This is a genomic window from uncultured Clostridium sp. (genome assembly GCF_947072515.1).
Taxonomy (GTDB): Bacteria; Bacillota; Clostridia; order Clostridiales; family Clostridiaceae; genus Clostridium.
This window is the reverse complement of the sequence record NZ_CAMTIG010000006.1, coordinates 57,672-106,444: the sequence shown is the minus strand read 5'-3', so window position 1 is coordinate 106,444 and position 48,773 is coordinate 57,672. Positions and strand designations below refer to the sequence as shown.

Annotated in this window: 41 protein-coding genes (1 of these 41 only partly in view); 30 read left to right on the top strand and 11 right to left on the bottom strand. The window is 27.8% G+C overall.

All coding sequences use genetic code 11. The features are described 5' to 3' along the window. Positions 1 to 300: 300 nt before the first annotated feature. The gene (locus Q0W06_RS04025) at positions 301 to 1,959 is read right to left on the bottom strand and encodes an alpha-keto acid decarboxylase family protein (protein WP_297631734.1); all 1,659 of its coding nucleotides are present in this window, start codon (positions 1,957 to 1,959) and stop codon (positions 301 to 303) included. Between the two features lie 184 nt (positions 1,960 to 2,143). After that, positions 2,144 to 4,039 carry a sigma 54-interacting transcriptional regulator gene (locus tag Q0W06_RS04020; RefSeq protein ID WP_297631733.1) on the bottom strand — a complete coding sequence of 632 codons (1,896 nt, stop codon included), beginning with the start codon at positions 4,037 to 4,039 and terminating at the stop codon, positions 2,144 to 2,146. A gap of 263 nt (positions 4,040 to 4,302) precedes the next feature. Between Q0W06_RS04020 and Q0W06_RS04015 the strand changes: the two genes are divergently transcribed. The 3 genes from Q0W06_RS04015 to Q0W06_RS04005 all read left to right on the top strand — a co-directional run bounded on the left by Q0W06_RS04015 (position 4,303) and on the right by Q0W06_RS04005 (position 7,856). Beyond that, complete coding sequence (locus Q0W06_RS04015; protein WP_297631732.1) at positions 4,303 to 5,427, top strand: DUF1887 family CARF protein; 1,125 nt, start codon at positions 4,303 to 4,305, stop codon at positions 5,425 to 5,427. A gap of 143 nt (positions 5,428 to 5,570) precedes the next feature. Next, positions 5,571 to 6,545 (top strand): FAD:protein FMN transferase, encoded by a 975-nt coding sequence (locus tag Q0W06_RS04010; RefSeq protein ID WP_297631731.1) that lies wholly within the window; start codon positions 5,571 to 5,573, stop codon positions 6,543 to 6,545. 18 nt (positions 6,546 to 6,563) lie between these two features. After that, positions 6,564 to 7,856 carry a 4Fe-4S binding protein gene (locus tag Q0W06_RS04005; RefSeq protein WP_297631729.1) on the top strand — a complete coding sequence of 431 codons (1,293 nt, stop codon included), beginning with the start codon at positions 6,564 to 6,566 and terminating at the stop codon, positions 7,854 to 7,856. A 36-nt stretch (positions 7,857 to 7,892) separates the two neighbouring features. Here the strand turns inward: Q0W06_RS04005 and Q0W06_RS04000 are convergent, their stop codons facing one another. Further along, on the bottom strand, positions 7,893 to 8,783 hold the full coding sequence (locus Q0W06_RS04000) for a phosphatidylserine decarboxylase (RefSeq protein ID WP_297631727.1): 891 nt from the start codon (positions 8,781 to 8,783) through the stop codon (positions 7,893 to 7,895). A 259-nt stretch (positions 8,784 to 9,042) separates the two neighbouring features. On the opposite strand from Q0W06_RS04000, the gene Q0W06_RS03995 reads away from it, so the two are divergent. From Q0W06_RS03995 to Q0W06_RS03940, 12 genes are all read left to right on the top strand, one after another. After that, positions 9,043 to 10,770, top strand: coding sequence for a ferredoxin hydrogenase (locus Q0W06_RS03995; protein ID WP_297631725.1), 1,728 nt, complete (start codon positions 9,043 to 9,045; stop codon positions 10,768 to 10,770). Positions 10,771 to 10,940: 170 nt separating this feature from the next. Beyond that, positions 10,941 to 12,398 (top strand): hypothetical protein, encoded by a 1,458-nt coding sequence (locus Q0W06_RS03990; RefSeq protein ID WP_297631723.1) that lies wholly within the window; start codon positions 10,941 to 10,943, stop codon positions 12,396 to 12,398. Further along, positions 12,398 to 13,249, top strand: coding sequence for a diguanylate cyclase (locus Q0W06_RS03985; RefSeq protein ID WP_297631718.1), 852 nt, complete (start codon positions 12,398 to 12,400; stop codon positions 13,247 to 13,249). The genes Q0W06_RS03990 and Q0W06_RS03985 overlap by 1 nt, the downstream gene beginning before the upstream one ends. Further along, positions 13,239 to 14,582: a DUF2334 domain-containing protein gene (locus tag Q0W06_RS03980; RefSeq protein WP_297631716.1), complete on the top strand. Its 1,344-nt coding sequence runs from the start codon at positions 13,239 to 13,241 to the stop codon at positions 14,580 to 14,582. The genes Q0W06_RS03985 and Q0W06_RS03980 overlap by 11 nt, the downstream gene beginning before the upstream one ends. Before the next feature lie 10 nt (positions 14,583 to 14,592). After that, entirely contained in the window at positions 14,593 to 15,840 is a 1,248-nt protein-coding gene (locus Q0W06_RS03975; protein WP_297631714.1) for a glycosyltransferase, read from the top strand. 16 nt (positions 15,841 to 15,856) lie between these two features. Further along, positions 15,857 to 17,974, top strand: coding sequence for a cellulose biosynthesis cyclic di-GMP-binding regulatory protein BcsB (locus Q0W06_RS03970; protein ID WP_297631712.1), 2,118 nt, complete (start codon positions 15,857 to 15,859; stop codon positions 17,972 to 17,974). Positions 17,975 to 18,122: 148 nt separating this feature from the next. Beyond that, positions 18,123 to 19,472 carry a hypothetical protein gene (locus Q0W06_RS03965; RefSeq protein ID WP_297631710.1) on the top strand — a complete coding sequence of 450 codons (1,350 nt, stop codon included), beginning with the start codon at positions 18,123 to 18,125 and terminating at the stop codon, positions 19,470 to 19,472. 20 nt (positions 19,473 to 19,492) lie between these two features. Then, entirely contained in the window at positions 19,493 to 19,726 is a 234-nt protein-coding gene (locus tag Q0W06_RS03960; protein WP_297631708.1) for an ATP-binding cassette domain-containing protein, read from the top strand. Further along, positions 19,723 to 20,277, top strand: a complete 555-nt coding sequence (locus tag Q0W06_RS03955; RefSeq protein ID WP_297631707.1) for an ABC transporter ATP-binding protein — start codon at positions 19,723 to 19,725, stop codon at positions 20,275 to 20,277. Before Q0W06_RS03960 ends, Q0W06_RS03955 begins: the two co-directional genes overlap by 4 nt. A gap of 32 nt (positions 20,278 to 20,309) precedes the next feature. Further along, positions 20,310 to 21,068, top strand: a complete 759-nt coding sequence (locus Q0W06_RS03950) for an ABC transporter ATP-binding protein (RefSeq protein WP_297631706.1) — start codon at positions 20,310 to 20,312, stop codon at positions 21,066 to 21,068. Positions 21,069 to 21,137: 69 nt separating this feature from the next. Then, complete coding sequence (locus Q0W06_RS03945) at positions 21,138 to 22,481, top strand: HAMP domain-containing sensor histidine kinase (RefSeq protein ID WP_297631705.1); 1,344 nt, start codon at positions 21,138 to 21,140, stop codon at positions 22,479 to 22,481. Next, the gene (locus Q0W06_RS03940) at positions 22,472 to 23,131 is read left to right on the top strand and encodes a response regulator transcription factor (protein WP_297631703.1); all 660 of its coding nucleotides are present in this window, start codon (positions 22,472 to 22,474) and stop codon (positions 23,129 to 23,131) included. Before Q0W06_RS03945 ends, Q0W06_RS03940 begins: the two co-directional genes overlap by 10 nt. Positions 23,132 to 23,174: 43 nt before the next feature. Here the strand turns inward: Q0W06_RS03940 and Q0W06_RS03935 are convergent, their stop codons facing one another. After that, complete coding sequence (locus Q0W06_RS03935; RefSeq protein ID WP_297631701.1) at positions 23,175 to 24,764, bottom strand: ATP-binding cassette domain-containing protein; 1,590 nt, start codon at positions 24,762 to 24,764, stop codon at positions 23,175 to 23,177. Between the two features lie 354 nt (positions 24,765 to 25,118). On the opposite strand from Q0W06_RS03935, the gene Q0W06_RS03930 reads away from it, so the two are divergent. Further along, positions 25,119 to 26,024 carry a type II CAAX endopeptidase family protein gene (locus Q0W06_RS03930; protein WP_297631700.1) on the top strand — a complete coding sequence of 302 codons (906 nt, stop codon included), beginning with the start codon at positions 25,119 to 25,121 and terminating at the stop codon, positions 26,022 to 26,024. Positions 26,025 to 26,142: 118 nt separating this feature from the next. Beyond that, positions 26,143 to 26,613 (top strand): Cys-tRNA(Pro) deacylase, encoded by a 471-nt coding sequence (gene ybaK, locus Q0W06_RS03925; protein ID WP_297631698.1) that lies wholly within the window; start codon positions 26,143 to 26,145, stop codon positions 26,611 to 26,613. 68 nt (positions 26,614 to 26,681) lie between these two features. Here ybaK and Q0W06_RS03920 read toward each other — a convergent pair whose 3' ends face one another. Then, positions 26,682 to 27,329 carry a hemolysin III family protein gene (locus Q0W06_RS03920; protein ID WP_297631697.1) on the bottom strand — a complete coding sequence of 216 codons (648 nt, stop codon included), beginning with the start codon at positions 27,327 to 27,329 and terminating at the stop codon, positions 26,682 to 26,684. Positions 27,330 to 27,546: 217 nt separating this feature from the next. On the opposite strand from Q0W06_RS03920, the gene Q0W06_RS03915 reads away from it, so the two are divergent. Together Q0W06_RS03915 and Q0W06_RS03910 are read left to right on the top strand one after the other, a co-directional pair. Further along, positions 27,547 to 28,107 (top strand): DUF1836 domain-containing protein, encoded by a 561-nt coding sequence (locus Q0W06_RS03915; protein ID WP_297631695.1) that lies wholly within the window; start codon positions 27,547 to 27,549, stop codon positions 28,105 to 28,107. Between the two features lie 3 nt (positions 28,108 to 28,110). Next, positions 28,111 to 29,805, top strand: coding sequence for an ABC-ATPase domain-containing protein (locus tag Q0W06_RS03910; RefSeq protein WP_297631693.1), 1,695 nt, complete (start codon positions 28,111 to 28,113; stop codon positions 29,803 to 29,805). 103 nt (positions 29,806 to 29,908) lie between these two features. On the opposite strand, the gene Q0W06_RS03905 is transcribed toward Q0W06_RS03910, so the two are convergent. Then, positions 29,909 to 31,303 carry a sugar porter family MFS transporter gene (locus Q0W06_RS03905; RefSeq protein ID WP_297631690.1) on the bottom strand — a complete coding sequence of 465 codons (1,395 nt, stop codon included), beginning with the start codon at positions 31,301 to 31,303 and terminating at the stop codon, positions 29,909 to 29,911. A gap of 482 nt (positions 31,304 to 31,785) precedes the next feature. Here Q0W06_RS03905 and Q0W06_RS03900 point away from each other — a divergent pair, with 482 nt between their 5' ends. The 3 genes from Q0W06_RS03900 (at position 31,786) to Q0W06_RS03890 (ending at position 34,314) form a co-directional block, all read left to right on the top strand. Further along, the gene (locus Q0W06_RS03900; RefSeq protein ID WP_297631688.1) at positions 31,786 to 32,244 is read left to right on the top strand and encodes a hypothetical protein; all 459 of its coding nucleotides are present in this window, start codon (positions 31,786 to 31,788) and stop codon (positions 32,242 to 32,244) included. A 21-nt stretch (positions 32,245 to 32,265) separates the two neighbouring features. Further along, positions 32,266 to 32,592 carry an SdpI family protein gene (locus Q0W06_RS03895; protein ID WP_297631685.1) on the top strand — a complete coding sequence of 109 codons (327 nt, stop codon included), beginning with the start codon at positions 32,266 to 32,268 and terminating at the stop codon, positions 32,590 to 32,592. Positions 32,593 to 32,874: 282 nt separating this feature from the next. Next, positions 32,875 to 34,314 (top strand): MDR family MFS transporter, encoded by a 1,440-nt coding sequence (locus tag Q0W06_RS03890; protein ID WP_297631683.1) that lies wholly within the window; start codon positions 32,875 to 32,877, stop codon positions 34,312 to 34,314. 40 nt (positions 34,315 to 34,354) lie between these two features. Here the strand turns inward: Q0W06_RS03890 and Q0W06_RS03885 are convergent, their stop codons facing one another. Together Q0W06_RS03885 and Q0W06_RS03880 are read right to left on the bottom strand one after the other, a co-directional pair. Next, positions 34,355 to 34,597: a hypothetical protein gene (locus tag Q0W06_RS03885; RefSeq protein ID WP_297631680.1), complete on the bottom strand. Its 243-nt coding sequence runs from the start codon at positions 34,595 to 34,597 to the stop codon at positions 34,355 to 34,357. A 147-nt stretch (positions 34,598 to 34,744) separates the two neighbouring features. Next, complete coding sequence (locus Q0W06_RS03880) at positions 34,745 to 36,088, bottom strand: YjiH family protein (RefSeq protein ID WP_297631677.1); 1,344 nt, start codon at positions 36,086 to 36,088, stop codon at positions 34,745 to 34,747. 237 nt (positions 36,089 to 36,325) lie between these two features. Here Q0W06_RS03880 and Q0W06_RS03875 point away from each other — a divergent pair, with 237 nt between their 5' ends. From Q0W06_RS03875 to Q0W06_RS03860, 4 genes are all read left to right on the top strand, one after another. After that, entirely contained in the window at positions 36,326 to 36,523 is a 198-nt protein-coding gene (locus tag Q0W06_RS03875) for a hypothetical protein (RefSeq protein ID WP_297631675.1), read from the top strand. Between the two features lie 156 nt (positions 36,524 to 36,679). Beyond that, positions 36,680 to 37,489, top strand: a complete 810-nt coding sequence (gene proB / locus Q0W06_RS03870) for a glutamate 5-kinase (RefSeq protein WP_297631673.1) — start codon at positions 36,680 to 36,682, stop codon at positions 37,487 to 37,489. Positions 37,490 to 37,501: 12 nt separating this feature from the next. Then, positions 37,502 to 38,746, top strand: a complete 1,245-nt coding sequence (locus Q0W06_RS03865) for a glutamate-5-semialdehyde dehydrogenase (protein WP_297631671.1) — start codon at positions 37,502 to 37,504, stop codon at positions 38,744 to 38,746. Positions 38,747 to 39,135: 389 nt separating this feature from the next. Then, complete coding sequence (locus tag Q0W06_RS03860) at positions 39,136 to 40,050, top strand: TraB/GumN family protein (protein ID WP_297631668.1); 915 nt, start codon at positions 39,136 to 39,138, stop codon at positions 40,048 to 40,050. A 36-nt stretch (positions 40,051 to 40,086) separates the two neighbouring features. Here Q0W06_RS03860 and Q0W06_RS03855 read toward each other — a convergent pair whose 3' ends face one another. Beyond that, on the bottom strand, positions 40,087 to 40,977 hold the full coding sequence (locus Q0W06_RS03855; RefSeq protein WP_297631665.1) for an HAD family acid phosphatase: 891 nt from the start codon (positions 40,975 to 40,977) through the stop codon (positions 40,087 to 40,089). Positions 40,978 to 41,161: 184 nt separating this feature from the next. Here Q0W06_RS03855 and Q0W06_RS03850 point away from each other — a divergent pair, with 184 nt between their 5' ends. From Q0W06_RS03850 to Q0W06_RS03835, 4 genes are all read left to right on the top strand, one after another. Beyond that, the gene (locus tag Q0W06_RS03850) at positions 41,162 to 41,944 is read left to right on the top strand and encodes an SDR family oxidoreductase (protein WP_297631662.1); all 783 of its coding nucleotides are present in this window, start codon (positions 41,162 to 41,164) and stop codon (positions 41,942 to 41,944) included. A gap of 14 nt (positions 41,945 to 41,958) precedes the next feature. Next, on the top strand, positions 41,959 to 42,774 hold the full coding sequence (locus tag Q0W06_RS03845; protein WP_297631659.1) for an HAD family hydrolase: 816 nt from the start codon (positions 41,959 to 41,961) through the stop codon (positions 42,772 to 42,774). A gap of 245 nt (positions 42,775 to 43,019) precedes the next feature. Next, entirely contained in the window at positions 43,020 to 45,155 is a 2,136-nt protein-coding gene (locus tag Q0W06_RS03840) for a YhgE/Pip domain-containing protein (RefSeq protein WP_297631656.1), read from the top strand. 17 nt (positions 45,156 to 45,172) lie between these two features. Then, positions 45,173 to 47,476, top strand: a complete 2,304-nt coding sequence (locus Q0W06_RS03835; RefSeq protein WP_297631653.1) for a YhgE/Pip domain-containing protein — start codon at positions 45,173 to 45,175, stop codon at positions 47,474 to 47,476. A gap of 46 nt (positions 47,477 to 47,522) precedes the next feature. Here Q0W06_RS03835 and Q0W06_RS03830 read toward each other — a convergent pair whose 3' ends face one another. Both Q0W06_RS03830 and Q0W06_RS03825 read right to left on the bottom strand, forming a co-directional pair. Then, positions 47,523 to 48,740: an ABC transporter permease gene (locus tag Q0W06_RS03830; RefSeq protein WP_297631650.1), complete on the bottom strand. Its 1,218-nt coding sequence runs from the start codon at positions 48,738 to 48,740 to the stop codon at positions 47,523 to 47,525. Beyond that, a protein-coding gene (locus Q0W06_RS03825; RefSeq protein WP_297631647.1) for an ATP-binding cassette domain-containing protein crosses the window boundary here: on the bottom strand, positions 48,733 to 48,773 show its 3' end. Its footprint extends 691 nt past the window's final position; the window shows 41 of its 732 coding nt (coding positions 692-732); the start codon falls outside the window, past its right edge; it ends in the stop codon at positions 48,733 to 48,735. Before Q0W06_RS03825 ends, Q0W06_RS03830 begins: the two co-directional genes overlap by 8 nt.

Genomic DNA, 48,773 nt, shown 5'->3' with positions numbered 1-48,773 from the left:
AATACTATTTTATTTAGTTCGATTAAATCTGTCCACCTTTTTATACTAACACCAAGAGTATGTTTCATATAGTTTTGTATAATTTAATTCCTCCGTAACTTCAAATAGCAATCTTACTGAATCATCTTCGCATGGTATAAAAGGAACCTGAATGGGAAAACCTATTTGATGCATAGGTATCACATTTTTGCTAAAATTTTTCATAGTGATATTATTATGCACAAAAAAGACGATTCTAATGCGAATCGTCTTTTTTTCGGCTAGTATCAAAATTTATTTTGATACAGCCCCTTTTGTATATTAATATCCGTTAACTTCTGATAATAAATCACCAAGACTTATAAGTGAGTTTGGAGCATCTTTACTATCCATTACAAGTTCTATAAATATAAGTTTATCTTTATTTTTATCTGCAAGTTCTAATGCTGTAGTTAATTCTTCTTCAGTTTTAACTTTACAAGCCATAGATTTACCTTGATTTAAATCAAAAATATTTACAAGATTTTTATAATCCCACATATTTATTGAATTATATTTTCTTTCAGGTCCATGTATAAGTTTTTCAATTGTATATCCATCATTATTAATAACAAAGATTATTGGATGTACATCTTCTCTTATCATAGTTGAGATTTCTTGACATGTTAGTTGGAATGAACCATCCCCTATAATTAACATATTTCTTCTACTTCTATCAGCCATTTGTGAACCTAAAAGAGCTGGTAATGTATATCCGATTGAAGCCCATAAAGGTTGCCCTATGAATTTTGAGTTTTCTGGCATTCTAATTCCAGTTGCACCAGAAAAAGCTGTTCCAGTTTCTGCTAAAAGGATATCTCCTTTATTTAAAACACTTTCTATACAATTATAAAATCTTTGTTGAGTTAACTCTTTATTTTTTTCAGCAGTAAATTTTATTGCATTTTTAGGTTCTACTTGTATATTGTGTTTATAGTTAATTCCGTTACTAAGAAGAGCACTTAAAACATCTTTCATTGAAATATTACAGTACATTTTTTCACCTATTTTTGAATGTAGAGGATGTATTTCAACTACTGTGATATCATCATGCACTAAATTAAAACAAGCTGTTGTAAAATCACTAAGTTTAACACCGAAGAAGAATGCTACATCAGCTTTATTCATAGCTTCTTTTACTGAATCAGGACTTAGAACACCATTATAAATACCAACAAAGTTATCACAGTATTCATTAACAGCAGTTTTTCCCATGCTTGTTGTACTTACTGGAAGTCCTGTAACTTTAACAAAGTTTCTAGCTTCAGCACTTAATTTACATCGATCTACTTCATAATCAGCAAGAACCATTTCACCTTTAGATGTTGAAACTAATTCTTTAACATCTTTTATAAACTCTTTTAGTGTTTCTTCATTAGTTTTAACTTCAATATCTAAAGGTTCTCCTGAAACCTCAATTTCTTTATCAACTATGTCAAAAGGAAGTCCGATATAAACAGGTTTTTTAGTGATATAACATTCAGTTAAAACTCTATCAATTTCTCTAGCTGCATTCATTTCACTTAAGATAGTTTGAGATGCAGTAACTTCTCTATACATATTGTAAAATTTATAATATTGACCATCACCTAAAGAGTGATGAACATATCTTGAGCTATTGTTCATGATAGTCATTGATGGAATACCAGTAATTTTAACTATTGGAACATCTTCTGCATAAGCTCCAGCAACACCATTTATAGCGCTAAGTTCGCCAACACCAAAAGTTGTAACTAAAGCTGACATTCCGTTAACTCTTGCATATCCATCAGCAGCATAAGAAGCATTTAATTCATTACAATTACCTACCCAATCAATTCCAGTCATATCTTCAACGTGATCTAAGAATAATAAATTATAATCTCCAGGAACTCCGTATACATGCTTAACATTAAATTCCTTTAATCTATTTAATAAATAATCTCCAATTGTTACTTTCATTTGTAATTCCTCCACTCATTTATTTTTAGTTTTAATAATATTGTCTATTAAATTTTAAGTTTAATTTTGATACTATTTTATAAAGCATTTTTCATGCCAACTTTAAAAATGGCTTTAAAATGTACTTTTTTTAAAAATAAATATAAGAAAATGAGGGAAAAGTCTCAAAGATGAGAAAAAAGTCTCAAATTTGAGACTTTTTTCTCATGTAACTTGCTCTGCTAATTTCAAGTTTCTTTAAAATTTCTTCCATTGAATAGCCATCTGCTAAAAATTTACTTATTATTGCAGATTCAACTTCTTTTATTATATCTTTCAAGTTATTATTCATATTAATTTTTAAATTACATTCTTCTTCTATAGAAGTAATTCCATCTATAAAAGAATTATAATCAATATTATTTAAATCAAAATCATTAAAGTCAGTCATTAACACTAATCGACGAACAACGTTTTCAAGTTCTCTAATATTACCATTCCAAGAGTAATTAGATGGACACTTTTTAATTACTTCAATCACTTTTCTTTTATCATGAATATGGAATCTTTTTAACAGTTGCTCAGAAATAAGAGGAATATCTAATCTTCTTTCCCTCAGTGCTGGAATTTTTAGATTGAATACATTTAATCTATAATATAAATCTTCTCTAAATCTTCCTTTTAGAACTTCTTCTCTTAAATCACGATTAGTTGCACAAATTATTCTAATATCAATAGGAGTTATTTCATTACTTCCGATTCTCATAACTTCTTTTTCTTGAATGACTCTTAAAAGGCTCGCTTGAAGGCTTAAGGGTAATTCGCCTATTTCATCTAAAAATATAGTTCCTTTATGAGCTAATTCAAAAACCCCCATTTTCCCATCTTTATTAGCACCTGTAAAAGCTCCTTTATCATATCCGAAAAGTTCACTTTCTAAGAGGTTTTCATTTATAGCACCACAATTTATAGCAACAAAAGGCCATTCACGACGAGTACTCTCATTATGGATACTTTGTGCAAATAGTTCTTTTCCAGTTCCAGATTCTCCATATATTAAAATAGTTCCATCTGTTTGAGCATATTTTTTAGCCATTTTTTTTATATTTTCCATTTTTATATCATTAGTTACAATATCATCAAAGTTGTATTTTGCAACAAGTCCTTTTTTATGATTATTGCTTCTTATTTTTCGTTCAAGTCTTTCAATAGTTGAAGCTTTATCAAAAGAATTAACTCTTCCAATAAAATTATTTTTTAATTTTATATCTATAGTACTAGTTGCAACCATTTTACCATTAATATTTATGATTCCGTTATTTAATTCTTTAACTTTTTTCAAATCACCTAAAACAGTATTAATATTTTGCTTAAAAACAGAGGACTCACTAATATTTAAGATTTTTTCAGCCTCATTATTACAAATAATGATATTATCATTTATATCTGTTACGACAATACCTTGCTTTACAAAATTTAGAATCGTATTAAGTCGTGCATTTTTTTCAAGCTCTTTTTTTCTTACATTAACAATATTTATAGCTTCCTCAATAGCATTAGTCATTGCTTCATCACTGGATTTTAGTAATATATTTTTTAAAGATAATTCTTGGCTATAGATTTCTGTACAACCTCCACCTATAACAAGATTTCCTCCATTTAGTTGTGCTTGTTTAAGTGGTTTTTCTATATCTTCAGGAGTTACATATTTAATTTGTAAAATATCATTTTTTAAATTAAATATGCTTTTTATTTCATTTAAATTAAACACATCTTTATAATAAGATAAGCAAATTATCTGAGTTGTGTCATTTATAGGTATGCTATTTATAGCTTTGATTAAATCAAAGTTACTTATTTTAATATCAACAACTGGAATGTATGTATTCTCTCGAATGAAGCTTACACTTGAACCACCACTTAAAAAAACATCCGTACTAGATTCATTTTTTTTAATAAACTCTTTAATATCTTCTTTATTATTGATAGTTTTTGCATTGATAATTACTCTATTATCCTTGAAACTATTGAAGTATACAGACATTTCATCATAAGGAGATACAATACTAATATTGATTTTTTCATTATTTAGGGTATTCATTTTTTTACCTCCTTTATTAAATTGTATTTCTATAGAATTAGTTTTTTAAATTAAATAGTTATTATAAACTTAACTATTTATTAGTTGTAGGAAAGTATATAGTTGTTGTAAATATATCCTCATTATAACATTTTTATATTCTAGAAAAATAATGGCTATTATAAAAAATTCAAGTCAATATATTAAAATGGAATATTTAGATTTAAAATATGTAATTCTTTATTTAATTTTTAGGAATACTATTTTTAAAGGAAGTGAAGGTTATGTACAGTTTACTTATTACACCAATTGATGAACATAATGACAGTACAGTGATTTTAATAAAAAAATATAAATTTAAGAAAGTAATTGTATTAGTTAGTGAAAAGTGTAGCAATTATATAAAGGCTACTTTAATTGAAGTAGCGAATATATATAATTCAAAAATAGAATTTTTAGAAATTAAAGGTGAATGCTTTAGTGATTTAGATAAATTGATTAAAGGGAATGAAAAGGCTTTGATTAATTTAACAGGAGGAGAGAGAATTCAATCTTTATGTTTATTGAAATATATTTTAGAAAATAATTTAGAGGGAATATATGTAGATATAGTTGGAAGGAAAAAGTATATTTTTGGAGAGAATACTGGGAAAGTTGATGAGCATTTAATAGATTTAGATATTGAAGAGATGATAAATGCTACAGGAAACAAAGTTTTTAGCCATGAAACAGAGCTTGTTTCTAAAGAGTATGTGTTAGATATGGCTAAAATGATACATAGAAATATAGATTTATGGAATAAGTATAAAAGAAGAATATATGATCCAAATGTATTTGCACATTATTATGGAAATACAAAAAAAGTTGTAATAAATGATGCTGTTATAACTGATGATGAAAAGGAAATTTTAGAGAAAATATTAGAATGGGGAATAGAAAAAGGGTTAATTACATTATCAAAGGAGAAAGGCAATAGAGTTATTGAATTTAAAGATAAATGTATTAAAGGATTTATTTTTAAAGTAGGAACTTGGTTAGAAGTGTTAACAGAGCATGTAGTGGAGCAGATAGCGTCTGTAGATCAAGTTAAGAGTGGACTTATGTTTATTTGGAATAAAGATAAAGATTATTTAAAAAATGAACTTGATGTTGTTGCAATTAGAGATTCAACTATCATAGTAATATCTTGTAAGGATAGTGAAAAATATGAAGAAGCTACATTGAATGAATTGAATGTATATAGTGAAAGAATTGGTGGGCATAAAGTTAAAAAGATTTTAGTGGCAACAAAGAAACCACATAAAGAAAATATAATTGAAAGAGCTAAAGAAATGGGAATTAATATTATTATATTGGAAAAGGATTTAGATATATTTAAAGAGAAGCTTGAGAAAGTAATTAATAGTTAAAAACTATTTAAGAAATATACATATTAGAAAATAGATATTAAGAATTTTAAAAGTACATAAGAATCACATAATCTTCCCATAGAAATAAGTAATTTAAAAGGTAGAATAATAAATGTAAATTAGCATATGGAGGAGGAAAGGTTATGAATGAAGCTAAAAGTAGAGATTATAAAGTATCAAAAGGTGATTTTATAATGGGAACATTTATAAGTTTAAAAGCTTCAGGTAATAACGCACAAAAAGCAGTAGATGAGAGTATTGCTAGATTGAAATATCTTGAAAGTATTATGTCACCATATAAAGTAGAGAGTGATGTATATAAGATAAATAATAATTCAGGTGTTAAATTTACAAAAATAAGAAAAGAAACATTATTTGCAATAAGAAAAGCTATAGAATATTCTAAAATATCTAAAGGCGGATTTGATGTTACAGTTAAGCCTATTATTGATATATGGAAAAGGGCAAAAGAGAATCAAAGACTACCAGAAGTAGAAGATATAAAAAGAAAATTAGAGTTGGTTAATTACAAGGATATAAAAATATTTTTTAATAAAATTAAATTGAAGAATAAAGATCAAAAGATTGACTTAGGAGGAATTGCAAAAGGGTATGCAGCAGATGAGGTTGTAAGGATTATGAGAAAATATGAAGTAAATTCAGCAATTATAGATTTAGGGGGGAACATTGTTGTTATTGGAAAGAAGGAAAATAGTGAACCTTGGAAAGTAGGAATACAAAATCCTTATAAAAAAAGAGGAGAAATTGTAGGATATATAGTAGCTGAAAATAAATCTATTGTAACATCAGGTGATTATGAAAGATTCATCACTATTAATGAACAAAAATATCATCATTTTTTGGACTCTAAAACAGGATATCCATTAAATAATGGAATAAAGAGTGTAACAATAATTTCAGATAAAGCTATTGATGGTGATGGACTAACATCTTGTTGCTTTTCTATGGGATTAGAGAAAACTATATCTTTAATAAATAGTATAGATGGAGGAGAGGGGATAATCATAGCTAAGAATAAGAAGATATACTTAACAGAAGGATTAGCTAATGAATTTAAAGTATTAGATAAGGATTTTGAAGTGCAAATGAATGTTTAAATATTTGGAGGAGAAACAGTGAAAAAGCAGAAAGTATCTAAGGTACAGATTATAAGATACATGGTTCAACTTATAAGTCTAGTGTTGTTTCCAGGATTATTTATATTAACATATTCAAATATAAAATCATTATACATAGCAATAATAACTGGAAGTTTTTCAATACAAGGAATGATTCCAGTTGTATTGAATTTAGTTACGATAATTGGAATAACAATTATTTTAGGAAGGTTTTTTTGTGGATGGTTATGTGCCTTTGGAACATTTATGGATATAATTTATGCTATATCCACAAGGATTTTGAAAATTAAATTTAAAATTCCACATGAAATAGATAGGAAGCTTAAGTCTATAAAATATGTAATATTAGTAGCATCTATAGGCTTAGTGTGGAGTTTTCAAAGTAATTTCTTAGATAATAAAAATCCGTGGGATGCATTTGCACAATTTCCTAATGTACATTCAATGGTATTTAACCATACATTTGCATTTATACTATTAATTTTTATAATAGTTGGAGCAATGTTTATAGAAAGATTCTTCTGTAGATATTTATGTCCCCTTGGTGCAGTTTTTTCAATAACATCTAGATTTAGAATTATTAAAATTAATAAAGTTAAAGATAAATGTGGAAAATGTAGGATATGCACTAATAATTGTATAGTGGGAATAGAAATGTACAAAGATGACATTATAAAAAGTGGAGAATGTATAGATTGTTTTAAATGTACAAGTGTGTGTCCACGTTCAAATGTAAAGGTTAAAATGGCAAAAGAAACAGTTGCACCAATTATAGCAGCTGGAATAACAGTAACAGCATTAGTTTCTTTAAATGAAGGAACTAATTATATAGATAAGCTTAGTGCACCTAAAATAAATTATGTATCAGCAGAAAAAAGTACAAGCACTGATAATATAATAAGTACTAATAGAAATAATACCAGTTCAACAAAGAATGCAAATAGTACAGGAAGTCAAAATGTATCAGGCAGTAGTGGAGGAGTACAAAAGAGTACCAATATTACACAAGCTATAGCAAATTTGAAGTATAAGGATGGAGTATATACAGGAACGGGAACAGGATTTAGACCGGGGGATACATTACAAGTTACAATAAAAGGTGGGAAAATAAGTAATATAGAGGTGGTTTCATCTAATGACACACCGAGCTTTTTCAGTAGAGCTTATAGTCAAGTTGTTCCGGAAATACTAAATCAGCAGACCATAAATGTTGATACAGTATCAGGAGCTACAATGTCTAGTGATGGAATTATACAAGCGGTTCAAAATGCACTAAATAAAGCAGAATAAAAAAAGACTTTTTCAAGTTTGAAAAAGTCTTTTTTTTTATTCGTATTTTTTTCCGATAGATTCACCCATAGATACCTTTGACTCATATCCAAGTTCAGTTTGTTCAAGAATATCATTATCAATGACTACAGAACCCTTTTTAAAGAAAAGAACTACTGTTGAGCCACCAAACTTAAAGAAACCTTTTTCATCACCTTTAGATATAGTTGTATCAGTATTATAGGTTTGGATTATTGTACCTACACAAGTTGCACCGACTTCAACATATAAAACATCATTAAAATTATCTGATTTAAATAAAGACCATTCTCTTTTATTTTCACAAAATAATCTAGGAATATTTTTTAATGCGATAGGATTAACTGAATAGTATTTCCCGGGAATAAATGTTGATTTAGTACATACACCAGAATCAATAAAATGAAATCTGTGATAATCAATAGGTGATAATCGAACAATAACACAAGTTCCACCTTGAAATTGATTTGCGATAGAATCATTATTTATAAAATCTTTTAAACTATATGTAAGTCCCTTTATTTGAACAAGGTTTTCTAAATCTATATTTTCATAAGCAAAAACTCTACCATCGGCAGGTGAAATTAATGCTTTATTATTTATATCAAATGGTCTAGCATCAGGCTTTAATTTTCTAGTAAAAAAATCATTGAAATTTGAAAATTCTTTAGGCTTCTTTTTGCAGACAGCCATGTCTATATCAAAATCTCTAATGAAATGTTTTATTTTTTTTCGACTAAACTTTGTATCACAAAAGGCACCATAAACTTTAGAGCATAGTTTCTTCTTAAATATAAGCTCCGTTAACTTTTTTCCTTTTGGAGATTCATAACACCAAACTAAATATTTTTTTCCAGCTATATTCTCTTTTTCATACTGTTTGGTTCTTCTATTATAAACTAATAACATAGCGACTCCTTTATTTCACCTAAAATAACATAATTAAATGATATAGTAATCAACTGTAATATGCAAGGTAAGAATATTCGTAATATATCGAATATATAATATCAATTGATATTATAACAATAATATTGTAAAATGTTTATAGGTTTTAAATTGTGTATAGCAAATTATAAAAATTTATGTGTGGTATTTTGTTAACATTAGTTAAAAAAATAACAAACTTGTTAACAAAATGAATGTGTAATGGAGGTAGGTTTTTAGGATGAAGAAATTATTTATTAATGACAAAGAAATCCAGGTTGCTGAGGGTACTACAATATTAGATGCTGCAAGACAAAATGGTATTGATGATATTGCAACACTTTGCTACTTAAAAGATTGCGGAAATGTAGGTAAGTGTGGTGTTTGTGCTGTTGAAGTTGAAGGAAAGCCAAACTTAGTTTTATCATGTTTAACAAAAGTTGAAGATGATATGGTTGTAAGAACTAATACAGAGAAAGTTCAAGAAAGAGTTAAAATGAGAATATCAGCTCTTTTAAATAAGCATGAATTCAAATGTGGACCATGCCCAAGAAGAGAGAACTGTGAACTTTTAAAATTAGTTATAAAAACTAGAGGGAAGGCAGCTACTCCATTTTTACCAGAAGATAGAGAAGAAAATATTGATAGAAGAAGTAAATCAATAGTTATAGATAGAAATAAATGTGTATTATGTGGAAGATGTCAAGCAGCTTGTAAAGCAAAAGCTGGAACAGAAATAATACAAATTAGAAATATAGATGGTGTTAGAATGGTTTGCCCACCTGATAATAAAAGTTTTGATGAATCAAAATGTTTATTATGTGGACAATGTGTTGCTGCATGTCCAGTAGGTGCATTACAAGAGCAATCACATATTGATAGAGTAAAAACAGCATTACAAGATCCAGAAAAACATGTAATTGTTGCTATGGCTCCAGCAGTAAGAACTGCTATGGGTGAGTTATTCAAAATGGGATATGGACAAGATGTAACAGGAAAATTATATTCTGCGCTTAGAGAATTAGGATTTAATAAAGTATTTGATATAAACTTTGGTGCTGATATGACAATAATGGAAGAAGGAACAGAACTTCTTGAAAGAATTAAAACTAATGGGCCATTCCCAATGTTTACTTCATGTTGTCCAGGATGGATAAGAGAAATTGAATTATACTTCCCAGAATATTTAGATCATGTATCTACAGCTAAATCACCACAACAAGAGTTTGGTGCAGCAAGTAAATCATACTATCCTCATATTGAAGATATAGATCCAGCTAAAGTATTTACAGTAACAATAATGCCATGTACAGCTAAAAAGTTTGAAGCTGACAGAGAAGAAATGGAAAATGATGGGCTAAGAAACATTGATGCCGTAATAACTACAAGAGAATTAGCTAAATTAATAAAAGAAGCAAAAATAGATTTTGCAAACCTTGAAGATTCAGATGTAGATCCAGCTATGGGAGAATATACAGGAGCAGGAACTATATTCGGAGCAACTGGTGGAGTTATGGAAGCAGCTCTTAGAACTGCAAAAGACTTAGCGGAAGGTGCTGATTTAGAAAACATTGAGTACAAAGAAGTTAGAGGACTTGATGGAATAAAAGAAGCAACTGTAAATATAGCAGGAAATGACTATAATGTAGCAGTTATTCATGGTGGAAAAAATATAATGGACTTCTTTAATAGTGGTAAAATGAACGAAAAACAATATCACTTTATCGAATTCATGGCATGTCCAGGAGGATGTGTAAATGGTGGAGGACAACCACACGTAAATAACTTAGATAGAGAAAGAATAGAAATAAGATCGGTAAGAGCGTCAGTATTATACAATCAAGATAAAAATTTACCAAAAAGAAAATCACATAAAAATGCAGCATTATTAAAAATGTATGATTCATATATGGGTAAACCAGGACATGGTAAAGCACATGAATTATTACATCATAAATATACAAAGTAGTAAAAAATGCAAAATAATGGAGTTATATTTTAATGTAGCTCCATTTTCAAGGAATAATAGAAATAAATTTTGTTGGTGAAAGGTAACTAAAAAATAGTTGCCTTTTGCCTTTTAAATTTTTAGTATATAAAGTTGAAATAAAAAGAAAAATAAGGAAAGGAGGATTTATTATGGTGAAAAAAATTTATAGTATAGGTGAAAAAATAAACTTTCCAATATTAACTGTTATTTTAGCTGCAATTATAGGTGTGAATATATTATTTGTAAAACCAATTGTTGGAATGGCAAACAATGGAGATTTTTTTAGAATCATGGTTTCTAACAACTTATATTATTTAAGACAAGGACCTGATCATCAACCTATATATTTTAATTATTTCCAACCAACATATGGTGTAAGTAATTTTTATAATGGTAATCCTAAAATGATTGTATCTACTCAGTCTTTACTCATAAAGCCAGCAATGTTTTTAGAAAGAATTATTACAGGAAATACGAGTACATTTGATTTAAGATACTTAGCATTTATTTTATTGTGTTTTCAACTTTTAGCAACATATTTTATAATGAAAGTTTTTTGCAGTTATTTAAGGTCACCAATAAGTAAAGCAATAATATCATTTTTTTATTTGTTTGTATTTATGGACATAGGTTATATAGCATATTTTAATTCATTCTTTGGTGAAGCTGTTAATATACCATTCTTTTTACTGAGTGTAGGATTTTTATTATATATGATACGGTTTAACAAAATAACATGGTACAACATACTGATTTTTGCAGGAACATCTATAGTGTTTTTTGGAGCAAAGCAACAGTTAGCACCGGTAGGAGCTATGTTAGCAATACTATTATTTAGAATAATGTATTACAAAAGAAGTATGGAAGTAAAGATTGTATCAATAGCTTTAGTAGTTATAATGTGTGCTTCAGGCTTATACTTTTATGCTGCAATTAAAGGAGATTTTCAATATATAAATAAATATCATGCTTTAAACAGAGGGATATTATTAAATGAGAAAAATCCAGATAAGATATTATCAGATATGGGAATAAGCGAGCAGTATTCTCTTTTAGAGAATACAAATTATTTTTCACCAATTACACAGATAGACTTAAATAATAGAGAGTTAGTAAAAAAATACTGTAGTCAATATGGTGTAGGTGGTATTTTAAAGTTCTATATAACTCATCCTAGTGTGATGTTTAAAATGGCAGAACTCGGGTTTAGAGAGGGATATGATATACGTCCAAATGAACTTGGGAATTATATGGTTTCAACAGGAAAACCACCAGTTGCAAAAAGTTATTTTTGGGGTGGGTGGAGTTATATAAAAGCACATTTTTTACCTAAAAGCTTAATTGCATCATTAATATATATAGGTATATTTTTATATTTCTCAGTTAAAAGATATATTAAAGGAAATGATGATATAAAGCTTACAGAAGAAGTCTATTATTATGTGCTTATTGTTGGAGTGAGTCAAATTGCAATTTCTATAATTGGAGCAGGAGATGCGGATTTAGCAAAACATGAATTTATGTATAATATGGCCTTTGACTTCTTATTTTTAGTATGTATAAAAAATTTATTAATGAGTTTGGAGAGACGGAAGGTGATTAAATAATGGAAAAGTTTGATGTGAGAAAAAGAGTGGATATTGCAATGACTATTATGACAGTATTCTTTTTTGGACTAGGACTTACATTTAGTATGTTTGAATTTAAAAGTAGCTATGAAAATTATGTAATGTTTTTATTATTAATGATTGTTTGCATAATTAGTTATTATTTAGGTGTAACTATGTCATTAGTAATAACTTTAGTTGTTGATTTTGGATATATAAGTTTTAAAATATATCAATTTTTTATGACAGGAACATTAGCAAATGTTGAAACTTACTATTGGATTATAATGATTATATTAGCTGCAATAATATCTTCTTATTTCGCAAAAAATGTAAATATTCTACAAGAAGATATTGCAGAATTATCTGTAAAGAATAAAGAACTTGTAATGATAGATGCAGAAAGTGGAATAAGAAATATAAAAGCATTTATAAATGAAATGCCAATTTACATAAGTATGGTAGACCGACATAGAAGTTTACCACTTACATTAATGGTTACTAAAGTAAAGTATAGTGGAAATATGAAGCGAATACTTGGTGAAGAAAAATATAGAAATTTAATTAATGTAATAGCAAAAACGACAAATGATGTTTTAAGGGACGAAGATAGAAAATATATTTTAAATATAGATACTTTTGCATATATTCTTATTACAGATGAAAAAGGTGCATTAGTAGTAAAAGATAGAATAAAAAGAAAAATACATGAAGAAGTATCAAAAAAGCACCAAGAACTTAAAGGAATAAATCTTGAAATTCAAGTTGGTATGTGTCAATGGAATGAAAGTATAAAAGATCCTGCTGAATTTTTAAGATTAGCAGAGGGTGAACTAGATTATGATGTTTAAAAGGGTATTAAAGATAACTATAGCCTTATTAGCATTAAGTATTATAATACCAAGTATAAAATCTATGGCAACTACAATTAATCATAAGATATTAATTATCTATGATTCTAGTAATGTTTATGGAGAAGGAGAAAATATATTAGAACAAGTAAATAGAGTAGCAACAGAATCTAATATTCCTGTAAATTTAGAAAAGGTAAACTTTACTGAGGAGAACAATATAAAAGATTTAGATGAATACTCAAATATAATCATTTTAAATTGTAATACTCAAATATTTAATGGGGATTTATTAAAGGAATTAAATGCAGAAGCGAATAAAATAACATATATTTCAGATATACAAAACAGTGGATTAAGTTATAAAAAAATAATGCCTATTCCTGAAAAAGCTACAAATTATTTTACTTTTAGAAATGAATTACTAAATAATATCGATGGGAGAAATGTAAGTGGAGATAAATATTTAGTAATAAATAATGTAACACCATTTATCAACTTAAATGATTTAGTAGATAAAATAAAATATTTAAATGGTCAAGGAATTCCATTTATTATTAATGCTATACCTGTTTTTGAGAATCCAACATTTAAAGCAATGCAGAATTTTACAGAGGCATTAAGGTATGCACAGGCATCAGGTGGTTATGTAATATTGAGCTGTCCATATATAAATCAAGGGAATGCAACAGCACAAGAAATATTTGCGGCTATGGAAGAAGGCTATAAAAATTATGTAAATTATTTAGTATATCCAATTGGAATATCTATGCCAAATTATTTGCTTTATAACCAGGATTTAAAAACAGATTTAGAAAAGAGTAATACTGTTTTTGTAGAAAATTCAACTGTTGCAACAGGTGGAATTACTGATTATGATAATCCTGTTTTTAAGAATGTAATAGAAGAAATTTCATATAAAGATGCGATAAGTAATAATATAAATTCTATGGCAGGAAGTGTTGGAGTAAGTATAGATGATTCTGTAGATTTAGCAACATTTAAAACAGATATTCAAAATTTAATTAATAATGGAATTGCATTTAGTACACCAAGAAATTTAAATTCGGAAATAGAGATTAATGGAAATAAAATTCAGTGTAAAGCTGATGGCGTTTACTTGAATGGTAAATATGTTCAACAAAATACGTATATATCTAATAAAGAGTTATTTAAAACAGATAGCAGTAATGCAACTACAACTAATAATAATGATATAGATATATCAAAAATTAGTGATAAGCTTCTTATATTTGGAGCTGTAGCATGTATTTTATTTATTATAATTACTATTTTAAGTAAGAGAATAGATAAGAAAAAATACTTTAGATAGGAGAAATAGTATGGATGGATATTTAGCTATATATTGTCTTATAGTAATATGGATAATAATTTTGATAAATGTCGTATTAGTTGTAGCAGGGTATGTATATTATGAGAAAGTACAAAAAATGGAAATGAAAGAAGAACTAGATTATTATCCATTTGTATCAATAATGGTTCCAGCACATAACGAAGCAATAGTAATAGAAAAGACTGTAAAATCATTACTTAATTTATCATATCCAAATGATAGATATGAAATAATAGTAATAAATGATAATTCAAGTGATAATTCAGCAGAAATTTTAAATCGGCTTCAAAATGAGAATAAAAGTAGAAATTTAATAGTAATAAATACTGATAGTGAAACTGGGGGAAAAGGAAAGTCAAATTCTTTAAATATAGGGTTTGAAAAGAGCAAAGGTGAAGTATTAGCTATTTATGACGCTGATAATACTCCAGAGAAAAATGCATTAAAGTATTTAGTTCAAACCTTAATGGAAGATGAGGGGCTAGGTGCAGTAATTGGAAAGTTTAGATGTAGAAATAAAGATGTAAATCTTTTAACTAAGTTTATAAATATAGAGACGTTAACTTTCCAATGGATGGCACAAGCTGGAAGATGGCAATTATTTAAGCTTTGTACGATTCCTGGAACAAACTTTGTTATAAGACGTTCTATTATAGAAAGTATGGGTGGTTGGGATACAAAAGCAGTTACAGAAGATACTGAAATAAGTTTTAGAATGTATAGAATGGGATATAAAATAAAGTTTATGCCTAAAGCTGTAACTTGGGAACAAGAACCGCAAACATTAAAGGTTTGGATAAGACAAAGAACAAGGTGGGCAAAAGGAAATAATTACGTTGTAGTAAAGAATTTTAAATATTTATTTAGAAAAGATGCAGGGGTAACAAGATTTGATATCTTATATTATTCCATAACATATTTCTTATTTTTATCTGCAAGTATATTATCAGATGCATTATTTATACTAGGGATTTTAGGAATTATTAATTTAAATATAGCAGGATATAGTACTGTATTTTGGATTATGGCTATACTAGTATTTGTTTTATCTATACAGGTAGCAATTTCTACTGAAAAAGGTGAATTAAACTTAAAAAATGCAGGGATAACCATAATAATGTATTTTGTTTATTGTAAGCTTTGGGAAGTTGTAGCAGCTCTAGGGTTTTATCAATATATGAAAGATACAATATTAAAAAGAGAAACAAAGTGGTATAAAACAGAAAGATTCCAATAGAGGAGGATTTTTTAGAATGAAGAAAAAAATAGGGAGTATATTTTTAGCTGTTGCATTAGTTTTTATGTTAGTTATTACTAGTAATGGAATTACAGCAAATGCAACACCAAATAGTAATGAGCAAAAGACTTTCTCTTTAAATTCAGATATTGTTTTTAGCGGAGATTTTTCATCTCATGAAATATACTTTAATGTTAGTAAATGGTGGCAAGTAAATAGTGCTGACATGACGGTGAAATTTACAAGAAGTCAAATACAGTCAGAAAATACGCAAACATTTTTTGTGTTTTATATAAATAATATTCCATTTAGAACAGAGCAAGTTTACTATAAAGGTAATGATGAAGTTCAAACTTTAAATTTAAATGTTCCAACTAGATTATTTAAAGAAGGATCAAATACATTGAAAATAGAAGCATATATGAGAATTTCTGATATGCCTTGTGTTGATGATGTTAATCCAGCTAACTGGGCAACTATAAATCAGGGAACTAATATAACTGTAAACTTTGCAAATAAAGCTTCAAATAATAATATTGCAAATTTCCCATACCCATATATAAGGGAAAATAATAATCCAAGTGTTAACACGCAAATAGTAGTTCCAAACAACTATAAGAATTTTGATGTTTCAAATGCATTTTTATTGAATTCTTATTTAGGAAGATTATTTACTCAAGGAGATTATAGTGGGCAAATAGTAAAGGCCAATGATATAGATAAAAATGATAATTTAATATATATAGGAAATTATAGTGATTTACCAAATGAACTTAAAAGTAAATTAGGAAATCCAAATGTAGATTATAATAATGAAGCTCTTATAGAACAAATAGACTCACCATATAATCAAGGGAATAAGGTACTTTTTGTTTTATCAGATAATAGTGAGATGTTAAATAAAGCGACAAGAGTTTTAATGAATCCATCTTTAACATTACAACTAAATAATAGTTATGTAGTAAATAAAGATGTTCAAGAACTTCAAACTGTAAATGGGGTTAGTGATAAAATAACACTACAAGATATGGGCGCTGATGGAGCTTATCTTGAAGGACCGTTTACGAGATCTGTAGATATAGGATATAAAATGCCTAAAAATAGAGTCTTAACATCAGGTGGGAAAATTTATTTGAATATGAGATATTCTCAAAACTTAGATTATAGTAAAGCTTTAGTAAGTGTATATATTAATGGAGTACCAATAGGAAGTAAATCATTAGAAGCAAGTAAAGCAAATGGAGATACTTTAGAATTAACAATACCATCAGATGTTAAAGTAACATCATATTTAAATATTGAAATAGCATTTAATTTAGCGGTACCAAATGAGTGGTGTGAAAAAAGACAGGTTAAAGCACCTTGGGCATATGTAACACCAGATTCATATATTTACTTACCAACAGTTCAAACAAAAGAATATAGCTTTAATAGATATCCCAATCCATATGTTCAAGATGATAGTTTTAACAATGTACTTGTAGTAACTCCAAATAACATGAATTCAACAGATTTAACAAAACTAGGAGATATGTTTGCTTTAATGGGGCAATCAACTAAGTATAATGTTGGAGATATTACAGTTGAAAATGGAAGTAATGTTACAGATTTAAAGAATGATGATAATTTAATTGTATATGGAACACCAAATAATAATCCATTTATAAAAGATATAAATAGTAATTTATGGTTTAAGTATAATTCAAATTATAATGGATTTGAATCTAATGCAAAACAATACTTAACAGAACCGTTTAATAGTGAAATATCAACATTCCAAATAAGTAAATCACCATTTAATGATCAAAGAGGAATGCTTGTGATGACAGCACCTAATGAAGGTAATTTAGAAAATTCTATGCTATATTTAGATAGTTCTAAAAAGATACTAGAACTTACAGGTGACTCAGCAATAATAGATCAAAATGGAACTGTTCAAAATTATCAAATGGTTAAACCAGAAGATAATGCACCGGTATTCAAAAGTATTGAAAATAGTAATACATTAACAAAAGTATTGCTAGGATTATTTGGATTAGTAGTAATATTAGTAGTAGTTTCAGCTTTATTGTATTTTAATAAATATAAAAAAGAGAAAAATGGAACAGAAAGAAAAAGTAAAAAAAATAAATAAATAAAAAAACTCTGCTATAACATTGGTTATAGCAGAGTTTTTTATTATAATGTATTTAAATGGTAAAAAATATAAAAATTTCATATTTATTTCATGTTGAGATAGTATTATTAAGATGAGATTAAAAAGTATATATGGGGGAGAACTTATGGGAGTAAGTAAATTTTCAAAGAAAATATATAAGGGGGAGAATAATAATAATCCGTTTATAATGACAGTAATAGTAATAGTTATGATAATGTATAACGCAATAAATACATATTATAATGAAGACGTATACAAGTTGGTTGATACAGGTATTAGAGAGATAATTAGGATTGAAGGGTATGTAAGAAAAATGGATTTATTACCGGAGACTTCATTAAAAATGAATCTATTTTCAATTATAAGTGCAGCATGTCTATTGATTATATTTTCTGCAACAATTTATATAAGAGAAAAAGGTAAGAAAGTTTCATGTATGTTTTATAGTGGAAGAAGCTATTCAGATGCACTTATATTTCTAATATACAATAGCATGAAAAGTTTTTTATGGGGAATAGGAATAGGAGGAATAGGGGGAATTCTAATATCTCCATTATATAATATTCTCTTATATAACCTTATTGGAGAAAGTGGAAAGATATTTACATTTTATATAGAAGGTATAGGAATCTTAATATTATATTTATTATTAGTGATAACTATTTCAATTGTAATAAATTGGGGATTTGTATATAGAAAAGATACAATAGGACTTATGAATCTTGGAGCAGTAAAAAAAGTTGGAGATAAAAGAAGTATAAAAATTCCATGGATAATCATAGTGGTATTATACATGATGCCCATTATTACGCTTATTTTATTTGCAAATATAAATGGAGTACAAGACATTGTAGGAATGTTTAGCTATCTGAGTTTAGGAATAATATATTGGCTTATAACTTATTCTGTAAGTGATATGTTTAAGTCATTAAAAAAAAGAGATTTTATGTATAGAAAAAATAGAATTATATATTTAGGGAACGCAATGAAGGTAATAAAAGAATCTTTTGCATATATGGCTATATTTTTATTTATGCTAATATACACAGTTAATGGAGTAAGCGAAGTAATAGGAGAGGTAGGAATAAAAGAAGCATTAGCAATTAGTTTAATAGGAATAGGGATATGTGTTAGTGCAAGTCTTGGCTATAAATTATCAGTAGAATTTAGGCACATTAAAAAAAGAGCTTTGCAATTAAGTTATATAGGGTTTTCGGATAAACAAATAATAAAATGCATTAAATCAGAAGTAATAGTTACGTTTTTATTTACTATTTTTACACCATTAATAATTTTAATGGCTAATTTATTAGCTTATGTATTTCAAGGAGATGTAACTATAAGATATGCATTAGCGGTAATGATTAGTGTAGATATACCAATTATAGGAATAGCTATTATAATAGCAGTTTATTATAGTAGAAAAATAAAGTGGGAACTGATAGAAAACAAAAAGCAAATGCAAAAATGTTAGGTATGTAAGAGGGGGGAAGTATGAAAACACTTATAGAGGTTAGAAATTTATGTAAAATTTATGGTGAATATGATACAAAGTTTGAAGCTTTAAAAAATATAGATTTAGAGATTAAAAGCGGAGAATTTTTAGGGATAATGGGATCATCAGGATCAGGGAAAAGTACACTTATAAATATATTATCAACTTTAGATATCTATTATAAGGGACATGTTTATATAAATGATGAAAGACTACAAGAAAAAAAGATATGAAAAAAATGCATAATATTAATTTGAGTGAATTTAGAAAAAATAACGTAGGATTTATATTTCAAACCTATAATTTATTAGAAGAATTTACAAATAGAGAAAATATAATGTTGCCGTTAATATTAAATAATGTATCAGAAGAAGAGTCTGAAAAAAGAATTGAAAATTTAAGTAAAACATTAGATGTTGAAGATATTTTAGAGAAGTATCCAGAACAATGCTCAGGAGGTCAAAAACAAAGAATTGCAATAGCAAGAGCTTTGAGTAATAATCCTAAAATAATATTTGCAGATGAACCAACAGATGCATTGGATATGAAAATCGGGTTAGAAGTATTGCAAATATTAAAAAAATTAAATAAAGAGAAAGAGATAACGATAATATTAGTAACACATAGTGAGGTAATGGCAAGTTTTTGCAATAGAATATGTGTATTAGAGAATGGCGAAGTTAAAAAAGTAATGGAAAATAAGTGTTTAAGGCAATTTGATTTTTATAATGAAATATTGAAGGGTAACTATAGTAGAATGGAGAGTTTATTGAAAGAAAGTTAGATATAAATGGAATAGTTATATGAGGGGGATTTATGAAAACTATTATAAAAGCAGATAATATATCTAAAAGTTATGGAGAGGTTAATGTTTTAAGTGGAATTAACATAGAGATAAAAGAGGGAGAACTTTTGGGCATAATGGGTTCATCAGGATCAGGAAAAAGTACATTACTAAGCATTCTTTCTACATTAGAACATCAAGATAAAGGGGATATTTTTGTAAAAGGAAAAAATTCTAGAGAGATGTCTAATGAGGAACTTAGTAAATTCAGAAGAGAAAATATAGGTTTTATATTTCAAAATTATAATTTAATAGATACTTTAACTAATAGAGATAATATTATAGCCCCATTAATTTTATTAGGAGTAAATAGAAAAAAAATTAATGAAAAAGTAGAAGAAATTAGTGAAAAAATGGATATAGAGGAGTTGTTAAATAAATATCCTGTTGAATGCTCAGAAGGGCAAAAACAAAGGATTGCAATAGCAAGAGCATTAAGTAATAATCCTAAAATAATAATAGCAGATGAACCAACAGACTCATTAGATGTAAAAAAAGCAATAGAAGTTATGAAATTGATTAAAAAAATAAATATAGAAGATGGAATTGCAGTGATTTTAGTGACACACAATCAATTTATGGCAAGTTATGCAGATAAAATAATATTAATAAATAATAGAAGGATAAAAAAAGAGATATTTAGAGAATATAGTGAAGGTGAAGAGCAAATAGAATTTTATAAAAAAATTATTTCAGAGACAGCTAGAGAGTTTGAGGAAATTTTGAAGTAAATTAATAATAGGGAAGTTATATTAAGAGGTATATTTAATATAACTTCTTATTAATTAGATGAGGGGATTATGAAGTTTGGTATAAGAAGTAGAATACTAGTAGTTGCAATAGTTTTATCTATTATATTTTTGTTGATATCTAGAACCTTGCTTGAGGGGATAATTATAAATACATACTGGGAAGAAAGGATACAAGATGTTATTACAAAAGTATCTATAGAGTTGAATAGAGCTGAGATTAACGATGACTATGAGAGCGTATCAAAGAAATTAATAGAGCTAAAAAAAGAAAATAAATTAATAAAGGGTATTAATATTGTAGATGAAAAAGAAATAGAAAAAATAAATGGTAAAAGTAGTAAGGGAGGAGTGATTTTAAGGCAAGATGTGCATAAATCTGATAATGAAAAAGAAGTTGATTTGTATTTTAAGTTAAAATTAAATAATGCTTTAATAAAAATTACATTAGTAGAACCAGATATTATTTTTAAGGAAATAATGTTTAATACGACATTTAAAATCATAGCAACTGTTATAGTTTTATTTAATATACTCTTTGCATTAATTATAGGAAAATTTATTACTAAAAGAGTAACAACTATAAATTCTTTATCGAAAGAGATGATAAAGAGAAATTCAGTAATAAAGATTGCAAAGGATATGATGCCAGATGAATTTGATGAGTTAACTGAAACTTTAAATGAATTCACACAAAATTTTTCTAATGATATACAAGAGTTAGAACGGGAAAGATTGTATAAAAAGCAGTTAATGTTAAGTCTATCACATGAAATAAAGACTCCTATAGGCGGGTTAAATGGGATTTTAGAAGGAATGCTTGACAATGTTCCACCGTATACGGATAGAGAAAAATATATAAGAGAGTGTAGAAAGTTATCATCAAAGCTTGGAAATATAGCTAATGAAATGTTAGATATAACAAAGTTGGATTCAGTTCCAACAGGAAAAAAAGAAGTAATAGTAAGGATACTAATAGAAGAAATATGGGACGAGCTTCGTATTTTAAGTTTAACAAAAAGAATAGTATTTATAAATAAAATGGATATTAGAATAACTATATTTACAGATGAGATTTTATTTAAAAGAAGTATAGTTAATATAATAGAGAATGCTATAAAGTATGCAAAAGAAGGTACGGGGATTTTAGTAAAATCTACAGGGTATATAATTAGTGTTTATAATGAGTGCGATAAACTGACAAAGGAGGATTTGAATTTTGTATTTAAGCCACTTTATAGAGGAAGTAATAGAGAAATTGCAGATGGAAGAGGAATAGGATTATATATAGTTAAAGAATGTTTGATAGCTTTAAATATTAGTTTTAAACTTGAAAATTATAAAGAGGGTGTTGTTTTTAAAATGAATTTACAAGGAGAAGATAAATGGGAATAAAAATATTATTATTAGAAGATGATAAAAATTTAAATGAAATAGTAGGAAGTTATCTTTTAAATAGAGGGTATGAAGTTAAGAGTACATTTGATGCAGAAGAAGCAAGAAATGCAATATGTAAACAGGAATATGATTTATATATTTTAGATATTATGGTTCCAAAGGGAAATGGAATTGAGATATTAAAGGAAGTTCGTGAAATAACAAATAATTCTGTACTTATAGTAACTGCATTAGATAGTGAAAATACTGAAATAAAGGCATTTGAGAAAGGAACAGATGATTATATAAGAAAACCATTTTCTCCGAATAAACTTTTAGTAAGAGTAGAAGCAATACTTAGAAGAGCTAATAAATTAAATGATGATGAAATAGAAATTAAAGGATATAGAATGAATAAGAAAAATTTAACTGTTAAATATGAGGAGGCGGATTTAGAGGTATTAAAAAAGGAGTTTGATATATTAAATATATTGATTCAAAATAAAGGTATAATAATGTCAAGAGAAAAAATATTAGATAAAGTTTGGGGATATGATTATTTTGGAAGTGATAGAGTTGTAGATGCTCAAATAAAAAATTTAAGAAAAAAATTAAAGACTGATTTAATAAAAACTGTGAAGGGTGTAGGATATATTATTGAAGAATAAAGAGATTAAAATAAAAAAGAGACTGTAAAACAGTCTCTTTTTTTTAAAGATTTGAATCTAAATATTCGTCATAAGACATAGATCTATCAACTATTGAACCATCTTCTTTAATATCGATAATTCTGTTTGCGATAGTTTGAATGAACTCATGGTCATGAGATGCAAATAATAAAACGCTGTTATACTCTTTTAAACCGTTATTTACAGCTGTAATTGATTCAAGGTCTAAATGGTTTGTAGGTTGATCTAGCATAAGAACATTAGCATTAGAAAGCATCATTCTTGAAAGCATACATCTAACCTTTTCTCCCCCTGATAATACTGAAGCTTCTTTTAAAGCTTCTTCTCCTGAGAATAACATTCTTCCTAAGAATCCTCTTATATAACTTTCAGCTTTTTCTTCAGAGTATTGTCTAAGCCAATCAACAAGTGAAAGGTTACAATCATTGAAGAAATCTGAGTTATCTTTAGGGAAGTAAGAAGTTGAAATAGTTACTCCCCATTTGAAAGAACCAGCATCAGGTTCTAATTCATTATTTAATAATTTGAAAAGAGTTGTGATAGCTATTTCATTACTTCCGATTATAGCTATTTTATCTTCCTTATTAATTCTGAAGCTAACATTATCTAAAACTTTAACACCATCAATAGTTTTAGTTAATCCACTTACTTCTAAAATATCATTTCCAACTTCTCTTTCAGGTTTGAAGCCAACGAAAGGATATCTTCTAGTTGAAGGTTGAATATCATCTAATGTTATTTTATCTAAAAGCTTTTTACGCGAAGTTGCTTGTTTAGATTTTGAAGCATTAGCACTAAATCTAGCGATAAAGTCTTGTAATTCTTTCACTTTTTCTTCTTTTTTCTTATTTTGGTCTTTAGCCATGTTAAGAGCTAATTGACTTGATTCATACCAGAAATCATAGTTTCCAACATATATTTTAATTTTACCGAAATCAACGTCTGCCATTTGAGTACAAACTTTATTTAAGAAATATCTATCGTGGGATACAACGATAACTGTTCCTTCAAAGTTTATTAAGAACTCTTCAAGCCAGTTGATTGATTTTATATCTAAATGGTTTGTAGGCTCATCTAGGATTAGAACTCCAGGGTTACCAAATAAAGCTTGTGCTAAAAGAACTTTAACTTTTTCAGCTCCTGTTAATTCTGACATAAGTTTGTAGTGGTAATCAGTTCCAACTCCTAAACCTTGTAATAAAGATGATGCTTCAGATTCAGCTTCCCATCCATTAAGATCAGCAAATTCACCTTCAAGTTCAGATGCTTTAATTCCATCTTCATCTGTGAAAGGATCTCTAGCATATATTTCATCTTTTTCTTTCATTATTTGGTATAATCTTTCATTACCCATTATAACAGTCTCAAGAACTTGATATTCATCAAATATATAGTGATCCTGTGATAACACGGACATTCTTACGTTAGGAGCTAATGATACGTCACCAGTGTTTGGTTCGATCTCTCCTGCAAGTATTTTTAGGAATGTACTTTTTCCAGCTCCATTTGCTCCGATTACTCCGTAACAGTTTCCTGGAGTGAACTTTAAGTTAACATCTTCAAATAACTTACGTCCACCAAATCTTAAGCTTACGTTTGATACAGTTATCAATTATTTCTACCTCATTTCATAAATTTATATTATTTGATTATTATAACATATAAGCTCTAAAAATGAATATATTTATTATGTCTAGAAAGTACAGATATAAATGGTAATAAAGGTTTAATTATGTTGACAAGCTATTTTGAAAAATGGTAAAATTAATGTATATTAAGGTTGGAATAAAGAGTCATGTTCACTACATTAACCAAAGGTTTTTGTATAGAAAAATTTGACGATATAGAGAGTCCCACATAGGTAGCTATGTGGTATTTTTATTAAAAAGATTAAGTAGAGATACTTGGTCTTTTTTTTATTTTATTGAATATAACTTAAGTGAAACAAATTTTTTAAGGAGACTTAATGGAAAAAATATTTAATTTAAATTCTAAAATTTTTCAAGACATAAAAGGTCTTAAACTATCAAGTGTAGTGTTTACTATACTATCACCAATAATAATAATGATTTTAGGAGCAATTCCAATCAATATTATTGCAAGCCTTATATTTAGCTTTATTAAAGACATAAAAATTATAGAAACATATTTGCATCAAATTATACTTATCTTAAGTACAGGAATGTCCATAATAATTTGTTTTTTAATAGTTAAGTTTAAAGAAAAAAGAAAAATAGGGACTATGGGATTTTCTTTTAATAAAAAATCTTTTATAGATTACTTAGAAGGATTTGGACTTGGGATTGCAATGATAGGAATCGTATGGGTTGGAATAGCTCTATTTGGCAATGCAACTTTTGAAGTGAAATTAGATTCTATAATGAGAGGAAGCTTTTTAATTCCATTTATATTAATGACAGTAGCATGGATTATACAAGGAGCATCAGAAGAAATTATGCTTAGAGGATATATGTTACCTGTTCTTGGAGTTAAAGTTGGTCCTAAATTTGGGATTATTGTTAGTTCGCTTTTCTTTAGTGCTTTACATTTAGCTAATAGTGGAGTAACAGTTCTATCATTAATCAATTTAGCCTTGTTTGGATTTTTTGCAGCTTTTTATGCTATGAAAAGTGAAAGTCTTTGGGGAATATGTGCACTTCATAGTGCATGGAATTTTGCACAACAAAATATATTTGGAACACTTGTAAGTGGTGGAATAGTTTATAATTCATCAATTATAAACACAACATATATAGAAAATAACCTTATAAATGGTGGGAACTTTGGTCCGGAAGGCGGTATTTTAGTTACAGCTGTTTTAGTAATAGGAATAACTATACAAGTTATAGGGTTTAAAAAAAGAAATATATAAAATATGAATGACTAGAAGATTAAAATCTTTTAGTCATTTTATTATATTTAAAATATTAAAGTAAAAATATTTTAAATGTATTTAGAAAATAATATAATACATATGGGAGATGATTTTTATGCAAAAGACTAATGCTATGAGAATATTAGATAAAAATAAAATTGAATATAAAGCTTTAGAATATGATGCAAGTGATGGACACATAGATGGAGCAGCGGTTGCTGAAAAGACAGGGCAAGACCCTATAACTGTTTATAAAACTTTAGTCACTATAGGAGCATCAAAATCGCTTTATGTTTTTGTAATACCTGTTTTAGATGAATTGGATTTAAAAAAGGCTGCAAAAGTAGCTGGTGAAAAAAAGATAGAGATGATACATGTAAAAGATATAAATAAACTTACAGGATATATTAGAGGTGGATGCTCACCTATAGGAATGAAAAAAGAATATAAAACATTTTTTCAAAAAGAGGCTATAGAATTAGAGAAAATAGTTTTTAGTGGAGGAAAGATTGGACTTCAAATAGAAATGAATCCAAAGGAACTAGAAAAAGCTATTAGAGTTAATTTTGAAGATATAACAAAATAAAAAAGAAGCTCCTAGAAATCTAAAAAAATTTCTAGGAGCTTTTTATAATAGAATTTGTGAGTTAGCGATTATAAAATATATACAAAGACGGCTAAAAAATGAGCAAGGCTTCCAAGCATTATGAAAACGTGGAAGATTTCATGATTGCCAAAAATCCCTATTTTCAATTTATCTTTTTTCAAAGCGTAAATTACGCCGCCTATTGTATATAAAACTCCGCCTAATATTAATAAAAATAAAGCACCTGGATGCAGAACTCGTGAAAGTGGATAAATTGCAAAAACAGCAAACCATCCTATGGCTATATACATGATACTTGAAACCCATTTAGGGCAAGTAACCCAGAATAATTTAAAAATTATACCTAGTAATCCAGCAGTAAAAACTACTGCAAAAAGTGTATAGCCAACTTTATTTCTAAGTGCTATTAGGCAAAATGGAGCATATGATCCTGTAATTAATACAAAAATCATAGAGTGATCAAATTTTTTTAATTTATAAATAACATTTTCAGTTGAAATAACTGAATGATATGTTGCAGACGCACTGTATAAAAGAATCATGCTTATTCCAAAGAAAAAGACTGAAAAGAATTCAACTCCAGAACCATGCTCTAAAAATGCCTTAATTAATAAGGCGATTAACCCAATAAATGATAAAATTGCACCTGTAAAATGTGTTAAGCCATTTACAGGCTCTCTTAAATACTTCTCCATAATAGCCCTCCTATCACGACATGTAGTTTTGTAAACTACATCTTATAATCTTATTATATGTATAAGTAGTAATGTTGGTCAAAGTTAATATTCCCTCAAATTTAAGAAATAAACTGTATTTTTCTGTTAATATATTGAAATATCTCTATAATACTATTATTATTATAAATATACACATAATGTTACATAGTTTTAAAAACTAGATAAGGAGAATTAAATGAATAAAGAAAAAATGATAGAAATGATAGATAATTTAAATTTAGATAGAAACATAGAATTAGAAGAAATTCCAGAAATAGATTTATATATGGATCAAGTAATTCAAATGTTTGAAAGTAAATATGCAGACATGAGAAGAAATGAAGAAGAAAAAGTTTTAACTAAGACAATGATAAATAATTATGCTAAAGGAAAACTTTTAATGCCTATAAAGAATAAAAAGTATTCTAAGGAGCACATTATTTTAATGAATTTAATTTATAACTTAAAAGGAACATTATCTATTAATGATATAAAATTAGCATTAGATAACATGGTATCAGACCCAAATGAAGCTGAGATAAGAGAAACTTATAATAAATTTATAAAGGTTTCAGAAATTGATTTAGGAAATTTTAAAGTTGAAAGTCAAAAAAGAGTTGAAGAAATTCAAAGTATAGGAAATGAAAAAGATGAAAAATTTTTAATGCTTTGTTCAGCCATAAATATGAGTAATATGTATAGAAAACTTGGAGAAAAACTTATAGATGAATTTTTTAATAGTGGGGAGGAAAAATAAATAATGAGAAATAAAGAAGAACTTAAGAAGAGTATCAATAAGATTGATGGTAGAGGATATAAAGCCTATAAAGAGCTTGAGGGGGTATGGGAGTTTGATAAATATACTTTATATATAGATCATGTTCAAGGAGATCCTTTTGCAGCGCCATCAAGAATAAGAGTAGGTGTGAAAAATACATTTTCTAAAGAGTTATTTGATAAAGAGCATAAAAGAGTTGCCATGGGAGATTTCTTAACTAGACTTTTTAGCTTAAATATAAATAAATTTTGTGGAAGAGTTATGGGGTCAGGTAAAAGTGGAATAGTTAATATAAGCAGATGTCCTCAAGAAATATTAGATAGAACGGCAATAGTTATAACTAATGAAAAAATAGAGGCAAGATTTGAAGTGGGATTTCCTGCTAGAGGTAGAACAGTTCTAGGGAGAGAACTTGAAAAAATTCTTTTTGATTTTTTACCTAATGTAGTAGAAGATAGTCTTTTATATGGAAATATAAATAAAGAAAAATTAAAAAAGAGAATAGAACTTGTAGAGAATCAAGAGTTTATAAGGGAAGAGCTTATAAGAAATGGACTTATAGCTTTTGTAGCAAATGAATCAATACTTCCAAGAGAAAGTGGTATATCAACTAGACCACTTAAAGATGGAAAGAAATTTATTTCGCCAAAATCAATGGAAGTAACTATGAAGATTCCTTTTGGAGAAGAGATAAAAGGAATGGGAATTAAAAAAGGTATAACACTTATAGTTGGTGGGGGATATCATGGTAAATCAACACTTTTAAATGCGCTAGAACTTGGAGTATATAACCATATTGAAGGTGATGGAAGAGAGTATGTTATATCAGATAGAACAGCTATGAAGGTTAGAGCTGAAGATGGAAGATGTATATTAAATGATGATATTTCTTTATTTATAAATAATCTTCCAAATGGTAAAAGTACAGAAAAATTTACTTCAGAAAATGCAAGTGGAAGTACATCGCAAGCCGCTAATATAGTGGAAGCCTTAGAATCAGGATCTAAAACAATACTTATAGATGAAGACACATCAGCTACAAACTTTATGATAAGAGATGATGTGATGCAAAGTCTTGTATCAAAAGAAAAAGAACCTATAACACCATTTATAGAGCTAGTTAAAGGACTTTATAATCAGTGTGATACATCGACTATAATAGTTGTAGGAAGTTCAGGAGATTACTTTGATATAGCGGATACAGTGATTCAAATGGATAGCTATGAAGCTAAAGATGTTACAGTTAAAGCCAAACAGTTAGCAACAGGATTAATATTAAAAAGAATTCAAGAAAGAGATGTAAAAATAAATATAAACTTAAATAGAGTGTTAGGAAAAGGATCAGTAGAAAAAGGACCTAAAGGAGTTAAAATAAAAACTCTAGGTACAGATGGTTTTGTAATAAATAGAGATGAAGTAAGCTTAAGATTTGTAGAGCAATTAGTAGATAAAGAACAAGTTTCTACTATAGCAAATATTTTAAAACTTGTAGATGAGAAAATAGCAAATAATAAAATTACATTGAATGAAGCAATAGATAAAGTTTTAGAAGATATAAGAAAAGAAGGTTTAATATCTCTAAGTGGTTCAAAAGGTGGAGTTGGAACTCTAGCACTTCCAAGAAAACAAGAAATCATGGCTGCTTTTAGTAGATATAGAAGATTAAAAATAAAATAAATTTAATAGTTGATTGATAGAATATAAAAATAAATATTAGAGCTAAAAGTTTTATTAAATAAAAACACCATTAAGTGTCCGTTACTTAATGGTGTTTTTTATATTATTTCTTTTTAGTTTTTTCTAATAATTCATCTTGAATTTGCTCAAGTGATTTTCCGTGAGTTTCTGGTACGAAACGGATTACAAACGGAATTGCAAGGAATGAGAATAATGCAAAGATTCCGAATGGTCCACCTACGTTATTGTGGAAAAGCACAAGTATAACTAGGAAAAATTGAGTTACGATAAAGTTTCCTAACCAGTTTGCAGCAGATCCAAATGATGACCCGATACCACGAACACTTAGTGGGAATATTTCACCAATAAGTACCCAAGCAATAGGTCCCCATGAAACAGCAAATCCAAATATATATATTGCAATAAGTATAATAGTAAATACAGCTGCTGATTGTATATCTACAGTGTAGTTAATTACGCATAATACTGCTAATGAAATACCCATTACGAAAGCACCCCATACTAGTAATTTCTTACGAGGGAATCTATCCATAATGATAGTAGCTATTATTGTTGATAAGAAGTTAACTATACCGATTCCTACAGAAATCCAAATTGCTGAATCAGCTGAGAAATGGAATCCTTTTATGAAAACTTGTGGAAGGTAGTAGATAACAGAATTAATTCCTACTAATTGTTGGAATAACATGATTCCAACAGCAGCTATAAGAGCTGGCTTAGCTATTCTAAATAATTCTCCTACTCCACCTTTTTGAACTTCAGAGTTAGCTTTTTTAATATCTTGAAGTTCGCTATGTACTTCTTCAGTTGAATAATCAGGTCTTAAATTTGTTAAAACTTGATGTGATTCTGTATGTTTACCAATACGTACAAGGTAACGTGGTGATTCTGGTAAAATTATACTACCAATGAATAATGCTAATGCAGGTATAAACGCTGATGCAAGCATCCATCTCCAATCTGAAATACCAGCAATATTATGATTAAGGAATCCAAGGTTTGCAATATATGCAAGTAAGATACCAGCAGTAATCATAAGTTGGAAAAGAGTTTCTAAAGATCCACGTCTTTCTTTTGGTGCAAGCTCCGCTAAGTAAGCTGGAGTTAATGCTGATGCAGAACCAACTGCTAAACCTAAAATAATTCTAGCTGTTACAATAACAATAAAGTTAGGTGCAAACGCTGACATTAAAGCTCCTACAATGAAAAGAATTGAAGCAATAAATAATAACTTTTTACGACCGTATTTATCTGCTAAACCTCCAACTCCTAAAGCTCCAATACAAGAACCTATAAGAACAGCTGAAGTTACGAAACTAATTTCTGAAACTGTTAAGTGTAATGCTTTTTGTATAAGTGGTGATGCACCAGAAATTATTCCAGTATCAAAACCGAATAATAATCCACCAAGTGCCCCAATGACAAATATGATATTACTATTTAATGAACGAGTAGTTTGTGCTCGTTGTGTAGACATAGTGATTCACTCCTTTGTTTGAATTTGAATAAAATTAATCGGGTAAACGATTTCGAAATTTATTATATAAGCTGTACAGTGATAAAGCAAGTAGATTTATATTAATATATCAACAATTAACACTCTATTAATAGTATCTTATTTAAATTAAAGAAAAAGAAATTTATTTATTCAAAAATATGTTAATTAATAGTTTTTATTTAGTTTAAATGAGAAATTATTACAACGAATTAGCTTTAAGAAATCGTTTATATTATTCTCTAAAATAATAAAAAATAAAAGTTAAAAAATATAATATTATAAATAAATTAATTTCCTAAAAATGAATAAAATTATATAAATGTAAAAAAATAGTTTTATATAATAAGTTTGGGATAACAAGAGTTATAATAAAATAAACTTAAAAATTAAATAGATAAATAAAATATATGTAGCAAAATTTTGCGGAATATTCTTTTAAAGGCTAAGAGTAGGTGGATATAGTGAAAAAAAAGAAAGTAATAGTGATATGGATTGTAATATTGGCAATTATTCCTTTAATTTCATTTAGTAAGTTTATTTTGGCTAAGCCAGTATTAATGGTGAGGGAAGATAATACAAATATAGGTATTCAATTAACTAGGCGATTTGGAAATAATTTTTCAGTAGATATTAATAAAGGAGATATACAGAGTATAGATTATTTAAAAGGATATATTTTATATACATGTAATAAGAAAAATGGAAATAATTTTGATTTATATAATGGAGATAAGAATGTTCAGGTATATTCAATGAATAATAATGCTGGAGGAGTTTATATAAAAGCAAAGACAGGGAATTATCTTATTTCAGCTACAACAATAAGTGAAACTTTAAAGATGTATGATGAATTGAAGGAAAATAAAAATTTTGAAGTTAAATATAAAGAGGATACTGATGCAGATATAAATATGCAGTAAAAAAACTGAGGAGGTAGTATTGTGAATTTAAGTTCTGGAATAATACTTTTTTTTATAGGAATTTTGTTAATTAAGTTTCATACTAAAGAACCAAGTACCATTGGATATAAGATTGGAATTGCAAAGAAAAATGAAGATACATGGAATACTGCTCAAAAAGTTTGTGGAATCGGACTTATTATAGTAGGAGTTCTTAATATACTTTTTTTTATTTTTATTGATATGACAGGAAAGTTTGACACTAGTGTAATAATAAATGGTTTTTTAATATGCACAGTAGTTATTTCAGTAATTATAGATGAAATATATTTAAATATGATATTTGATGCAGAGGGAAATAGAAAATAAAGTTATAGGGAGAAAAAGTATGTATATTGATAAAACAGGAATTATAATGACTTACGTTAATATGGGAATAATAATATTAGCGGTTTTAGGTGTAATATTTTGGACAGTTAAAAAGGAAAAAAATAAAAAGAATTCATAAAATAAAGCTAGGAAAACTAAGGTTTTTCTGGCTTTATCAATTTGGTAAGAAAAAGGTAATATTAACAAAATGTTAACCTTACTCTAAGAGAAAAAGTATGCTAAACTAATATTTGTTCAAAAAACTTTACAAAGGAGAAAATAATGGGGAAAGAAAAAAGATTAGTCGTTATAGCTTTAATGCTTGTAACATTTTTAGCTGCTTTTGAAGGAACTGTAGTAAGTACTGCAATGCCAACAATAGCAAGAGATTTAAATGGATACAATCTTATAAGCTGGATTTTTTCTGCATATCTTTTAACATCAGCAGTTTCCACACCTATATACGGGAAATTATCTGATTTATTTGGTAGAAAGAAAATCATAACAATAGGAATAATAGTATTTTTAGTTGGAACAACCCTTAGTGGATTGTCTCAAAACATGGTAGAACTTATAGCTTTTAGAGCTCTTCAAGGATTAGGAGCAGGAGCAATTTTAACACTTACATATACAATAATCGGAGATTTATTTGAAACATCAGAAAAAGCTAAGATGCAAGGATTTTTAAGTACTGTATGGGGAGTAGCGAGTATTTTAGGACCTTTTGTTGGAGGAGCTATACTTGCAAAACTTTCATGGCACTGGATTTTCTTTGTTAATATACCTTTTGGACTTGTTGGTATCTATATGATAAATAGACATTTCCATGAAACAGTTGTAAAAAGAAAAGCTACAATAGATTATTTAGGATCGATATTTTTAACTATAACAATAGTAGCTTTATTATTTGCTTGTTTAGAAACACATGATATGAAACTTCTAATTGGATTTATTATATTAGCAGTAATAAGTTTAATAATATTCTGTATAGTGGAATCAAAGGCAAAGGAACCTATAGTTCCAAAGAAAATTTTTACAAGAACTACGATTATTATAAACATAATCTGTTTTATAGTATCTGTTATACTTATTTCGATTCAATCATATATGCCAATATATACTCAAAATGTATTAGGATATAGTCCTTTAATATCAGGATTATTCTTAGCACCAATGTCTATAGCTTGGTTCTCAACAGCATTTATATTATCTAAAACTTTACCAAAGTATGGTGAGAAAAAGGTAATAATTGTTGCTATGGTTGTTTTAATAATTTCAATGGGAATAGTAGATATTTTAGGAGTTAGTACAAATATAGCAATCTTAATATTTGCTATGTTTATAATCGGTTTTGGATTTGGTGGTATATTAAATACTTCTATTATAGTTGTACAAGAAGCAGTAAGTCCAAGAGATATTGGAGTTTCAACTTCAACAACAACATTAATAAGAACTTTAGGGCAAACTATAGGAGTTTCTATATTTGGAGCTGTTATGAATATGGGAATTACAAATCATTTTAAAGGGTTAGGAATAAATGGGGTAACACCTGATAATTTAAGTCCTTTAAATAATATTTTTCATTTAACTCAAAGTCAAATGAAAGATGGATTCTTTGCAGGAGTTCATAGCATTTTCTTAGTTTTATTTATAGTGACAGTAATAACTATAATATTCGCAATTTTATTACCTAAAAAAGTTAAGAATATGATGAATAAATAATATAAAGGCTTTTTCAAAATTTTTATTTTGAAAAAGCCTTTTATTTTTTATTATCATCTTGTTTTTTGTTAGAAGAGAAGAATCCAGTGAAGGTAAAAAAGCCTTTTGAGAAACTTCTTACTGTACTTATTGAAAAAATTATTATAAAAATAGCTAAAAATAATCCAATTAAGTACCATTTGGCTAAATGGTTAGTTTTAGCAGCAAAAAGTGCACTTATAACACTAGGAGCAAGAATGATAATTGCCATTATTATTAAAAATTTTTTATTTGAAGTTTTCATAATGATAAATCTCCTTTTTATAAGTAAATTATAAAGAAGGAAGATGTATTAGAAATTTACGAAGTATGAAAAAATTAAAAATTAACAAAAATTAGAAAATGAAAAATTTCGATAAAAAAACTCGCTTACGCGAGTCTTTTAGTTATGCTAAAATATTAAATTTGCCATTAATACGATAATTGGTAATGTTACTAATGTTCTAGTTATAAAAATTATAATTAAATCTTTTAAATTTACTGGGATTTTTGAACCAAGTAAAAGTCCCCCGATTTCTGACATATATACAAGTTGAGTAACTGAAACTGCGGCAATGATGAATCGCGTCATTTCCGAAGTTATACTACTTGCTAAAACTGAAGGTAAGAACATATCAGCAAATCCAACTACCATAGTTTGAGAAGCTTGTACAGCTTCTGGAACCCCTAATAATTTTAAAATTGGAATAAAAGGTGTTCCAAGTATTTGAAATATAGGAGTGTATGTTGAAATAATTAAAGCAATAGTTCCCATTGCCATAACTATAGCTAAAACTCCAATCCACATATCAAAAACATTTTTTGTTCCTGCAATTACAAATTCTTTTGGATGAGCTACAAGTGAAGCCTTTTCAACTGCTTTTTCAAGTCCGTATGAAAAAGAAGTATATCCTTCAGGAACAGTTTCTAGATTTTTCTTTTCAGTATTATCTATAAATGTATTTGGCTTTTTTGATAATGGTGGAATTCGTGGAATTATTATAGCTGCAACAATTCCAGCTAAAGATATAGTTAGATAAAATGGTACAAACATATGATCAAGACCGACTTGAGCAAGTACAACTAAGCAAAAAGTAATAGAAACGGCAGAAAAATTAGTACTTATTATAGCAGCTTCTTTCTTTGTATAATAACCTAACTCATATTGCTTTGAAGTAAGTAATATTCCAACACTACCATCTCCAAGCCAAGATGTAATACAATCTATTGATGAACGACCAGGCAATTTAAATACTGGACGCATAAATTTTGTAAGTAAAGCGCCTATAAATTCTAGAAGTCCAAAATCTAATAATAATGGTAATAAAAATCCTGCAAGTAAAAAAACTGAAAGTAAAATAGGTAATAAATCATGTAAAATAAATCCACCTGTATCTGAAGACCAGAGCATTTCAGGACCTATTTTAAAATTAGCAGAAAGGATAAATATCATACCTAAAATTCTTAAACATAACCAGATTGGAGTAACATCGAAAAGATGTTTAAAATAAGGTTTGTCCATTATGAATTTAGGTTTAATAGTTTTAGCTAGAATACTTCCTAATGCTGAAATTGAAATTATAATTGTTGCAAAATGTAAAAGGTATAGCCCAAAAATATCCACTGTTTTATTTGCTAAAAAAGCAATTGGGATAGTAATATTTCCTTCTATTTTTATTGGAGTCATAAATAAAAGAATACCAATAATAGAAGGAATTAAAAATTTGAATAAATCTTTTTTTGTGTTTTTATTCATGATTAACCTCCAGAAATGTATATTATGTATAAAAATTTAATAAATATAAAACTTATATACATAATAATATAAAACTATGTGAAAGGGAATAGAAAAATACCAAAAAGAAAATGTAAAAATACTAAAATTTAGAATAATTGTTTTTAATATATATGCGTAACCTGAAAAAGGCATGTATTATTTTAAGTTAAAAACACATACTAAGGATGTAAACAAAAGTAAAAGGAGTGATTAGAAATGCAAAGAAATGCGATTCAAAATGTACATTGTTCATTAGACGAATTACAAGATGCTAAGTGTAGCTTAGAGCAAGCTCTAAACACTGTGGAAAAACCAGAGAATAAAAAAATGATACAAGATTCATTAACTGCTGTTAACGAATCAATAAATTGTATCGAATGCACAATTAAAAATTATAAAGAAAGTCCTAGATAAGAGTACCTAACACACCTTTTAGGATTTTTACCCAAATAAAAAGCAGATGAAAAATTTTTTCATCTGCTTTTTATTTTTTTATTAAACCTGTATTAGAAAAGGTGGATAATATATTATAATAGAAGTTATAAATTAAAGTATAGGAGAAAAATAATAATGACTTATAGACAAGAGATACAAAAGGCAAAAAGAATAGTTATCAAAGTAGGAACATCAACTTTAACACATGGAACAGGAAATATACATTTAAGAAGAATAGAAAAACTTGCTATGGTTATTTCGGATTTAATGAATGAAGGAAAAGAAGTTATATTAGTAAGTTCAGGAGCAATAGGGGTAGGAGTTAGTAAATTAAAATTAAAAGAAAGACCTCAAACTATAAGAGAAAAACAAGCAGTTGCAGCAGTAGGACAATGTGAACTTATGCATATATATAGTAAGTTTTTTGCAGAATTTAGTCATGTAGTAGGGCAGGTTCTTTTAACTAGAGATGTAGTTGAAGATGATCATATTAGAGAAAATGTATGCAATACATTTGAAACTTTATTGGATATGAAAATATTACCAGTAGTTAATGAAAATGATACAGTTTCCATAGATGAAATTGAAAATATAGTTAGATTTGGGGACAATGATAATTTATCTGCTATAGTATCAACTTTGGTTAATGCAGATTTACTTATAATTCTTTCAGATATAGATGGATTCTATGATAAAGACCCAAGAAGCAATGAAGATGCAAAACTTTTAGATGTTATTGAAAAGATAACAGAAGAGATTGAAGAAGCAGCTGGTGGAGCAGGAACAGAATTTGGAACTGGAGGAATGATTACAAAGGTTATGGCAGCAAAAACGGCAAATAAAGCTGGTGTAAATATGGTTTTAGCAAATGGGGAAGATCCAAATGTAGTTATAGATATTTTAGAAGGAAAGAATATTGGAACAGTATTTTTAAAGGGAAAATAAGGAGGTAATATAATGATAAAACTAGAAAAAATGGGAGCTAAAGCAAAGGAAGCAAGTTATATTTTAGGAAATTTGAGTACTACAGAAAAAAATAATGCATTACTTAAAATGGCTGATGCACTTATAGACAATTCAGAGTTTATTATCAATGAAAATGAGAAGGATTTAGGTAAGGCTAGAGAAAAAGGAACTTCGGAATCAATGCTTGATAGACTTGCTTTAGATAAAGCAAGGATTGAAGGAATGGCAAGTGGATTAAAACAGGTAATAGGACTTCAAGATCCAGTTGGTGAAGTTATAAGTATGTGGAATAGGCCAAATGGTCTTCAAATAGGTCAAAAAAGAGTACCTATGGGAGTTATAGGAATAATATATGAAGCTAGACCAAATGTAACTTGTGATGCAGCAGGACTTTGTTTAAAGACAGGAAATGCAGTTATATTAAGAGGTGGAAGTGAAGCAATCAACTCTAATTTAGCTATAGTAAAAGTGTTAAGAGTAGCAGTTTTAGAAGCGGGGCTTCCTATAGATGCTATTCAATTAGTAGAAGATACATCAAGAGAAGTAGCAACAGAAATGATGAAGCTTAATGAGTATATAAATGTCTTAATTCCAAGAGGTGGAGCAGGACTTATAAAGGCTGTAGTTAAAAATGCAACTGTTCCAGTAATTGAAACAGGAACAGGAAACTGTCATATATATGTTGATTCAAAATGTGATTTTGAAATGGCTAAAAATATAGTTGTAAATGCTAAGACATCAAGACCAGCAGTTTGTAATGCAGCAGAAAGCTTAGTTATTCATGCTGATGTGGTAAATGAAATATTACCTATTTTAACAAAAGCATTAAGAGAGAAAAATGTTATTTTAAAAGGCGATGAAAAGGCTAGAGAGATTATTAAAGATATGGAAGTAGCAACAGAAGAAGATTTTTATACTGAATATTTAGATTATATAATGAGTGTGAAAATTGTTGATAATATAGATGAAGCTATTAAACATATTAATAAGTATAATACAGGGCATTCAGAAGCAATAGTTACTGAAAGCTATGAAAACTCACAAAAGTTCCTTCAAAGAATAGATGCAGCAGCTGTATATGTTAATGCATCAACTAGATTTACTGATGGAGAAGAATTTGGATTTGGAGCTGAAATTGGTATAAGTACTCAAAAGCTTCATGCAAGAGGTCCAATGGGATTAAAAGAACTTACAACAGTTAAATATATTATTTTTGGAAATGGACAAATAAGATAATAAAACGAAAAAAACACTTAAAGCTCGGACTTCTTTAAGTGTTTTTTTATTTATAATATGCGATTTAAACAATGAAAACAATGTTCAAAATATATGGGCCGCATAAGACTTTATGCAGCCCATTTTTCAAATAATAAGTTAGTCAGTTCCAATGGCATAGGTAACTGCTCTTATTAAAATTATCTGAATATTCAAATAAATTATACTATAAAAAAGAAGAAAAATCAAATATATATAATAATATATAAAAAATAGATAAAAAAGGTTACAAATTTTAGAAAAAATAAAAGAAAAATTGAAAAAGTACGAATATATATATGAGAGAAAAAATAAAATTAAAAGGCTACTAAGTAATTAAGATAATTATTCTAGTCTTAGGAGGAAGAGGTATGAGGGGTATAAAAAAGAAAGCATTACTTATATGTATGTCTGTATTTTTTGTTTTAGGTTCATTTATTGGATGTGGAGCTGAAAATAAGAAAGAGGATACTAAGGAAATTGCACAAGGGTATCAATGGGAGGTTACAAAGGATGGGAAAACATTGTATTTAATAGGGACTATGCATCCTATAGATACAAGTTATAATTATTTTTCAGAAAAAATTGAAGAAATAATATCAAAAACAGATGTACTATCGGTAGAAGTTAATCCAACTCAAGAAGATGCAGTTTTAGCAAATGCAATGATGGTTTATAGTAATGGTAAGAATATAGAAAGTGATCTTGAAGTTGATGAAGTAAAAACACTTAAAAGATTATGTAAAGATGCTGGATTAGATTATGAAAAATTAAAAGTATTTACACCACTTGGAATAAGTCAAAATATTAGTGCGGTAATTTACCAAAAGGCAAATCTAGTTATGGCAACTTTTGATGATATGTTGATAGAGAGATATTCAACAGATGGAAAGGAAGTTGATCAAGTAGAAAATATGAAATTCCAAATGGAGTTATTAAATAAAATACAAGGAAAAGATGCTTTAAAGGAAATGCTTCAAGCCTATGAAGAAGGATCTTTTGAGGAATTATCAGAAGAGTCAGTTGAATATGCTAAGAACGTTATGGAAGCATATAAAAAGGGTGAAGAAGACTTTATGAATGAAGCAATTGAAATGCAAAAAGAAAATCCAGATACTTATAAAGCACTTATTTTAGATAGAAATAAAGGTATGGTTGAAAAGATAGAAGAATATATAAATTCAGATAAATCTTATGTAGTGGCTGTTGGAGCACTACATTTCTTTGGAGAAGATGGAGTAGTCAAGATGCTAGAGGATAAGGGGTACACAGTTAAGAAAGGATAGAAAAATATAGTAAAAAGGCAGTCATAGACTGCCTTTTTATGATTTATTATAGTATACTTTCCCCGTTTTAGGATCAAAAGTTTGAATACCTTTATTAAAAATATTAATTTGTTCTGGATCAGTTACTTTTTTATCGTCATCTAAAGCACCAATATAATTTCCGTAAAGTGGATCTGGAATTGCTATGAATTTAGAACCCCAATCACTTTCGTATTGAGTTACTTCTTGTTTTTCTTGAGCACTATCACCGTGGAAAATATCACCCATATCTGTTAATTGATCACCTATAAACATAACAACGTCATAGTTTTGTTCAATTTGATCAAAAGTTGGTTGTTTACCGCTTTGACCAGGAGGCAACATAATAACATGTCCAGGCTCGTCAGCTTGAGCAAATCCAAGCTTGGTCATTTCTTGAACTGTAGAATTTAATTCATTTTGTGATCTACCAGAAACATAGAAAACTTGAACACCATCTTTTTCAGCTTGTTGGGTAAACTGAACAGACCCAGGTATTGCAGTATCTTTCTCAGCATCAACCCATTTATTCCATATTGAATATTGGAAACCGTCATTATCATTTAAAATTTCATAACCTTGAAAGGGAGCTGTGCTAAGACAAGTTTCATCTAAATCTAAAATAACAGCTTTAGGTTTTGAACTTGGTTGTTGAACCATGCTAGCTAAACTTGTTGTAGCAGAGTTATAAGCTTGATACTCTAGGGATTCCGCTTCCCCACTATTTTCAAGCCAGTTATAGGCTGCTTTAAAATAATTTCCTAATTGATTATTTTCTGTTGTAGTTTTGTAATGATTTAGTTGAGTATTGTATCTAGAATAACAGATGTATCCAGTAATACCTGAACCTACTATACCACCAAGTACAAAAATTAAAATACCTTTTAAAATGCTTCTTTTCTTACTCAACTTTGTATTCTCCTTAAATAAGATTTAATTTATAATAAAAATTTTATCAAGTTAAAGCATGATTAAGGTGAAGTGTATGTGAATTTCACATGAAGAGTAAAGAATAAAAGGTATAATTTTGAAAATAATATCCAAAATTTATATAATAGTATATAATTATTCTAAATAAAATTAGGAGTAGTTTATGGAAAAGGAAAAATATACATTAATAACAGGAGCTACTAAAGGCTTAGGATATGAATTTACAAAACTTTTTGCAAAAGACAACAAAAATTTGTTTTTAATAGCAAGAAATGAAATAGATTTAATTAACTTAAAGAAAGAGATATGTAGCGAATTTAATATCAAAGTAAAGATAATGGCCATAGATTTATCTTATAGAAGTGAGATAGATAAACTTTTTAAAAAAATTGAAGAAAAAGAGATATTCATAGAAAATCTTATTAATAATGCTGGAGTTGGAAGTTTTGGATATTTTGATGAAATTAACGAGGAGAAAGATTTAGAGTTAATTAATTTAAATATACAAGCTTTAACAATTTTAATAAAAAGATTTCTTCCAGAGATGAAAGAGAGAAGAGAAGGTGGAATTTTAAATGTAGCATCTACTGCAGCTTTTGTAGGAGGTCCTAAAATGAGTACATATTATTCTTCAAAAGCATATGTATTAACATTATCAGAAGCAATCTATGAGGAGTGCAAAGAATCTAATGTTACAGTATGCTGTCTTTGCCCAGGACCTGTTAAAACAGAGTTTCAAAAAAATGCAGGAATAGTTAAAGCAGAAAAAGCTAAAAAATATTTAATGGATGCAGAAAAAGTAGCAGTAGAAGGTTATAAAGGGTTTAAGGTTAAAAAAGCTATAATTATACCAGGTGGTAAAAATAAGTTAATGGTTATAGGAACAAAATTTTTACCACGTAGTTTAATTAGAAAAATAATATTTAATACAAATAAAGAGAAATAAAAGGAGTGAATAGAATGGGGATTTTTGATGGAATAGTATTAGTTTCAGATATGGATGGTACTATGATAAATAAAGAAAAGAAAATATCAGAAAAAGATTTAAGAGCAATAGAGTACTTTAAAGAAAATGGTGGACTATTTACTATAGCAACAGGAAGAATGCTTCCATCGGCGAACAGATATGCGAAAGATTTGAAGCCGAGTTTACCTATAATTCTATACAATGGATGCAAGATATATGATTATTCAACTAATAGTATGATTTTAGAATATTCCTTAGAAGAGGAAAGAAAAGAAGTTATAAGAAAACTTATGAAGGTTAAAGGGATTGGACTAGAGGTATACTCAGAAGAAGATATTTATGTTTTTAAGGAATGTCATTTAACAAAAAGATTTTCAAAACTTGGATATAATGTTATTCATACTTCAGAAGGAGAAATTTGGAATAAAAATTGGACAAAGATATTAATAGTAGGAGAAGGAGAGGTTTTGGATGGTTTTGAAAATGATTTTTCAGAATATGAAAATAAAAGACCTTTAAGAAGTGCTATAAAATATTTAGAAATTGTACCAAATTCAGCTTCGAAAGGACAAGCTTTAAAAAAACTTATTAAACTGAAAAATTTAGAAGAGTATAAGATAGTAGCGATTGGAGACAATATGAATGACGAAGCATTGTTAGAAGTAGCTGATTATGGATTTGCAGTAAAAAATGCTAATCCGAGACTTTTAGAAAAAGTAAATTTAATAGCACCATCAAATAATGAAAACCCTATTGAATATGTAATAAAATGGATAGAAAAGAATGTTGTTTTAGCTAATGTTTATTAGATAAATTAAAAAAATATGAATTTTAGTCAGTTTTGATAAAATAGAGTTCTTTTTGGAAAAAATTAGTTGAAATTAATTTGATTAAAAACTTAAATAAGGATATAATTCTTAGTGTAAAATGTTTTGGATTTTGGAAATATTTTACGAAAAATCCTAAACTTTTAGAGTTTGGGATTTATTTTTTACTTAAAAGGATTACATAGGTAATTAAATTTTAAAGTGGTTTTAGGAGGTGAAGTATAAATATGAAAAATGCTTTAAAGGTATTTAGAAGAGATCTTAAAGCAATGATAAAAAATCCAATTACAATGATTATTATATCAGGGCTTTGTATAATACCATCATTATATTCGTTTTTAAATGTAATTGGATGTTGGAATGCTTATCAAAATACATCTACAATACCGATAGCAGTAGTAAATGAAGACCAAGGAGCTAGTATATCAGGAAAAAATCTTAATATAGGGGATAATGTAGTAGATAATCTGAAAACTAGTAACACCATAGATTGGAAGTTTGTAAGTGCAAAGGAAGCTGATATAGGATTAGCATCAGGAAAATATTTTTCAGAATTATTGATACCGGCAGATTTTTCAAAAGACTTGGGAACATTAGCAACAAATAATCCTGTAAAGCCTGAACTTATATATAAAGTTAATACAAAGGCAGGGCCTGTTGCAAATAAAATAACAGAGGTTGCACAACAAACATTATTAACACAAATACAGTCGAGTGTTATGTCAACCATAACTTCACAGGGATTTGGAGTTCTTAATAAGTTCGGAAATGAAGCTAGCTCTAAGAAAAATGAAATAATAGAACTAAAAAGTGCAATAATTGATCTTAATGATAATATGGGGTTAGTTATAGATAATTTAAATAAAGCATCTGAAAGTTCTAAGACTTTGAATGGGTACATAGATAGTTTAAAAACTATAATGCCAACATTTAATAATAGTTTATCTCAAATTGAGACAAATACGAAGAACATAGGGCAAGTTATGTCCAGTACCAAGAGTATTTTAAATCAATCACTTAATGCAATGAATCTTAATTTAACTTCTTCAGAAAGTATAGTTAATAATATGAAGAATATGGCTATGAGTTTAACAGCAGGAAGTAATGTAAATTCTATGATTAATAATATATTGAGTGACGTAAATATTGTTAAAAGTAATATAGATACTAATTTAAAATTTTTAAATAGTATAAATAAGGGTATTAATAATTCAAATATTAATGCACTAATTCAAAATCTTAATGGAATTAATAATTTACTTAATGAACAAAGTAATAATATAAAAAATACAATTAATAGTGGAAATAATTTATCTGAAAGTAATATGAAACTTATTCAAAATGCAGCTAATTCTATAGTTTCTTCAATGAATACTATTAAAGACAGCTATAGTAATGGCGGGAATGAAGCTATTAATAATATTACTAATGGATTAATTAATGCAACTAATAGTGCAGATAGTTTAATATCGGAAACAGAAAACCTAAATGGTAGTATTCAAAATTTATTAAATAATGCTTCAAATGGAGCAAATTTAACAACTACTTCAAGTGCACAGTTAGTACAATATTTAAATCAATATAAAGGACTAATAAGTCAACTTAGTGATAAGTTGAAAGGAATTAGTGATGATAATATAAATCAGCTAATAGCAGTTTTAGAAGGAAATCCAGTTGTAATGGGAGATTTTGCAACATTACCTTTTAATTTTGAACAACAATCAATATACCCAGTTGCAAACTATGGTTCAGGAATGACACCGGTTTATAGTGTATTAGCATTTTGGGTAGGAATGCTTGTATCAGGAGCGCTTCTTAAAACAGCACCTCCAGAAATTGAGGAGTTTGAAGAAATGTCGATTAGAGAAAAACATTATGGAAAAATGATGACTTATATATTGATAGCCATAATACAATCTTTAATAATAACCATAGGAGCAAAATTCCTAGTTGGTGTTCAAGTAGTAAATTTACCTTTATTTATTTTAGGATCTTTAGTGACCTCCATAACATTTGCCATAATTGTATATACATGTTTATCTATGTTTGGACATCTTGGAGATGCAATATGTATAGTTTTAATGGTTGTACAATTATCAGGAACAGGAGGAACTTATCCAGTTCAAGCTATGCCAGCTTTCTTTAGAGCGGTAGAGCCATTTTTACCATTCCCTTATGGGGTAGACTTAATGAGAGAAGCTATTGGAGGCCCATATTGGGCAAATGCAATAAAAGATATAATAGCTCTTTGTGTATTTGCAGGAGTATTTTTACTTATTGGTTATTTCTTTAAACCAAGACTAAGTGGGATGGTTAAGAAAATGGATGAAGTTTTTGAAGAATCAGGATTAGCAGAAGAATAAATTAAGGAGAAAAAGAGATGAAAATACTTAAGGTACTAAAAAGAGATCTTAAAAATATTAGAAAAAACAAAGTTGCATTAGGTATTATAATAGGGCTTTGTATAATACCATCTCTATATACATGGATTACATTAAAAGCAAACTGGAATCCATATGTTGATACAGGAAATGTTCCAGTAGCTGTAGTTAATGAAGATAATGGAACCATAATAAATAATAAAATAGTTAATTTTGGAAAAGAAACTGTGGATCAATTAAAAAATAATGATTCTATGAAATGGGTATTTGTAGGGCCGGAAGTTGCAGAACAAGGATTAAAAGATGGGACCTATTACTCTGAAATTATAATACCAAGTAATTTTTCACAAGATTTACAAACTATATTTAGTGGTAATCCTATAAAACCAAATCTAATATATAGAGTTAATGATAAAACAAATGCAATTGCAGCTAAAATATCAGATTTAGCAGTTAATCAATTGCAAGTTCAAATTAAGCAAAACTTTTTTGAAAGTTTAGATAAAATATTACTAAACTATGCAAATAGTTTAGGTAGTAATATTAAGGATAATCAATCTTTAATAGTTAATTTAAAAAATATAGTTGCAACAGCTAATAATAATGTTAATAATATAAGCGGTAATATTAATTCAAGTGAACAAAGTGTTCAACAACTAACTAAATATTTAGAAACAATTAAAAATGATATACCCAATATATCTAAACAAATTGATAACTTACAAGGTGTAATAACATCAAGTAAATATTTATTACAAGCAACTCAAAATAATGTTAGTAATATTCAAAATAATATAAATAGCAGTATGCAAGAACTTGGAAATGTAAATACTTCTCTAAACAATTTTATTCAAGATTTAGAGAATACTGTTAAAACACAAGAAAGTATAAATTCTTCAGCTATTAATAGTGCACAAAGTGGTGAAAATACAGCTAAAAAAGATGCAGATACTGCAGGAAACACTATTGTAAATGATGGGAAACAAATTACAAGTGATGCAAATTCTATGAAATTAAGTAAAGAACAGATTGAAGCAGATAAGAAAAAGTTACAAGATATAATTGGAGCAAATAAAAACTTAAATAGTGTTTTAGATACTGTAGGAAATCTCTTAAATACATTAAATAACATAGATGCAACACCACAATTAAATAATTTAATCAATATAATAAATAATTTAAAACAAAATGGAAATAATCAGTTAAATGAATTACAAGATTTAAATAACTATTTATCTAGCCAAAATTCTATATCAGCAAGTGAGTTAAATAGCAAATTGGCAGGAATAAAAACTTTAAGTACAAATCTTACAAATGATATAAATGAACTTAACAGTAGTTATGCAAATACAATAAATTCATTTGTAACATCAATGAATACTAATTTAAATGAAGGACTAAATAGTGCAAATAACATTCTTGAATCAAGTAAAGCTATTTTACCAGCACTACAAAGCATTGCTAATATGGGAATTACAACAAGTAATTTAACAGTACAGCAAGCACAAGAACTTCAGCAAAAATTAGATAGTTTAAATGGAACTTTAAGTAATCTTAAAACTAGTACAGATAAGTTAAATAATGAAGCTTTAAATAATTTAACTAATTTATTAGATAAAAATCCAAATGAATTTTCTCAATTATTCTCATCACCAATAGGAATGAAAATAGAAGAGTTATATGGAATGTCTGTTTTTGGAGTAGGATTAGCACCATTCTATACAGTACTATCTATATGGGTGGGAGCATTATTATGCACAACTATGATAAGTACAATTGATAGAAAGAAGAAAAACAAAACAAAAAGCGATGCTCTAGCAGTTCATTTTGGAAGATTGATATTATTTATGGGAATAAACTTTATTCAAGGGACTATAGTTTCTTTAGGAGACGTATTTATTCTTGGGATAAAGCCGGCAAATTTCTGGTTGTTTATGGGCTTTACTTGGCTCACAGGAATTGTATTCACAGTAATAATATTTACTTTAGTTTCACTGATGGGGAACTTTGGGAAAGCAGCAGCCTTAGTAATAATGGTTATTCAAGTTGCAGGATCTGCTGCGATTTATCCAATTCAGGTTAACCCGGAGTTTTTCCAAAAACTTGAGCCATTGTGGCCCGTTACCTATGCTATAGATGGCTTCAGGCAAGCAATTGGGTCACCAGATTGGACACAAGTTGCTAAGGACGTAAAGTTTTTACTATTATTTTTAGTTATATTCTTGATTTTAGGACTTGGAAGAATGTTTGCTTATCCAGCTGCAGAGTGGGTAGAAAAGCAGTTTGGAGAGTCTAAATTATAAAATTATATGATAATAAGGAGTTGCAAAAAGCAACTCCTTATTTATATTAACTTCTAAAAACAACTTCTTCTCTTGAAAACATCCATTTAGTAGCTAAGAAAGCTAAAATTAAATAAATTATATTCCAAAATAAAACTATGCCTATATGATTATAATTTGTAATACCAACCATAAGCTCCTTCATAAGAGATACTGAATTTGCAATTGGTACATGGAACATAAATCCTGAAATAGACTTGGCATCCATAAGCATTGGAATATAAGATATTAACATAATAGGTGTAATAACACCTGAAAGATAAGTTCCAGCTTCTTTTGATGATCTTGCAAATATACTTATACTTATTTGAATTGCACATATAGCAAGTAAAAGAATTAATAATAAAACTATCATAACTAATAGAGATTGAGGACTTAGGTCAAAAGCAAAAGAGGTATTTTCAATATGTCCTCCAGCACTTGTAGCCATAGTTTTCATAAAACTTTGTAATCCAATATACATGGATATTAAACTAGCAATCATAGTTAAAGTAGAAACTACGCTTATGGCAGCAGTTTTACCAAAAATAAGTGAATTTCTATCACAGGGAGTTGAAAGTAATGGTTCAAAAGTATTTCTTTCTTTTTCTCCTGCACCTAAATCAGCTGCAATTCCTAGAATTGGTGCAAACATAAATACTATTATAAGGGATGGCATCATTCCACCAAGGCTTCTAGCAATAGGATTCATAGCTTCTTTTCCATCAGCTACAATACCTGATTTTACATCAATTGAAAATGGCTCTAGAATATCTGTATCAATTCCTTTATCTTTTAATCTTTCACCAACAATTTTATCTTTTAATCCAGAAGTTAGGTTTTCAAATAGAGATACTGCCATAGCAGAGTTATTAGATGAATCATCATATAAGACTTCTAAATTAGCTTTTTTACCAGAAGTAATTATTTGATCAAAATCTTTAGGGATATTTATTATAAGTTGAATAGTTCCCTCTTTTAATGCTGTTTTAGGATTTTCTATATCTCTAATTTTTATATTATTTTGAGATTGTAAAATATTATAGATAGATGAAGTTTTGTCTCCTTCAAGTACAATGTTTATTTCTTCTTCAGCTATTTGCATAGTTTTAGTAACACCGTATCCCATAATTTTGTACATAACAGGAAAGAGTATTATAGGTAAAATTATAGTAAATAGGATTGTTTTTTTATCTCTAAAAATATCCTTAAGTTCCTTTTTTAAAACTACTAAAAAACTATTCATTAGAATGACCTCCTATTAAAGATACAAAAACAT

Coding starts and splice junctions, on each gene's coding strand:
- Q0W06_RS03875 (WP_297631675.1), top strand. CDS start 36,326: ATGCAAAGAAATGCGATTCAAAATGTACATTGTTCATTAGACGAATTA.
- Q0W06_RS03930 (WP_297631700.1), top strand. CDS start 25,119: ATGGAAAAAATATTTAATTTAAATTCTAAAATTTTTCAAGACATAAAA.
- Q0W06_RS03920 (WP_297631697.1), bottom strand. CDS start 27,329: ATGGAGAAGTATTTAAGAGAGCCTGTAAATGGCTTAACACATTTTACA.
- Q0W06_RS03965 (WP_297631710.1), top strand. CDS start 18,123: ATGGGAGTAAGTAAATTTTCAAAGAAAATATATAAGGGGGAGAATAAT.
- Q0W06_RS03885 (WP_297631680.1), bottom strand. CDS start 34,597: ATGAAAACTTCAAATAAAAAATTTTTAATAATAATGGCAATTATCATT.
- Q0W06_RS03910 (WP_297631693.1), top strand. CDS start 28,111: ATGAGAAATAAAGAAGAACTTAAGAAGAGTATCAATAAGATTGATGGT.
- Q0W06_RS03850 (WP_297631662.1), top strand. CDS start 41,162: ATGGAAAAGGAAAAATATACATTAATAACAGGAGCTACTAAAGGCTTA.
- Q0W06_RS03995 (WP_297631725.1), top strand. CDS start 9,043: ATGAAGAAATTATTTATTAATGACAAAGAAATCCAGGTTGCTGAGGGT.
- Q0W06_RS03990 (WP_297631723.1), top strand. CDS start 10,941: ATGGTGAAAAAAATTTATAGTATAGGTGAAAAAATAAACTTTCCAATA.
- Q0W06_RS03905 (WP_297631690.1), bottom strand. CDS start 31,303: ATGTCTACACAACGAGCACAAACTACTCGTTCATTAAATAGTAATATC.
- ybaK (WP_297631698.1), top strand. CDS start 26,143: ATGCAAAAGACTAATGCTATGAGAATATTAGATAAAAATAAAATTGAA.
- Q0W06_RS03915 (WP_297631695.1), top strand. CDS start 27,547: ATGAATAAAGAAAAAATGATAGAAATGATAGATAATTTAAATTTAGAT.
- Q0W06_RS03865 (WP_297631671.1), top strand. CDS start 37,502: ATGATAAAACTAGAAAAAATGGGAGCTAAAGCAAAGGAAGCAAGTTAT.
- Q0W06_RS03980 (WP_297631716.1), top strand. CDS start 13,239: ATGATGTTTAAAAGGGTATTAAAGATAACTATAGCCTTATTAGCATTA.
- Q0W06_RS03950 (WP_297631706.1), top strand. CDS start 20,310: ATGAAAACTATTATAAAAGCAGATAATATATCTAAAAGTTATGGAGAG.
- Q0W06_RS03840 (WP_297631656.1), top strand. CDS start 43,020: ATGAAAAATGCTTTAAAGGTATTTAGAAGAGATCTTAAAGCAATGATA.
- Q0W06_RS04025 (WP_297631734.1), bottom strand. CDS start 1,959: ATGAAAGTAACAATTGGAGATTATTTATTAAATAGATTAAAGGAATTT.
- Q0W06_RS03835 (WP_297631653.1), top strand. CDS start 45,173: ATGAAAATACTTAAGGTACTAAAAAGAGATCTTAAAAATATTAGAAAA.
- Q0W06_RS03975 (WP_297631714.1), top strand. CDS start 14,593: ATGGATGGATATTTAGCTATATATTGTCTTATAGTAATATGGATAATA.
- Q0W06_RS04010 (WP_297631731.1), top strand. CDS start 5,571: ATGAATGAAGCTAAAAGTAGAGATTATAAAGTATCAAAAGGTGATTTT.
- Q0W06_RS03955 (WP_297631707.1), top strand. CDS start 19,723: ATGAAAAAAATGCATAATATTAATTTGAGTGAATTTAGAAAAAATAAC.
- Q0W06_RS03830 (WP_297631650.1), bottom strand. CDS start 48,740: ATGAATAGTTTTTTAGTAGTTTTAAAAAAGGAACTTAAGGATATTTTT.
- Q0W06_RS03890 (WP_297631683.1), top strand. CDS start 32,875: ATGGGGAAAGAAAAAAGATTAGTCGTTATAGCTTTAATGCTTGTAACA.
- Q0W06_RS03960 (WP_297631708.1), top strand. CDS start 19,493: ATGAAAACACTTATAGAGGTTAGAAATTTATGTAAAATTTATGGTGAA.
- Q0W06_RS04000 (WP_297631727.1), bottom strand. CDS start 8,783: ATGTTATTAGTTTATAATAGAAGAACCAAACAGTATGAAAAAGAGAAT.
- Q0W06_RS03985 (WP_297631718.1), top strand. CDS start 12,398: ATGGAAAAGTTTGATGTGAGAAAAAGAGTGGATATTGCAATGACTATT.
- proB (WP_297631673.1), top strand. CDS start 36,680: ATGACTTATAGACAAGAGATACAAAAGGCAAAAAGAATAGTTATCAAA.
- Q0W06_RS03845 (WP_297631659.1), top strand. CDS start 41,959: ATGGGGATTTTTGATGGAATAGTATTAGTTTCAGATATGGATGGTACT.
- Q0W06_RS03970 (WP_297631712.1), top strand. CDS start 15,857: ATGAAGAAAAAAATAGGGAGTATATTTTTAGCTGTTGCATTAGTTTTT.
- Q0W06_RS03860 (WP_297631668.1), top strand. CDS start 39,136: ATGAGGGGTATAAAAAAGAAAGCATTACTTATATGTATGTCTGTATTT.
- Q0W06_RS03880 (WP_297631677.1), bottom strand. CDS start 36,088: ATGAATAAAAACACAAAAAAAGATTTATTCAAATTTTTAATTCCTTCT.
- Q0W06_RS03945 (WP_297631705.1), top strand. CDS start 21,138: ATGAAGTTTGGTATAAGAAGTAGAATACTAGTAGTTGCAATAGTTTTA.
- Q0W06_RS04020 (WP_297631733.1), bottom strand. CDS start 4,039: ATGAATACCCTAAATAATGAAAAAATCAATATTAGTATTGTATCTCCT.
- Q0W06_RS03940 (WP_297631703.1), top strand. CDS start 22,472: ATGGGAATAAAAATATTATTATTAGAAGATGATAAAAATTTAAATGAA.
- Q0W06_RS04015 (WP_297631732.1), top strand. CDS start 4,303: ATGTACAGTTTACTTATTACACCAATTGATGAACATAATGACAGTACA.